This window comes from Providencia sp. PROV150 (genome assembly GCF_028481025.1).
Taxonomy (GTDB): Bacteria; Pseudomonadota; Gammaproteobacteria; order Enterobacterales; family Enterobacteriaceae; genus Providencia; species Providencia hangzhouensis.
Window position 1 is genome coordinate 115,343 of record NZ_JAMPPJ010000003.1, and the last position, 44,425, is coordinate 159,767.

The 44,425-nt window shown below is 40.7% G+C and carries 40 protein-coding genes; 32 read left to right on the top strand and 8 right to left on the bottom strand.

The annotated features are described in order from the left end of the window. The first annotated feature begins 67 nt into the window (after positions 1-67). Positions 68-400 (top strand): PTS system regulator TmaR, encoded by a 333-nt coding sequence (tmaR, locus tag PSE83_RS03790; protein ID WP_004253179.1) that lies wholly within the window; start codon positions 68-70, stop codon positions 398-400. A 66-nt stretch (positions 401-466) separates the two neighbouring features. Here tmaR and PSE83_RS03795 read toward each other — a convergent pair whose 3' ends face one another. Next, on the bottom strand, positions 467-1,156 hold the full coding sequence (locus tag PSE83_RS03795) for a helix-turn-helix domain-containing protein (protein WP_036958098.1): 690 nt from the start codon (positions 1,154-1,156) through the stop codon (positions 467-469). 210 nt (positions 1,157-1,366) lie between these two features. Between PSE83_RS03795 and PSE83_RS03800 the strand changes: the two genes are divergently transcribed. From PSE83_RS03800 to PSE83_RS03810, 3 genes are read left to right on the top strand one after another with little or no spacing between them, the layout of a single operon-like run. Next, positions 1,367-3,697, top strand: coding sequence for a molybdopterin-containing oxidoreductase family protein (locus PSE83_RS03800; protein WP_196724963.1), 2,331 nt, complete (start codon positions 1,367-1,369; stop codon positions 3,695-3,697). Between the two features lie 2 nt (positions 3,698-3,699). Then, complete coding sequence (locus PSE83_RS03805; protein WP_172412196.1) at positions 3,700-4,248, top strand: 4Fe-4S dicluster domain-containing protein; 549 nt, start codon at positions 3,700-3,702, stop codon at positions 4,246-4,248. A 2-nt stretch (positions 4,249-4,250) separates the two neighbouring features. Next, positions 4,251-5,066 carry a dimethyl sulfoxide reductase anchor subunit family protein gene (locus PSE83_RS03810; protein ID WP_004253189.1) on the top strand — a complete coding sequence of 272 codons (816 nt, stop codon included), beginning with the start codon at positions 4,251-4,253 and terminating at the stop codon, positions 5,064-5,066. A gap of 220 nt (positions 5,067-5,286) precedes the next feature. Here the strand turns inward: PSE83_RS03810 and PSE83_RS03815 are convergent, their stop codons facing one another. Both PSE83_RS03815 and rne read right to left on the bottom strand, forming a co-directional pair. Then, positions 5,287-5,577 carry a putative quinol monooxygenase gene (locus tag PSE83_RS03815; protein WP_004253191.1) on the bottom strand — a complete coding sequence of 97 codons (291 nt, stop codon included), beginning with the start codon at positions 5,575-5,577 and terminating at the stop codon, positions 5,287-5,289. 198 nt (positions 5,578-5,775) lie between these two features. Next, positions 5,776-9,054, bottom strand: a complete 3,279-nt coding sequence (gene rne, locus PSE83_RS03820) for a ribonuclease E (RefSeq protein ID WP_272660669.1) — start codon at positions 9,052-9,054, stop codon at positions 5,776-5,778. A 543-nt stretch (positions 9,055-9,597) separates the two neighbouring features. On the opposite strand from rne, the gene rluC reads away from it, so the two are divergent. Continuing rightward, on the top strand, positions 9,598-10,557 hold the full coding sequence (rluC, locus tag PSE83_RS03825) for a 23S rRNA pseudouridine(955/2504/2580) synthase RluC (protein WP_164565237.1): 960 nt from the start codon (positions 9,598-9,600) through the stop codon (positions 10,555-10,557). A gap of 42 nt (positions 10,558-10,599) precedes the next feature. On the opposite strand, the gene PSE83_RS03830 is transcribed toward rluC, so the two are convergent. After that, entirely contained in the window at positions 10,600-11,187 is a 588-nt protein-coding gene (locus tag PSE83_RS03830; RefSeq protein ID WP_164565238.1) for a Maf family protein, read from the bottom strand. A gap of 143 nt (positions 11,188-11,330) precedes the next feature. Between PSE83_RS03830 and yceD the strand changes: the two genes are divergently transcribed. The 22 genes from yceD (at position 11,331) to umoD (ending at position 32,588) form a co-directional block, all read left to right on the top strand. Beyond that, the gene (gene yceD / locus PSE83_RS03835) at positions 11,331-11,855 is read left to right on the top strand and encodes a 23S rRNA accumulation protein YceD (RefSeq protein ID WP_004253206.1); all 525 of its coding nucleotides are present in this window, start codon (positions 11,331-11,333) and stop codon (positions 11,853-11,855) included. A 12-nt stretch (positions 11,856-11,867) separates the two neighbouring features. Then, entirely contained in the window at positions 11,868-12,038 is a 171-nt protein-coding gene (gene rpmF / locus PSE83_RS03840; protein WP_004253223.1) for a 50S ribosomal protein L32, read from the top strand. A gap of 12 nt (positions 12,039-12,050) precedes the next feature. After that, on the top strand, positions 12,051-13,091 hold the full coding sequence (gene plsX / locus PSE83_RS03845; protein WP_164565239.1) for a phosphate acyltransferase PlsX: 1,041 nt from the start codon (positions 12,051-12,053) through the stop codon (positions 13,089-13,091). 9 nt (positions 13,092-13,100) lie between these two features. Continuing rightward, the gene (locus PSE83_RS03850) at positions 13,101-14,051 is read left to right on the top strand and encodes a beta-ketoacyl-ACP synthase III (RefSeq protein WP_094960620.1); all 951 of its coding nucleotides are present in this window, start codon (positions 13,101-13,103) and stop codon (positions 14,049-14,051) included. An 18-nt stretch (positions 14,052-14,069) separates the two neighbouring features. Further along, a complete protein-coding gene (gene fabD / locus PSE83_RS03855; RefSeq protein ID WP_096863860.1) occupies positions 14,070-15,002 on the top strand; it encodes an ACP S-malonyltransferase in 933 nt (310 codons plus the stop codon). A gap of 7 nt (positions 15,003-15,009) precedes the next feature. Beyond that, the gene (gene fabG, locus PSE83_RS03860; protein WP_004253233.1) at positions 15,010-15,744 is read left to right on the top strand and encodes a 3-oxoacyl-ACP reductase FabG; all 735 of its coding nucleotides are present in this window, start codon (positions 15,010-15,012) and stop codon (positions 15,742-15,744) included. A gap of 155 nt (positions 15,745-15,899) precedes the next feature. Next, complete coding sequence (gene acpP, locus PSE83_RS03865; protein ID WP_004253236.1) at positions 15,900-16,136, top strand: acyl carrier protein; 237 nt, start codon at positions 15,900-15,902, stop codon at positions 16,134-16,136. Positions 16,137-16,213: 77 nt separating this feature from the next. Then, positions 16,214-17,464 carry a beta-ketoacyl-ACP synthase II gene (gene fabF / locus PSE83_RS03870; protein WP_071585850.1) on the top strand — a complete coding sequence of 417 codons (1,251 nt, stop codon included), beginning with the start codon at positions 16,214-16,216 and terminating at the stop codon, positions 17,462-17,464. 150 nt (positions 17,465-17,614) lie between these two features. Beyond that, positions 17,615-18,445, top strand: coding sequence for an aminodeoxychorismate lyase (pabC, locus tag PSE83_RS03875; protein ID WP_164565240.1), 831 nt, complete (start codon positions 17,615-17,617; stop codon positions 18,443-18,445). Between the two features lie 52 nt (positions 18,446-18,497). Beyond that, the gene (gene mltG, locus PSE83_RS03880; protein WP_272660670.1) at positions 18,498-19,520 is read left to right on the top strand and encodes an endolytic transglycosylase MltG; all 1,023 of its coding nucleotides are present in this window, start codon (positions 18,498-18,500) and stop codon (positions 19,518-19,520) included. A gap of 5 nt (positions 19,521-19,525) precedes the next feature. Further along, entirely contained in the window at positions 19,526-20,155 is a 630-nt protein-coding gene (gene tmk, locus PSE83_RS03885) for a dTMP kinase (RefSeq protein WP_004253248.1), read from the top strand. A 24-nt stretch (positions 20,156-20,179) separates the two neighbouring features. Next, positions 20,180-21,172, top strand: a complete 993-nt coding sequence (gene holB, locus PSE83_RS03890; protein ID WP_272660671.1) for a DNA polymerase III subunit delta' — start codon at positions 20,180-20,182, stop codon at positions 21,170-21,172. Positions 21,173-21,184: 12 nt separating this feature from the next. Further along, entirely contained in the window at positions 21,185-21,976 is a 792-nt protein-coding gene (locus PSE83_RS03895; protein WP_004253269.1) for a metal-dependent hydrolase, read from the top strand. 40 nt (positions 21,977-22,016) lie between these two features. Next, positions 22,017-22,367 (top strand): purine nucleoside phosphoramidase, encoded by a 351-nt coding sequence (gene hinT, locus PSE83_RS03900; protein WP_036957623.1) that lies wholly within the window; start codon positions 22,017-22,019, stop codon positions 22,365-22,367. Between the two features lie 13 nt (positions 22,368-22,380). Beyond that, the gene (locus tag PSE83_RS03905) at positions 22,381-22,773 is read left to right on the top strand and encodes a YcfL family protein (protein ID WP_094960431.1); all 393 of its coding nucleotides are present in this window, start codon (positions 22,381-22,383) and stop codon (positions 22,771-22,773) included. 2 nt (positions 22,774-22,775) lie between these two features. Next, a complete protein-coding gene (gene lpoB / locus PSE83_RS03910) occupies positions 22,776-23,354 on the top strand; it encodes a penicillin-binding protein activator LpoB (RefSeq protein ID WP_004253278.1) in 579 nt (192 codons plus the stop codon). Then, positions 23,317-24,219, top strand: a complete 903-nt coding sequence (locus tag PSE83_RS03915) for a phosphotransferase (protein WP_254366113.1) — start codon at positions 23,317-23,319, stop codon at positions 24,217-24,219. Before lpoB ends, PSE83_RS03915 begins: the two co-directional genes overlap by 38 nt. Positions 24,220-24,283: 64 nt before the next feature. Then, positions 24,284-25,303, top strand: coding sequence for a beta-N-acetylhexosaminidase (nagZ, locus tag PSE83_RS03920; RefSeq protein WP_172767063.1), 1,020 nt, complete (start codon positions 24,284-24,286; stop codon positions 25,301-25,303). Positions 25,304-26,677: 1,374 nt separating this feature from the next. Then, positions 26,678-28,030 (top strand): OprD family outer membrane porin, encoded by a 1,353-nt coding sequence (locus tag PSE83_RS03925; protein WP_004253295.1) that lies wholly within the window; start codon positions 26,678-26,680, stop codon positions 28,028-28,030. 35 nt (positions 28,031-28,065) lie between these two features. Next, positions 28,066-29,685: a bifunctional metallophosphatase/5'-nucleotidase gene (locus tag PSE83_RS03930; protein WP_094960435.1), complete on the top strand. Its 1,620-nt coding sequence runs from the start codon at positions 28,066-28,068 to the stop codon at positions 29,683-29,685. Positions 29,686-30,097: 412 nt separating this feature from the next. Beyond that, complete coding sequence (locus tag PSE83_RS03935) at positions 30,098-31,402, top strand: NAD(P)/FAD-dependent oxidoreductase (RefSeq protein WP_004253300.1); 1,305 nt, start codon at positions 30,098-30,100, stop codon at positions 31,400-31,402. A gap of 589 nt (positions 31,403-31,991) precedes the next feature. Then, complete coding sequence (umoD, locus tag PSE83_RS03940; protein ID WP_004253302.1) at positions 31,992-32,588, top strand: UmoD family flagellar biogenesis regulator; 597 nt, start codon at positions 31,992-31,994, stop codon at positions 32,586-32,588. Positions 32,589-32,657: 69 nt separating this feature from the next. On the opposite strand, the gene mfd is transcribed toward umoD, so the two are convergent. After that, entirely contained in the window at positions 32,658-36,101 is a 3,444-nt protein-coding gene (gene mfd, locus PSE83_RS03945) for a transcription-repair coupling factor (RefSeq protein WP_096863867.1), read from the bottom strand. A 276-nt stretch (positions 36,102-36,377) separates the two neighbouring features. Here mfd and lolC point away from each other — a divergent pair, with 276 nt between their 5' ends. Genes lolC through lolE form a run of 3 tightly spaced genes read left to right on the top strand, consistent with a single transcriptional unit; the run spans position 36,378 to position 39,521 of the window. Beyond that, entirely contained in the window at positions 36,378-37,580 is a 1,203-nt protein-coding gene (lolC, locus tag PSE83_RS03950) for a lipoprotein-releasing ABC transporter permease subunit LolC (protein WP_004253308.1), read from the top strand. Beyond that, positions 37,573-38,274, top strand: a complete 702-nt coding sequence (gene lolD / locus PSE83_RS03955) for a lipoprotein-releasing ABC transporter ATP-binding protein LolD (RefSeq protein ID WP_096863868.1) — start codon at positions 37,573-37,575, stop codon at positions 38,272-38,274. Before lolC ends, lolD begins: the two co-directional genes overlap by 8 nt. Continuing rightward, the gene (gene lolE / locus PSE83_RS03960; RefSeq protein WP_004253316.1) at positions 38,274-39,521 is read left to right on the top strand and encodes a lipoprotein-releasing ABC transporter permease subunit LolE; all 1,248 of its coding nucleotides are present in this window, start codon (positions 38,274-38,276) and stop codon (positions 39,519-39,521) included. Before lolD ends, lolE begins: the two co-directional genes overlap by 1 nt. A 75-nt stretch (positions 39,522-39,596) precedes the next feature. Here lolE and PSE83_RS03965 read toward each other — a convergent pair whose 3' ends face one another. Then, positions 39,597-40,142, bottom strand: coding sequence for a class IV adenylate cyclase (locus PSE83_RS03965; protein ID WP_004253319.1), 546 nt, complete (start codon positions 40,140-40,142; stop codon positions 39,597-39,599). A 139-nt stretch (positions 40,143-40,281) separates the two neighbouring features. Continuing rightward, on the bottom strand, positions 40,282-40,770 hold the full coding sequence (locus PSE83_RS03970) for a TIGR00645 family protein (RefSeq protein WP_094960443.1): 489 nt from the start codon (positions 40,768-40,770) through the stop codon (positions 40,282-40,284). Between the two features lie 419 nt (positions 40,771-41,189). On the opposite strand from PSE83_RS03970, the gene cobB reads away from it, so the two are divergent. Then, positions 41,190-42,023: a Sir2 family NAD+-dependent deacetylase gene (gene cobB, locus PSE83_RS03975; protein WP_036958103.1), complete on the top strand. Its 834-nt coding sequence runs from the start codon at positions 41,190-41,192 to the stop codon at positions 42,021-42,023. 51 nt (positions 42,024-42,074) lie between these two features. On the opposite strand, the gene PSE83_RS03980 is transcribed toward cobB, so the two are convergent. Next, complete coding sequence (locus tag PSE83_RS03980) at positions 42,075-42,785, bottom strand: SDR family oxidoreductase (protein ID WP_004253328.1); 711 nt, start codon at positions 42,783-42,785, stop codon at positions 42,075-42,077. Positions 42,786-43,170: 385 nt separating this feature from the next. Here PSE83_RS03980 and pepT point away from each other — a divergent pair, with 385 nt between their 5' ends. Continuing rightward, the gene (gene pepT / locus PSE83_RS03985) at positions 43,171-44,406 is read left to right on the top strand and encodes a peptidase T (RefSeq protein WP_004253330.1); all 1,236 of its coding nucleotides are present in this window, start codon (positions 43,171-43,173) and stop codon (positions 44,404-44,406) included. Positions 44,407-44,425 lie beyond the last annotated feature (19 nt).

A 44,425-nucleotide genomic window follows, 5' to 3' on the forward strand; every position in this document is an offset into this window, starting at 1 on the left:
CGATAGGATTAGAATGTATTGTGTTAATAGATAATGCGTTTTGAATATTGACTAGAGGGTTTTAAACATGGACAACGCTAACAAGCCGTCTTTCCAAAATGTTCTGGAATTTGTGCGTATGTTTCGTCGCAAAAATAAAATTCGTCGTGAAATCACCGACAATGAGAAAAAAATTCGTGATAACCAGAAGCGTGTTTTGCTACTGGATAACTTGAGTGAATATATAAAACCAGGCATGTCGATTGAGGATATTCAGGCAATTATTGCGAACATGCGTAGCGATTATGATGATCGTGTTGATGATTATATTATCAAGAACGCTGAGCTTTCCAAAGAGCGCCGTGAAATATCTAAAAAACTCAAAGAAATGGGTGAATTGCCTCGCATCGATGTAAAATAATCAACTAATAAAGCCGAGATAATCTCGGCTTTATTGTTTTTGAGTTATTATCATGAAGGTTTGTTGTTATAAATTTAGTTTATTAACTTGTTTGATTAATGCAGTTGCTAATCTTTCCATTTCATTTTCTGCAATAAATCCCATCGTCACTGCGGCAGCAACAAGCTGACCTTCGCCATTAAATACAGGACAAGCAATAGATTGCGCTCCGGGAATACCTTCTGTTGGTTGGTAACGGATAGCATAACCTTGTTGGGTCACTTTATTAATTTCGTCTTGTGAATAGGAATTAGAGCCAAATTGGCCATCAAATGCTGAATAAACCAGCCCTGCCGCACTTTTTACGACAGGCAATGGCGTGTTAGGTAAAAAGTCAATTTCAATATTTTTAAAGCTACGATTATATTTAACCAAAGAAAGTGCTTTCCCTAAGCGGGTGGCAACACCTGTTGAGACATTTTGTTCATCACGAAATTGAATCAAAGCATTATTAATAGTGTCGATATAAGAGTCTTCAGGTTTAACAAAATTGGCTAAGAAGGTTAAATTTCGGCCTAAGCCATAACGGCTAGTTTGAATGTCTTGATACAGCATTTGTGTACGGCATAGTGAAACAAGATATTTATGTAGCCGACTTTTTGATATCTCACAGCCTTTTGAAATATCCGCTGCGCGCGCAATACCTCCATTCTGAGCAATATAATTTAAAATGCTTACGGCTATATCAACAGAATTAACACCTTGCAGAGTAGACATACATAAACCACCTAAATTTAACAAGTTTGGGTATTTTACCATGAGTTGCCTTGTGCTGCTAACGACCCGACGTGACAAACAAATAATCCGAAAGCGGTAGTACGTTATTACCTATAAATAGATAGAATTATTGATGCTACTCAAGTTCACTTTTGGTTAATGGAGTATATATATAGTGAACTTTAAAAAGCAATGTTGAGGTTTACTATAATGAAAACTATAAATTCACTACGTTTGAAACGCCGAACTCTGCTCAAAGGGCTTGGTGTTGTGGGGTTGGCGAGTATTGCTCCCTGTTCTTATACACAAGAAAACAGCAACCAACCCTTACCTAAAGTGCGACTAAAATTGTCGGACTACAAAACATTTCGGTCAACTTGTGCAATGGAGTGTTTACATTGCAACCTAACTGCATATACCTATCAAGGTAAGCTGATGAAAATACAGGCGACTGAAGGGTTTAATGTCAAATGTTGCTTGCGAGGTATGAGCCGGACTAAATGGGTCTATCATGAGCAACGCATCAAAACCCCATTACTGCGAGTCGGCGAAAAAGGTAAAGCGGAATTCAAACCGATAAGCTGGGATGAAGCGCTGGATCTTATCGAAAAAAATATCAGAGAAACCATTGATAAATATGGTAATGAAGGGTTATTTATTTCCACGCATGCAGGGAATATGGACTCTATCAAGAATGATATGGGAAAAGCCTTTTTTGATTATTTAGGCGGAGCAACGAAACAGGCGGGTTCATTGTGTTGTTCAGCGGTAACAGCAGCGATGATCCCAATGCTAGGTTTAAGGTATGCAGATACCCGAGATACGATAGCCGACAGCCGCTATATCTTGTGTTGGGGAAATAACCCTGCTGTTACCATGCAAGCCTATTTTAAAAATTATAACCAAGCGAGAAGAAATGGTGCTCGACTAGTGGTTATTGACCCGCGCTATAGTGAAACCGCGGCAAAAGCAGACGAGTGGGTCCCGATTATTCCAGGGACGGATACGGCTTTGGCATTGGGAATGATCAAAATCATTATTGAAGAAAACCGAATAGATGAAAACTTCCTTAGAACACATACAGGCGCTGTTTATTTAGTTGACACCAATCAGAAACAAGTTAGGCAAAATAATGATGATAAGGACAGTTATTTAGTTTTCGACATATTAAGCAAACAATTAGTTCGTCATGATTCATCGGGTATTAAACCGGCACTATTCCAACATGAACTTCCTGAAGATTTGGGGTATACCACGGTTTTTGAGCAAATTTATCAACAAGCTAAACCATGGGATGTTGCTCGAGTCAGTGAAGAAACGGATATTCCAGCGGAAACTATCGTACGTCTTGCTCGGGATTACTCATCAATAACACCTTCAATGATTGTGCAAAATATGTCAGGAGCACAGCGAACTGAGCACGGTGCTTATGTTGCAGGAAGTCAATTCTACCTTGCATTACTCACTGGCAATATCGGTAAACGAGGGGCGGGGGTTTGTGATGCCGGTGGAGCTCGGCAAATGGCTAACTTTAGTCCAATCGTTCCTCCTGCTCCGAATGTGAAAAATATTCCACCTATTCCGGTGGCGAAAGTTGGCGATTTTATCGTCAATGAAAAGCCGCATCCGATTAATTTTTGGTGGATTATGACAATGGGGGTTATGACCCAATTACCGAATACTAACAAGGTTCGGGAGGCTCTGAAGAAAGTTCCATTTGTGGTAGTGGCTGATAATCTCATGAGCTCAACAGCGTTATATGCAGATTTAGTCCTACCTGTTACAACGATTTTTGAAGATACAAGTTTGATGGCGGGGGTACGTAGCCAATATGTTCAATTAATGGAACAAGCCGTCGAACCTGTTGGTGAAGCAAAACCCGATTATTGGATTTTCGCCCGGCTAGCAGAGCGTTTCGGCTTTGGAGATGTATTCAATAAGCCAATAGAACACTACATTGATGCCTGTTTAGTCGGTTCAGGCATCACTCGTCAAATGTTAGAAAAAGGCCCAGTACGTCCTGTAGAAGGAGACTGGATTCCTTTCAAAGACGGTATTTTTAGAACATCGACTAAAAAAGCGCACTTATTTGTTGAAGATTGGCAAAAGAAAAATTTCTCACCTGTCGTCGCTTACTACCAAGTGACCGAGTCTGTTAAAGGTTCACCTGAATTAGCCAAAAAGTATCCATTAATGGCGGTTCAGCGCAAGTTAGCGCGTAGTGTGCATTCAAGTCATGGAATGAATGAATGGATTCTGGAAGTACAACGAAATCAGCCGAATGTTTTAATTCACCCAGAAGATGCTAAATCTAGAGGTATTCAGAATGGGGAATGGGCAATCACCTTTAATGACCGAGGAGAACACAGAGCCATTGCTGTTGTGACAACGCATATTAAAAAAGGCGTGATTTCACTAGATAACGGCTGGTGGGAGCAGCAGGGGGGAAGCAGCAGTCATGTCACGAATGACCAAGTTGAACATTTGGGAACAGGGCACTGCTGTAATAGTACGTTAGTTGATGTCAGAAGGGAGGCGTAATCATGGTTAAGCAATATGGTTTTTTGATAAATACAAAAGATTGCTATGGTTGCCGTACTTGTTCAATGGCCTGTAAATCCGAAAATGTCACCCCACCAGGGGTTTTGTGGCGTAGAGTTCGCGAATTTAATGATGACTCACCGAATGCCCAAGCATTTATTACGATGTCTTGTAATCATTGTGATGATCCTCAATGTTTGAAAGTCTGCCCTGCTGACACCTATACCAAACGGGCGGATGGCATAGTCGTTCAAGACCATGAAAAATGTATCGGTTGCCAGATGTGTATCATGGCTTGCCCATATCATGCTCCTGTTTTTGATCCTGCTGAAGGGAAAACGAGCAAGTGTAATATGTGCGCAGAACGGTTAGATGAAGGGCTACTACCAAGGTGTGTGGAGTCTTGCCCGACGGGCGCTATTGAGTTTGGTGATATTACCGAGCTACGTAAAAAGCACACGACAAATTGGGCGGTACTGGAGCAGCGCTATAATATGCCCGATCACACAATTAGTAATCCAAATATTGTGATTATTGGGATGGAGGACTAATCATGGATATTAAACATATGGAACTCCCTCTGGTATTTTTTACAGTGATGAGCCAGTGGGGGATCGGGGCAGTTCTCGCATTAACTATTTACCAAATGAAAGCCAGTCAAGAGTCCCTATTATCAGGGCCTGTATTGCGTCGAGCAGTGCTATTGATATGGTTGATTGAAGTTATTGGCTCATCGATGTCAATGGGGCATTTAGGTGTGCCTCTTGAAGCATACCGTTCCGTTTTGGGGTTAAGCCATTCATGGTTAAGCCGCGAGGCCGTGACATTTGTATTATTAAATGGCGTTGTCACGTTATGGGCTCTATCTTGCTGGTTGCAGCCCACAGTAAACATGCGCAACACGATATTAGGCTGGATAAGTGGGATTGGTGGATTAGCCGCTATACTTGTCACGGCACAAGTCTATTATCAAATGGTCGCTCACCCATTATGGCATACTCCGGCAACACAAATCGCATTTATAGGCAGTGCAATTGTCCTTGGTTTTAGTCTAGTGGCCTTATTTGTTATTGGGCAAGGAAAGCCATTACCATCGTCAATTAAAGTCGGTGTGCTTATAGGTGTTGCATTGGTATTATTAGCGCAAATCATTCGCCTGCAATTACCTGCAAGCCAAGGTGGAAGCTATTTGCTGTGGTGGCAAGTTGTGATGAGTATGCTATTGCCTTGCATTGTGGCGATGAAAGAATATAAGAAACCGCCATCGGCGATTTTAATTGCCTTAGTGATATTAGCCATATTTAGCGGTGAATTAGCGGGTCGAGCCTTGTTTTATGGAGCGGTTATGATCCAAGCTCCTTGGTTCTAAAAATCCTCGTCATATTTCGGCCTGTCGCGTTGTTGGCTTCACACACTCGCCCTAGTCACATACTTATGTATGCTCCTAGGGCCTCGTTTAGCTTGCCGCCTAGCGACAGACCGAACTATTTAGAGGATTATGTAGGTTTTTTTGTCGATATCAGAATTCGGCCTGTAGTGTTGTGTATGGGTTCTAGTTATATGCTTGGGGGTACGTTTAGCTAATGTGCTTATTCAAAAGCACCATTCATCAGTTTGATAATAGGGTCCGAACGCTTATAGCTGTTGATTAGAGGAACTAGGCGTTTGAAATGTTCGCTGGCACAGTGAATATCGAGCGCTTCTTGATTCGGCCACTCCTCGATAAAAATAAAGTGCCCAGGATCTTTTTGGTCAACGTAAAGGTCATAACTGATACACAATGGTTCTTGTTTAGTTGCAGCGACCAATTCACGGTATAGCGGCATAACAATCTCAATCGCTTCGCTTTGAATAAAATCTTCCGCAATGACTTTTAACATATATTTCCCTTTTCTTTATAAAATAACTGTGTATAAACACAGCAATACAAACACAAATTCGTTGAGAGCTCAATGTAAAAAACTGGCGAGATGATGAGTTTTTTTTAATTAAAAAATTTATTATTCATGAAATGTATTGTAATAAAAAAGCCCTGATAGTTTCCTATCAAGGCTTTTATATTTACAGCTAGCGAGTTGTTAGAAATCAGCAGGTTTTGCCATTTCAGAGGTTGCGACGTTTGAAGCAACGTGGCCACCTGCGCCGCCTTTACCTTCAAAGGTTGAGGCTTCACGCTGGAATTCTGTTATCTCAAATGGTGCAGCAGCACTTGCAGGTGCGGGCGCTTTTGTCATTGGAGAATAAGCATGACGTTTATGTAAGCTGACCGCTGGGCTGCTTGCTACCGTTGCTGGTTCAGCTACGGCAACAGGTTCGATAACTTCCTCGGCACTGACTACCTCGGCTGATGCCGTGACAGAAACTTGTGGACGTTGCGCTTCTTCAACGACTTCATTCACAATAACAGGCGTTGTTTGTTCGTCCGCAATAGAAACGCTTTCAACCACTTCTGTTTGAGCTATTTCAACCTGTGGCTCAATAACTTCAGCCACTATTTCTACAGTCTCTTTTACAGCTTCGATGGTTTCAACTTCTTGCGAAACATCAGTTTTCTCTTCAACAACAACTGGAGTTGGTTCGACAATGTGTTCAACAACCGTTGCTTCGTTAGCTAATGGGGTTTCTTCTACATTAACCGTTTCTGTAGTGGTGTCTTGTACCTCGTGTTTAACCTCTTCAGCCACGACTGGAGAGACAATTACGTGGCTTTGTGACGCGGTAACATTTGAGGTTTCAGCGACAGAAGCTTCATTAACACTTTGTTGTTCAAGCATTTCCTCATTGGTGATGATTGCCATGCTTTCTTGTTGAGGCTGAGCAATCGGGTAATGAATAAATACTTTGCCAGACGCAAGCTCTGGTGAGGCAACGGCAGCGATTAATGGCATTGGTGATTTAGTCAAATGGCGCTCATCACGGTAGCGACGACGACGTTGACCACTGACACGCAAGTGACGAGGTGAACGACGAGAACGACGTGGAATGATGGTGTCTTGTTTTTCTTCACCATCAACTTGAGCCACGGTTTCTTGACGCTCTTCAGTTTGTACTTCACCTTCAGTTTGGTTCACAGATACCGTTGGTGCAGGTAATGCTGCAACTGGCTCAGTGGTTACTTCAGGTGCCGTTTCAACAGGAGTAATGATTTGCTCGCTATCAGTAATACGGATTTTTTGTGCTAATTGGCGACGTTGACGACGTGGGGCAACCGGACGTTGTTCTTCTTCCTTTTCCACCGCATCTTCGACATGACTTTGCTGAGCATCTTGTTGAGTTTTGGCCACTTGCTGTTGACGTTTTTCGTCTTGGCGACGACGACGCTCAGCACGTTGTTCGCGACGTTGCTGCTGGTTGTCACGATTGTTAGACTCAGTTGCTTGCTCATCTTGCTGGCTCGTATTTTTATTATTACGGCCTTTATTACGAGTGTTCGCATCATCCGATGACGTATTACGGTTATTGCGATTATCACGGTTGTCACGATTATCGCGTGTTTCATTTTCATCGCGATCACGACGATTATTATTACGGCGATTATTATTGCGACGATCATTGTTACGGCGGCGGTCATTATTATTGCGGTTTTTCGGCGCTGGTTTCTCAACCACTTTTTCTTCTTCACCAAATAGGTTCTTGAAGAAAGCCGCAATTTTGCTGAACAAACCTGGGGATGCAGGTTCAGTTGCCACTGATTTTACTGGTGCTTTTGTTGCAGTTTCTTTTGGCTTCACTGTAGACATGTCTACAGGCTCTTGCAGTGCAAAAGCTGAAATTGCAGGTTGCTCAGGGATTTTGCGCTCAGCGGTAGTCTCGTCACTTTGTGTCAAAGTGACGGTTTCGTGATATTGAGCTAAGTTATAGCTTAAAGTATTTACCTCTTCACCTTTACGAATGCGGATCACATGGAAGTGAGGCGTTTGCATTTGGTCATTAGGGACAATCACAACGCGAACATGGCTTTGGCGTTGTTCGATATCACTAACGGCTTTACGCTTTTCATTCAATAGGTAAGATGCAATTTGTACAGGAACAATGGCATGCACTTCGTGAGTATTTTCTTTCAGTGCCTCTTCTTCGATAAGGCGAAGAACAGACAGGGAAAGTGATTCGTTATCACGAATGGTTCCTGTTCCTGAACAGCGAGGGCACACGTGATGGCTGGATTCACCTAACGATGGGCTCAAGCGCTGACGTGACATTTCTAATAAACCAAAACGAGAGATGCGTGCAATTTGAATGCGAGCACGGTCTTGGCGTACAGCTTCACGTAAGCGGTTTTCTACTTCACGTTGATGCCTAACTGGCGTCATATCGATAAAATCGATAACAATCAAACCACCTAGGTCACGTAGACGTAATTGACGTGCAATTTCATCAGCCGCTTCTAAGTTAGTATTGAACGCAGTTTCTTCGATATCGCCACCACGTGTTGAACGTGAGGAGTTGATATCGATAGCGGTCAGAGCTTCAGTGGTATCAATAACTAATGCACCACCTGATGGCAAACGAACTTCGCGTTGGAACGCAGATTCGATTTGTGATTCAATTTGGTAGTGGCTAAAAAGTGGAACATCGCCACTATAGTGTTTGATTTTGCTTGCAAAATCACCACGACCGATAGCTTCGATATGGTTGCGTGCCATTTCGACAACTTTCGGGTTATCTATTAGGATCTCACCGATATCTGGGCGTAGATAATCACGGAATGCACGAACAATAACGTTACTTTCTTGGTGGATTAAGAAAGGTGCAGGGCGGTTTTCAGCGGCTTTTTGAATCGCTTCCCAGTGACGTAAACGGTAAAGCAAATCTTGTTGCAGTGATTCTGCAGATTTACCCACACCCGCGGTGCGAACGATTAAGCCCATGCCATCTGGAATTTGTAAAGAAGACAGCGCTTCTTTTAGCTCAGTGCGGTCTTCGCCTTCGATACGACGTGAAATGCCTCCCGCACGTGGGTTATTTGGCATTAAAACGAGGTAACTTCCTGCCAAGCTAATGAAGGTGGTTAATGCGGCACCTTTATTTCCACGCTCTTCTTTATCCACTTGAACGATAACTTCTTGGCCTTCTTTTAACACATCTTTAATGTTAGGACGGCCTTGGGAGTGATAGTTGCTTGGGAAGTATTCACGAGCGATTTCTTTGATAGGAAGGAAACCGTGTCTTTCAGCGCCATAGTCAACAAAAGCAGCTTCAAGACTAGGTTCGATACGAGTGATTTTACCTTTGTAAATATTGGCCTTTTTTTGCTCATGACCGGGACTTTCAATATCCAAATCATAGAGGCGTTGCCCGTCAACAAGGGCAACACGCAACTCTTCCTGTTGAGTTGCGTTTATTAGCATTCTTTTCATGTTATTACTTACTCATTATTTTCTTTTAAATAAAGAGCAGCGAAAGAAAGAGCTACTGTAAACCGATGGCCTCGTGATTTTTACAAAACCGTCTGCCTCGCGGCAGTCGTTCGTATAGAGACGCGCAGTATTCGGTGAACCTGATTTTTAGATTAAAAATTCAGCGTTCTTAATCAGGATGCCGTAAGTTATTAAAGAAAACGGAAGTTCCTAACCCAATAAGCCAAAATTCGTTGCTCGCTAATTTATTTGATGTTGCTAAATGTCTTACGCCATTGCTGCACTGTTACGCCATCAAATAAGAAATCCTATAAAACGTTAACTTTCGTTTTTTAAACATCTTAGCAACTTCATATTATTCCATTGCCATAGGCATTATAGCAAGTCGATACGGAAGTTATATGGAAATTTTATTTAGAAATAGGATAAATCATGCAGAAAATAACCAAATTAAAAAAAAAGATAAAAAATTTTGTGGAGTCGGTATGATAGGGAAAGCGAATAAGAGCATATTTTAATCAATTAGAGTTAACGCATTCCCGAATGAATACACAAAATCAAGTTCAATTTATTGACATCAGCGATGACGAAGCTGGGCAACGTATCGATAACTTTTTGCTCACTAAACTTAAAGGTGTACCAAAGAGTATGATTTATCGCATTATCCGCAAAGGGGAAGTGCGTGTTAACAAGGGGCGGATAAAGCCTGAGTATAAATTAGTCGAAGGGGACCAAGTCCGCGTTCCTCCCGTTAGGGTTGCTGAACGGGAAACTGCACCGGTTTCGGCTAAACTGGATAAGGTCGCTGCATTAGCGAATTGCATTTTATTTGAAGATGACGTTCTCTTAGTGCTGAATAAACCATCTGGTACTGCTGTTCATGGTGGAAGTGGTTTAAGCTTTGGCGTTATCGAAGGCTTGAGGGCTTTGCGACCCGAAGCGCGTTTCCTTGAATTAGTCCATCGCTTGGATAGAGACACTTCTGGGATTTTGTTAGTGGCAAAAAAACGTTCTGCACTTCGCGCACTACATGAACAATTGCGTTTAAAACAAATGCAAAAGGATTATTTAGCATTAGTGAGAGGCAATTGGCAGTCCCACATGAAAGTTGTTCAAGCGCCTTTACTGAAAAATATTCTACAAAGTGGTGAACGTGTCGTGAAAGTGAGCAGTGAAGGAAAACCCTCGGAGACACGGTTTAAAGTTGAAGAACGTTTTGAAAATGCAACCTTAGTGAAAGCAAGCCCGGTTACGGGCCGTACGCATCAGATTCGTGTGCATACTCTCTATGCAGGGCATCCTATTGCATTTGATGACCGTTATGGTGACAAGCAATTTGATAGCCAACTGGCCGGAACAGGTTTAAACCGCTTATTTTTGCATGCGAGCGCACTGAAATTTACACACCCTAAAACGGGAGATGAGATGCGTTTGCAAGCGCCATTAGATAACCAGCTGAATCACTGCCTGAAAATATTACGTAGTCGTAAAGCAGAAAAGTAGGTCATTTAATTAACTGGCAGGTATTTCCTGCCAGTTAAATGATTAATTATCAAATAATGGACTAACTTGGTGTTGGCGTAACATTTCAAGTAATAGAATAAGTGGAAGCCCCACTAACGTATTGGGGTCACGCCCTTCCAAACGTTCAAATAAGCTAATCCCTAATCCCTCTGATTTAAAACTTCCAGCACATTGATAAGGCTCATCTTTAAGTAAGTAATTAGTTATTTCGGCGTCAGATAGTGATCTAAAATGAACGTGAAACAATTCACACTCGACATTAAACTTACCTGTTTCAGTATCGAGTAAACATAGGCCAGTATAAAAAGTGACCTTATTGCCTGACGCAGATTTAAGCTGCTGAAAGGCATTATCAAAATTATGCGGTTTGCCCATAATTTTATTTCCAATTACACAGACTTGGTCAGAACCGATAACCAGGTGCTGAGGGTATTTAGCAAAGAGTGCGTTGGCCTTTTCATGAGATAAACGCATGACTAAAGCCTGAGCGGACTCATTCAATATGGGCGATTCATCAATATTGGGAGCCACTGCTAAAAAAGGCAATCCCAGTTTTTTTAGTAGGGCTTGCCGGTATGGTGAAGTTGACGCCAAAATAATCGATTTCATGATTTTTCTCGAAACTCGTAGCCAAAAGGGTTAACTCATTTTAAACTATAAAACGTAAAACCTACGGTTTTTTGGTGAAAAGGCGAGTTTACCCCGCCTTTTTCTTTGACTATAGCTCATTACAAAGTTAATATGCGCGCCTTATGCAAAAGGTAAAATTACCCCTGACTATCGATGCGCAGCGTGCAGCTCAGAAAAACCTCGACTATGTTGGGAGTTATACATCTGAGCAAGTTACACGAATTGCCGAATCAGTAGTCAGTGTAGATAGTGATGTAGAAACCGAATTATCATTTAAAATTGATAATCAGCGTTTGACTGTCATCGAGGGGAAATCCCAAGTGGATGTCACCTTACAATGCCAACGTTGCAGAACTGATTTCAAACATCATGTCTACGTATCGTATTGTTTTAGTCCTGTCGTCAATGACGAAAAGGCCGAAGCATTACCGGAGCTCTATGAACCGATTCAAATTGATGAATTTGGTGAAATAGATTTGCTGGGAATGATAGAAGATGAAATAATTCTATCCTTACCAGTGGTTCCGGTTCATGATTCTGAACACTGTGAAGTGTCCGAAGCGGACATGGTGTATGGTGAACTGCCTCCCGAGGCAGAAAAACCAAACCCATTTGCCGTATTAGCCAGTTTAAAGAAAAGTACTTAAGGAGTAAGGTCAATGGCCGTACAACAGAATAAACCAACTCGTTCAAAACGCGGTATGCGTCGTTCACATGATGCACTGACTGCTACCCTAGTTTCTGTAGATAAAACTTCCGGTGAAACTCACCTGCGTCACCATGTGACTGCAGATGGTTACTACCGTGGCCGTAAGGTTATCAACAAGTAATTTGTTGTTACCTTGGCTAATCTAACCATCGCGTTAGATGCTATGGGCGGGGATGTTGGTCCCCGCGTCACGGTGCCTGCTGCATTGCAGGCACTGGCATCTAATCCAGCACTCAAATTACTGCTTGTCGGTCAACCCGAAGCCATTCAACCTTTGCTTGCACAACAAAGTGCTGAGCTAATTTCGCGCGTCGAAATTATTACTGCTGACGGCATTATCGCAAACGATGCAAAACCATCAAACGCGATAAGGCAAAGCAAAGGAACATCGATGCGAGTGGCCTTAGAGTTAGTGAAGACAGGGCAGGCACAAGCGTGCGTGAGTGCGGGAAATACGGGTGCGCTGATGGGCTTAGCGAAATTAATGCTAAAGTCTATAGAGGGGATTGAGCGCCCAGCGCTAATGACAATCCTACCTAATCAGCAAAAAAGTCAAACAGTAGTGCTAGATTTAGGCGCTAATGTTAATTGTAGTAGTGATATGCTAGTCCAATTTGCCGTAATGGGTTCCGTGATGGCTGAAGAAGTGGTTAACATTTCTAAACCGAGAGTTGCGTTACTGAATATTGGCGAAGAAGAGAGTAAAGGGTTGGATAATATCCGCGAAGCCGCCTCAATATTAAAAGAAACGACATCAATTAACTACATTGGTTATGTAGAAGGTAACGAGTTACTGACAGGTAAAACCGATGTGTTAGTGTGTGACGGCTTCGCAGGTAATGTCTCATTGAAGACGATGGAAGGTGTAATACGCGTCATCCTTTCATTGATAAAATCGACCGGCGATCAACATAAAAAAAGCAGTTGGTTTATGCAACTGGCGAAAAAATGGTTAAAAAAACGTTTAATGAAACGTTTTGGGGACATGAACCCCGACCAGTATAACGGTGCGACTCTGTTAGGATTAAAAGGTATTGTCATCAAGAGTCACGGTGCAGCGAATGAAGGCGCTTTTAAAGCGGCTATTGACCGCGCAGTACAAGCTGTTGAAAAACAAGTCCCAGAAAGAATAACAGCGCGACTAAATATTGTTTTACCCAGGAGTGATCAATAACCTATGGCTATGTACAGTAAAATCTTAGGAACAGGCAGCTACTTACCAGCACAAGTACGTACCAATGCTGATCTGGAAAAAATGGTTGATACTTCTGATGAGTGGATTGTGACACGCACTGGCATACATGAAAGAAGAATTGCTAACGAAGAAGAAAGTGTTTCAGTGATGGGTTTTCATGCGGCCAAAAATGCGTTGGACATGGCACAAGTCGATGCAACCGACATTGGTTTAATTATCGTCGCAACCACATCAGCAACTCACGCTTTCCCTAGTGCTGCTTGCCAAATCCAACAAATGCTTGGTATTCAAGATTGTGCGGCATTTGATGTCGCAGCTGCATGTGCAGGTTTTACTTATGCGATTAGTATTGCTGATCAATTCGTTAAAACGGGCATGACTAAAAAAGCATTAGTTATTGGTGCAGATGCATTATCTAAAACATTAGATCCCGAAGACCGTGGCACAATTATTTTATTTGGTGATGCGGCAGGGGCTGTGGTTATTGGCGAATCTGAAGAGCCGGGTATCATTTCGACGCATTTACATGCAGATGGCCGTTATGGTGATTTACTCACATTACCTAATCGTAGCCGTTGCTCTGAAGACCCTGCCTATTTGACCATGACAGGTAATGAAGTCTTTAAAGTTGCAGTGCGTGAATTAGCGCATATTGTTGATGAAACATTAGCACAGAGCGGCATTGCCAAAGAAGAACTTGATTGGCTAGTTCCACATCAAGCAAATTTAAGAATTATTTCTGCGACGGCGAAAAAATTAGATATGACGATGGATAAAGTTGTTGTCACATTAGACCGTCACGGTAATACTTCTGCAGCATCAGTTCCTACAGCGTTGGATGAAGCGGTGCGTGATGGCCGTATTCAGCGTGGTCAACTTGTGCTTTTAGAAGCCTTTGGTGGTGGTTTCACTTGGGGCTCTGCATTGGTTCGTTTTTAATTAACTGAGAAAATAGACATGACACAATTTGCTATGGTATTTCCCGGACAGGGTTCTCAGTCTTTAGGTATGTTAGCGGCACTAGCTGAAGAAAATCAGCTGGTTGAGCAAACATTCGCTGAAGCATCGGAAGCATTGGGTTACGATCTCTGGGCGTTAGTACAAAATGGGCCAGAAGAAGAATTAAACAAAACATGGCAAACACAGCCTGCGTTATTGGCAGCTTCTGTGGCTATTTTCCGTGTTTGGAAAGACAAAAATGGCGCAATGCCAACGATGATGGCGGGTCACAGCCTTGGTGAGTATTCTGCTTTAGTTTGTGCGGGTGTTATCGACTTCAAACAAGCGATTAAACTGGTTGAATTGCGCGGAAAACTCATGCAAGAAGCCGTTCCTGAAGGAACTGGTGCGATGTATGCCATTATTGGTTTAGATAATGAATCAATTGAAAAAGCTTGCCAAGAAGCCGCTCAAGGCCAAGTGGTTTCACCAGTTAATTTTAATTCACCAGGCCAAGTCGTCATTGCAGGTGAAAAAGCGGCAGTCGAACGTGCGGGTATCGCATGTAAAGAAGCGGGTGCAAAACGCGCATTACCATTATCTGTTAGCGTCCCTTCTCATTGTGCATTAATGAAGCCAGCTGCTGATAAATTAGCCGAAGCGTTAGAAAAAATTGATTTTTGTGAGCCAGACTATCCAGTTATTAACAATGTTGATGTTAAAATTGAGAAATCGGCACAAAATATTCGTGATGCTTTAGTCCGTCAACTGTATAATCCAGTACGCTGGACGGAAACAGTAGAATTAATGGCAGATCAAGGTGTTGAACATCTTATTGAAGTAGGTCCAGGGAAAGTATTGACTGGTCTTACCAAGCGAATTGTCTCTAATTTAACTGCCGTCGCAGTCAATGATCCTGTATCATTAAGCACTGCTTTAGAAAATAGCTGAGGACGACATGAGCTTTGAAGGAAAAATTGCACTGGTAACAGGCGCGAGTCGTGGAATTGGTAAAGCGATTGCTTTAACATTAATTGCTCGTGGTGCTACTGTTATCGGGACAGCAACCAGCGAAAAAGGCGCAGAAGCCATTACCGCTTATCTTGATGGCAAAGGTAAAGGTTTAGCATTAAACGTGACTGATGCAGCATCAATCGAAGAAACTTTGACCAAAATCCGCGAAGAATTTGGTGAAATTGATATTTTGATTAATAATGCAGGTATCACTCGTGATAACCTATTGATGCGTATGAAAGAAGATGAATGGCAAGATATTATTGACACCAATCTTTCATCCGTTTACCGTTTGTCTAAATCCGTTTTGCGTGCCATGATGAAAAAACGTTGTGGACGTATTATTTCAATTGCATCCGTTGTCGGTGTGATGGGAAATGCGGGGCAAACTAACTATGCAGCAGCGAAAGCAGGGTTAATTGGTTTTAGCAAATCATTGGCTCGTGAAGTCGCTTCTCGTGGTATTACTGTCAACGTCGTTGCACCTGGTTTTATCGAAACTGATATGACTAAAGCATTGACAGATGAACAGCGTGCAGGCATTTTATCTCAGGTTCCTGCGGATAGACTGGGTGATGCACAAGAAATTGCCAGTGCTGTAGCGTTTTTAGCTTCTGATGAAGCTGCTTACATCACAGGTGAAACATTGCATGTCAATGGTGGCATGTACATGATCTAAAGAAATGATGGAACTATTTGCATTTTTAATGTTATCTAACGCTAAATAATGCAAAATAATAGTTCCAACAGCCGGGATTGGGTTGTATCTTTTCCTGTATTTCATAAACTACGAAAACCATCGCGAAAGCGAGTTTTGATAGGAATTTTAATAGTATGAGCACTATCGAAGAACGCGTTAAGAAAATCATCGTTGAACAACTGGGTGTTAAAGAGGAAGAAGTTGTAAATACAGCTTCATTTGTTGATGACTTGGGCGCTGATTCTCTTGACACAGTTGAGCTAGTTATGGCTCTGGAAGAAGAGTTCGATTGCGAAATCCCTGACGAAGAAGCTGAAAAGATCACAACAGTACAGGCTGCGATTGACTACGTCGAGAACGCATCTAAATAATTGTACGAAAACTTATCTAGGCGATCACTCGATCGCCTATGTTCCTTTTGTAACTTTTCCCTCCTTGGAGGAAATACGTGTCTAAGCGTCGTGTAGTCGTAACCGGACTGGGCATGTTATCTCCTGTCGGCAACACAGTTGAGTCATCATGGAAAGCTGTTTGTGACGGACAGAGTGGTATCAGCCTAATCGATCATTTTGATACTACTAACCACGCAACTAAATTTGCTGGCTTAGTAAAAGATTTCAATTACGAAGAATTTGGCATCTCTCGTAAAGATGCAAAGAAAATGGATCCATTCATCCAATATGGTATCGCTGCTGGCTTTCAAGCCTTTAAAGATGCTGGATTGGAAGTAACAGAAGCCAATGCTACTCGAATTGGTGCAGCGATTGGTTCTGGTATTGGTGGGTTAGGCTTAATTCAGGACAACTGTGAGTCATTACTGCACGGTGGGCCTCGTAAGGTAAGTCCATTCTTCGTACCATCGACCATCATTAATATGGTGGCTGGTCATTTAAGCATTATGTACGGTTTCCGTGGTCCAAGTATTTCAATTGCAACTGCCTGTACATCAGGTGTGCATAATATTGGTCATGCAGCTCGTATGATTGCTTATGGTGACGCCGATGTAATGGTTGCAGGCGGCGCTGAAAAAGCGACTACACCACTTGGTGTGGCTGGTTTCGGTGCAGCACGTGCATTATCGACTCGCAACGATGATCCACAAGCGGCAAGTCGCCCATGGGATAAAGACCGTGATGGTTTTGTTCTGGGAGATGGCGCAGGTATCATTATTCTTGAAGAATATGAACATGCGAAAGCACGCGGTGCAAAAATTTATGCAGAAATTGCAGGTTTTGGGATGAGCAGTGATGCTTACCATATGACATCACCACCTGAAAATGGTGCGGGTGCAGCACTTGCAATGGAAAATGCACTAAATGACGCAGGAATCAAAGCGAGTGACGTGGGGTATATCAATGCTCACGGTACTTCAACTCCTGCAGGCGATTTAGCAGAAGCACAAGCAGTCGTTAATGTATTTGGTGAGGGCACAGATGTATTAGTCAGCTCAACTAAATCAATGACTGGGCACTTACTTGGTGCTGCAGGTGCTATTGAGTCAATCTTCACTATTTTGGCATTGTGCGATCAAATTGTTCCACCTACCATTAATTTGGATAACCCAGATGAAGCGTGCAAACTGGATTTTGTTCCAGGTGAAGCACGTAAAGTGGATAACATGGAGTATGCTCTGTGTAACTCGTTTGGTTTTGGTGGCACCAACGGTTCATTAATTTTCCGTCGTTATCACGGCGAATAATTAATCTATTACCGTTAGTTATTAGCCCTAGTCACGTATTGTGGCTGGGGCTTTATTTTGCCCAGTTCTTTGCACAGTTCTTCGCTTTAGTTTATGATAATCCCACTTGATTACTGTCTGATTTATCAGCTTTTATTATAAGTATTATCAATGTCATATTGGGTTGATGGGCAGCTTTGCCAGCAAATAAGTGTTACTGATCGCGCAGTCTCTTTTGGGGACGGCTGCTTTACGACCATACATGGCGTTAATCAGCAAGCTAAAATGTTAAATGAGCATATTGCTCGGTTAAAGCACGATAGCCAAAGATTGAAAATTGCTCAGCCAGATTGGGAAAGGTTGGCAGAGCATCTAAAGCAGGTTTGTGCAGAACAGACTCAAGACGAATTTGTGGTCAAAGTGATTATTAGTCGCGGTGCTGGTGGTAGAGGATATAGCTCTAAAGGTTTTACCTCGCCGACGGTGATAGTCAGCGTTTCTCCCTTCCCGAATAATTATGTCCAATTACAGTGCAAAGGGGCTAACCTCGTTCTTAGCCAAATTCCATTGGCTCGTAACCCATTGCTAGCAGGGATGAAACACCTCAACCGCTTAGAACAAGTCCTTATTAAGCAAGAGGTTGATGAACTTAATGCAGATGAAGCTATTGTGCTAGACACCGACGGTATTATTGTTGAATGCTGTAGTGCTAATGTTTTCTGGCGAATTGGTCATACAGTGTATACCCCAGTTTTATCTCATAGTGGTGTGAATGGATTAATGAGACAAAAGATAATATCACTGTTACAAGATAGCCAGTACCATCTTCAACAGGTGGAACGCTTTGCTAACGTCTTAACTCATTGTGATGAAGTGGTTATTTGTAATGCGCTGATGCCAGTTTTACCGGTACAAAGTATTCAAATGGATAAACAACTTCCACCATTACAATTTGCGTCTCGTGAGCTGTTTGAGTATCTATTTTTGCGTTGCAAAATTTAGTTTTTATAAATGAATTAATTGTTACCAATACACGCATTGAAATGGTCAATAAATGAAATTAGCCAAAAAAATCATTCTAATCGCCGTTACCTTGGCTGCTATTGTCGTAGCCGCGGTCTATTGGCAATATCGTCAAGTACTGGACTATGCCAAAACGCCAATTAACATCACACAAGAAAAAATTTTTACGGTACCAGCAGGAACTGGGCGTGTCGCATTTGAAGGGTTACTTATTGAAGATAACATTCTTGAAAAAGGGAATGAATTTCAATGGTTACTCAAACTACGCCCTGAACTGGCTCAGCTAAAAGCAGGAACTTACCGCCTGCAACCGGGTATGAATGTGGAACAACTACTACAATTAATTGTAAGTGGTAAAGAAGCACAATTTTCGATCCGTTTTATTGAAGGTAACCGTTTAAGTGATTGGGGTAATATTTTACGTGATGCTCCTTACTTAGAGCATAAAACTACCAACTTAACCCCGACAGAACTGCACGCCCTGATTGGGTTTAACGGAGAAGGGACTTTAGAAGGGTGGCTATATCCTGATACCTATTTATACACAGCGGGGACAACAGACGCTGAAATTTTAAAACGTGCTTATAAACGTATGCAAAACAGCCTTGATGAAGAGTGGAAAGGGCGTGATAGGGATTTACCCTATAAGAATGCCTATGAAATGCTTATTATGGCTTCGATTATTGAAAAAGAAACCGGTATTGATAGTGAAAGAGCCCAGGTTGCATCCGTATTTGTTAACCGCTTAAAGAAAAATATGCGTCTGCAAACCGACCCAACCGTCATCTATGGGTTAGGTGAAAAGTATCGTGGTAAAATTTATCGTAGTGATTTAGATAATTACACACCATACAATACTTATAAGATTGATGGTTTGCCACCAACACCGATTGCAATGCCGAGCCTTGCATCGTTAAAGGCTGCCGCACATCCGGCTAAAACGGATTACATATTCTTTGTCGCAGATGGTAAAGGTGGGCATACTTTTAGTCGTAATCTAAACGACCACAATCGTGCCGTTAAAGTTTACCGCCAATTTGAACAGCAAAACTGATAAAAATGAAAAACCAATTTATTGTTATTGAAGGACTCGAAGGCGCTGGTAAAACAACTGCAATCAATACGGTTGTGGAAACGTTGAACCAAGCAGGGATCACAGATATTGTTTTTACTCGAGAGCCTGGTGGAACGCCATTGGCAGAGAAACTCCGTGAGCTCATAAAGCAAGGTATTGCAGGTGATAAAGTCACGGATAAGGCTGAATTGCTGATGTTATATGCAGCCCGTGTACAACTGGTTGATACAGTGATCCAACCTGCATTAGCGGCTGGCAAATGGGTGGTCGGTGACCGTCATGATTTATCTTCCCAAGCGTATCAGGGGGGGGGACGTGAAATTGATCGTCATTTGATGCAATCATTACGTGACTTAGTGTTGGGCGATTTCAAACCTTCATTAACCTTATACCTTGATTTACCTCCTGAATTAGGTTTACAACGTGCAAGGTCACGGGGTGAGTTAGATAGAATTGAAAAAGAATCGTTAGCCTTTTTCGAAAGAACACGCAGCCGTTATCTTGAGCTGGCCGCGGGTGATGAAACGATACTCACTATTGATGCAAGCCAAAATATTGAGCAAGTACAGCAAGATATTCGCCAAACGCTGACACAGTGGTTAGCGCGTGCTTGATAAACCACATAAGGTATTAATCCCATGAATTGGTATCCTTGGTTAAATGAACCTTACCGACAAATCATTACTGCGTACCAAAGCGGTCGAGGCCACCACGCGTTACTGCTTCACTCAATACCGGGAAATGGGGCACAAGCACTATGCTATGGAATTAGTCGTTGGCTTATTTGCCAAGAAAGAGACGGGCTAAAAAGCTGTGGGCAATGCCATAGCTGTCGTTTGATGCTCGCGGGTAATCATCCTGACTATCATATTATTGAAGTAGAAAAAGGGAAGTCTACTGTTAGTGTTGATGCGGTTAGAAAATTAATTGAAACCTTGAGTCGCCATGCTCAACAAGGCGGCAACAAAGTGGTGTATATTCCACAGGTTGAAGCATTGACAGATGCAGCAGCTAATGCGTTATTGAAAACATTGGAAGAGCCAGCAAAGGATACTTACTTTTTACTTGGAAGTGATAAACAAGAGAATTTGCTTGCGACCATTCGCAGCCGTTGCCTGAGTCATTTCTTACCTGCTCCCGATCCACAAATAGCACTCTACTGGTTGCAAAAGCAAAAGCCGGGTATTGCTGTTGAAAATGCGATAACGGCATTAAAAATATGCCAAGGTGCGCCACTTTCTGCGCTAGCCTTATTGGATGAACAACGCTGGCAAAAACGTAATGCACTATGCCATAGTTTAGGTCATGCATTGCAAACGGGGGATATGTTGAGTTTGCTGCCTAGTTTGAATATTGATGAAGCGCCTGATGCCTTAAATTGGCTACTTAGCTTATTGGCGGATGCTATTAAAATTCAACAAGGGGCTGGGGTTTTTTGCATCAACCAAGATCAGCAATCTCAAGTTCTGCAATTAGCTGGTGCTATGAATCGAACACAGTTAATAAATATGTATGATAAGTGGTTATATTGCCGCCATCAATTACTGACAGTTCCTGCACTGAATCAGGAACTGATTCTGACAAATCAATTATTACAATGGGAAGCTTCGTTGTCTCTCCCTACATTTTAAAAAGAGTTAAATATGTTTGTTGTTGATTCACACTGTCATCTCGACTGTTTAGATTATGAAAAATTACATACGAATGTCGACGATGTTATCGCAAAGGCTTCGGCCCGTGATGTCCGTTTCATGTTAGCTGTTGCAACAACGTTGCACGGTTTTGAAAGCATGAAAAAAATGATTGGCATGCGTGACAATATTGCTTTTTCATGTGGTATTCATCCTCTCAATTTAGACGAAGGATATGATTTCGCACGACTAGCACAATTAGCCGCAGGAAATGAGGTTGTTGCGCTAGGAGAAACTGGGCTGGATTACTATTATCAGCAAGAGAATGCCGCGTTGCAGCAAGAGTCTTTTCGTCAGCACATTCGCATAGGTCGTGAAGTCAATAAACCCGTCATTGTGCATACTCGTGCGGCACGAGAAGACACCTTATCTATTCTACGCGAAGAAAATGTGATGGACTGTGGCGGGGTATTACACTGCTTTACTGAAGATAAAGATACGGCTGTTGAACTACTCGATTTAGGTATGTATATCTCATTTTCAGGGATCGTCACATTTCGTAACGCAGAGCAAATTAGAGAAGCCGCCCGTGTTGTTCCTTTAGACCGAATTTTAGTCGAAACTGACTCGCCATATTTGGCTCCTGTTCCTCATCGTGGGAGGGAAAACCAACCCGCGTACGTCCGGGATGTTATTGAGTATATGGCGGTGCTAAAGGGGGTTAGTGTTGAGCAACTCGCTGAAATCACGACACAAAACTTCAATCGTTTGTTTCATTTAAATGTTGGCACAAATAACGTATAAATTAGTTCACTAGAACGATTAAATGACTAAGGAAATTGAAATGGCAGAAGAAACGATTTTCAGTAAAATTATCCGTCGCGAGATCCCAGCAGACGTGGTTTACCAAGATGAACTTGTCACCGCATTTCGTGACATTTCGCCACAAGCACCTTCTCATATTCTTATTATTCCTAATAAATTAATTCCAACTGTCAATGATGTTACTGTGGATGACGAACTTGCATTAGGTCGTTTGTTTACTGTTGCAGCGAAAATAGCCAAAGAAGAAGGTATTGCAGAAAATGGCTACCGTTTAATCATGAACTGCAATGAACATTCAGGGCAAGAAGTGTTTCATATCCACATGCATCTAGTGGGTGGTCGCCCATTAGGGCCGCTATTGGCGAAATAATAAGGGATCGGCAATGAACCGTATTGCATTACTTGCTTTGGTAACTGTGTTGCTAAGTGGTTGCATATTTAAGAAAACACAAGGGCTGGTTTTTAATGAGCAACAGCGCATCATTATGGAGCCCGCAGTACTTGCACAAGGGGTCATTGTCGAAAACCCAGTGATAGGTAGTGAAAATCATCAAACTATCGCTACTATTAACATGAGTAATTCACAGCCTAAAGTGGTGAATATTGCTTATCGTTTATACTGGTATGATAAGCAAGGATTAAACGTAGAAACATCGAATACCTTGTATCAGCAAATCGCAGCAAATTCTGATGTGAAAGTTCGTGCTGTGACTTCTTCTCCACGTGCAACAAATGTACGTGTTCATGTATTTTTATCGCCAAAGGCCGGAGAATAATAATGAAACGCATCTTAATGGTTGCTGCCGCGACATTAATTTTGGCTGGGTGCCCTTCATATCCACCTCAACAACCAGGTACACAACCCCCAATTGTGCCAGTAGAGCCGGAGAAACAACCAGAAGTAACTCCACCACCCGTTGATGTTGTTCCAACTCCACCAAAGCAACAAACAACAGATTGGTCCGCTTCCATTACACCTTTAGTTAACCAAATGGCCAGTGCGGATGGGGTCGAAAACGGAAAAGTACTGTTAGTTGATTCAGTGAAAAATAACACGAATGGTTCAATACCGGTGCAAACTGTAACATCAGTTATGACAACCGCGGTTGAGAACACCAATCGTTTTAAAGTGGTTCCCGCCAGTGTGGTGAGTTCCGCACGTAAAACACTCGGTTTATCACAAGAAGACAGTTTAGTCACCCGTAGCAAAGCGATAGGGTTAGGCCGCTATGTTCAAGCGGAGTATGTGATTTACAGCGTGATGTCAGGTTCAAATAAAGAAAGAAGTCTTGAAATGCAGTTGATGGATGTGCAAACAGGTGAAATTGTTTGGACTGGAAAGCACAATATTGAGTAACCAGCAGTCACTTTTTCGACTGTTAGTGACACATTTTCCTACAATCTCTGTACGTGATTGGAAAATATCCTCACTAACAGGGCTGTCGGGGGGAAGTTATTTGGTTGAATGTTTTCTACCTGCTCGCGAAGTGAAGCTAATAGCGCGTGCTGATGGAAATGCGCAAACTGCTTTGTATGTTAACCGAAAGAAAGAAGCGCGGATATTGCAGCAATTACGCGCTTATTCATTTACACCTCAAGTGATTGGTCGGAATTCACAATGGTTATTATTAGGGTGGTGTGAAGGGCAACACCCTGATAATAATACTTTTTTGTTGCCCAGTTACCAGTGTGAGCTTGCAAATATAGTCACACAATTACATTGTGCTCCACTGCTGGGGTATCATTTACAACTCCGCAATGAAATATCTCATTACGGCTATTTAATTGATAAAAAACGGTTATCACCTCGCTGGAAAAAACTCCATCGCCATTTTACCTCTGCCTCTTTCCCAAAAATGCTGAAACTCGCGCCTGCCCATATGGATATTCATGCAAAGAATATTATATGCACATCAACAGGGCAGCTAATGCTATTGGATTGGGAGTATGCGGCAAATACAGATATCGCATTCTCTTTAGAAACCTATTTCCAATTTAATGGTCTGACAGACATTCAGCGAGATTTTTTCTTGACGCAATATTGTGATGTTCACGGTGCTTATCGAGACAAACAGCAATTGGCGAAAAGCTGTCAATCATGGGCACCTTGGGTAAAATATATGACATTAATGTGGTATGAAGTGCAGTGGAATGAAAGCCAGTCAATTGACTTTTTGGTACACTCACAATTATTACGGCAATATTTTGGTTTAATAGGTTGATAGCCAAAGGCTATCAGAAAACAGTATCGGATTAAGACAATTAGTTTAATAAGTGAGGCATGTTATGGGCCCTATAATGCTAGATGTTCAGGGTTATGAATTGGACAACGAAGAGCGCGAAATATTAGCTCACCCATCCGTGGGGGGGGTAATACTGTTTACCCGTAACTTTCATGACGCAGCCCAATTACGAGAGCTTGTCCGCCAAATTCGTGATGCATCAAGACACCGGTTGTTGATAGCTGTTGACCAAGAAGGTGGTCGAGTACAACGTTTCCGTGATGGTTTCACCGCATTGCCTTCTGCTCAGGCATTTGCAGCACTCAATAGTGAAATCGATGGTGCTAAACTTGCTGAAGAGGCGGGTTGGTTAATGGCATCAGAGATGATAGCTATGGATATTGATATTAGTTTTGCACCTGTTTTGGATCTTGGCCATCAAAGTATTGCGATAGGCGAACGCTCATTCCACGAAGACCCAGAAATTGCGATGGTCATGGCAGAACGTTTTATTAAAGGTATGCGCAGTGCGGGTATGAAAACGACAGGGAAACACTTTCCTGGTCATGGTGCAGTGAAAGCTGATTCACATAAAGAAACACCACGGGATGACCGCTCCTTGGAGAAAATTCGTGGTAAAGATATGTTGATTTTTAAAGACTTTATACAACGAGAGCTACTCGATGCAGTTATGCCTGCTCATGTTATTTATACCCAAGCTGATGATCGCCCTGCGAGCGGTTCACCATTTTGGTTAAAATCAGTATTGCGAGAGCAACTTGGTTTTCATGGTGTCATTTTCTCTGATGATTTATCGATGGAAGGCGCTGCGGTGATGGGAAGTTATCCTGAGAGAGCCCAAGCATCGTTGAATGCGGGATGCGACATGATTTTAGTCTGTAATAATCGTGAAGGTGCAGTCAGCGTCTTAGATAACTTACCGAAACAATATGATAGCCAAGCTTCTAAGCTATATCATAGCGGCCGACAATATAGTTTAACAGAGTTGCAAGCAGTTGAGCGTTGGAAAAATAGCCATCGTCAACTCGTTGATTTGCATGAGCGCTGGCAAGAACATCGCTAATAATTTCTAGTACATCTGAAAGGCCAGTAATTTATTACTGGCCTTTTTGCATAAGTACGCAAGAAAGACAAATTGCTTTGCATGAATAAAATAATAAAATTATGACTTGTGGTAAAAGTTACCCGTAACGTTCTTGTTTTTTTAGAGTTAATCCCAATGTTCTTTTCGGCTATATTTGCTAGAAATGAACTAATACTTATTTCACTATTAAAAATAATTAGAAGGTTTTTATTAATCTCATTAGTATTATGTTTCATTTTTGAAAAAATAAAATAGAAATTTTGATTGTTTTATTTGTTGGTAATTACATTTTGAGTTTAATTGAAATAAATAACCATATATTTGCATTATGTCTGGTTTTTTATATGGTTAGAGTGCTGGGTATAGCTATGTTAATTTTAATAATGAAAGCAATCATCTTAAAAAGTTAAGATGATTTTAAATAAATGAAAAATAGAATGATTCAATCAGTGCTTAATAACTATTTGTGCCTATCATTTGCTCAAGTGTTACTTAATTTAAATTTGCCTACAGAGAATAATACTTTCTCTTATGAGGGGGCTATAGAACGATCATGAGTAAATATACATCAACAAATACTACGCATTCATGTGAAGGTTTCTATTGGGTGAAGTTTTACACATATAGCCTATATGTATAAAGCTATTACAAATACCTATTTAAGTGGATGAGTTAACAAATAAATGAATTGCCGATGAAATTCTATTCAAAATAATGAGTTACATATTAAATTTACCTTAAAGTAAAATGTGACATGCATCACTATTAAAAAGTAGCTTATTGCAACTTATGTGGCGTGTTGTGACAGCGATCGTTTTAATTGACATAAAATTACGATAGCATTCGTATTATGAAAGATTTATGACAATTTAGAGTGATAAGTAATCAATTAAAAAAATAGCAATTTAATAGTTGCATTTTAAGTTAAATATTCAAATTTATTTGAGATGATTATTTCTCAGGGATATTTTTTGCTCTAAAAAATTATATAGGAAATAAAGTGAAATTTTTTTTCTTAATAAACAATACAGTGTTGATAAATACAGTGCCGTAGTGTGAGGTTTAAGCTAGATAAACACCAAATATGAGTAAGTGGCGCTATCGAATCAATAATGTATTTTTGAATTCTTATAAGGAATATTTCTATTCATAGTAATAAGTAAACACAAATACAGGAAAATACTGTATTGAATTTTATATTTAAAATGACTTATGTGTTTGAAATGGATGTATCTGTTTGTCTTTAAGTTAAATTGTTTTATTAAGCTAAAAATAAAAATGGTGTTTTGTTGTTCATGGAAACATGGCACAGCATAAAATTAATTCAAATAATCATTAACTAGGTTAATTCCAATGAAAGTTAAAAATATTGCGTTATTAATGCTTTCTCCTTGCTATTTAGCGGTAGCAATGGCAAATGCCAGCAACTGGGAAGATTCTATCAAGGAAAACTCATTCATTGCGGATTCGGAGCTAGAGCTGTCAACCCGCAACATGTGGAAATACTTAAAAACAGAAAACCGTTTTGATAAAAACGAAAACCGTTATCGAAAACAAGTTGCGAATGCTTGGGGACAAAACTTTCAAGCAGATTTCAAATCAGGTTATTTTGCTGATGTAATTGGCTTTGATGCCTCTTATTACGGCGGTATCAAACTGGGGGCAAGTAAAGACTTCGCCTCCCGTGCAATTTTATATAATGATGATGGCCATGCGAAAGGGTACAACAAAATTGGTCAACGTTATGCAAAAGTAAAACTGGACCTTGAGCCAGTAAAATTTAATGCGAAAGCAGGTTGGTTTACGCTGAAAAATACGGGTATTTTCACGAATTCACAGCGTTTATCATTGAACAGTTATAGCGGTTACTACACTAATACTGCGATCAGTGATTGGAGTTTGGATTTATTATATCTCGATAAGAAAGTCATGCGTCGCGATAGCCCAAATATTGATGCGATGTATTTCACTGATGCTAATGGTGTTCGACACAATGTTAATCATGTCATTACAGGTGGTATTAACTACAATACTAAACCATTGAAAGTATACTATTTCTATGGTCAAGCAGATGATTTATTCCGTCAGCAAGGTTTAGAAGCAAAATATAAACTGACTTCAGATGTGACACTAGGTACACAAATCTATAACCATGAATACGGTAGTGATGGTAAACGTACTGAAACCGATAAACAAAAAGGGAAGCGTAATTTTGACAAACGTGCATGGCACTACGCAGGAACGGCAGAATGGCGTATTCCTGAGTCACCTTGGACGTTAAGCACAGGTTTAACTCATACCCAAGCGAAAAAAGCGAATGGCGTAGGCCAGTTTGCGCGTAACCCAATTGGTAACACTCGTGGCCGTTTTAACTCACCAGCCTATGCAGATATCGACTACGTACGCGATGGTGAAACCATGGTTGCAATGGCCGCAGAGTATCGTATTAGTAAAGAACTCTCTGTTGGTGCGCGTACTAACTATTCAGAATTTAAATATGAAGGTGAAAGATTAAAACAAGGTCAATTCGGTCTATTCAGCTATTGGAAACCAACTGAAAACCTTTCTGTTTCGTTAAGTGGCGGTCTGGGTTGGCACCACCGTCAGGAGAACGACTACACGACGCCAAAATTATATGATGGTCACTCACGTCGTGCACACTCGTTATCTGGATCAATGACAACGACTTATCGTTTCAAAATGTAGTCGATAGTTGAAAAGGATTAAAAAAGGTAAAATAAATGAAACATAAAATTGGATTACTCACACTGCTCATTTCTGGTGCACTTTTAGCGGGTTGTGCTCCCAAAAATACAGATACCGTAAAAGTACAAGTCATTGGTATTAATGATTTCCATGGGGCTTTACAAGCCCCGGGTGATGGTAAATTAGGTGGTATTGAGTCAATTGCCACGCTGGTTAATCAATTAAGAGCGCAAAATGATAAAACTATCGTTGTTGGCGCGGGTGATTTAGTCGGGGCAAGCCCATTACTGTCATCGATGTTTTATGATGAACCTACCATTGAAGCCTTAAGTGCGATTGGTATGGAAACCAGTGCAGTTGGTAACCATGAGTTTGATAAAGGTAAAGAAGAGCTGCTGAGAAAACAAAACGGCGGCTGTCACCCAACAGCAGGTTGTGTGGGTAAAGATTCCTTTGATGGTGCTAATTTTAACTACTTAGCGGCCAACGTTATTGTGAAAGAAACAGGAGAAACTCTGTTCCCATCTTACTTTATTAAAGAGTTTGATGGCATTCCAATGGCATTTATTGGTTTAACGTTAGAAGGTACGCCGGCTATCGTAACACCAAGTGGAACCGCAGGGTTAGAATTCAAAAATGAAGTCGAAACTATTAATAACCAAGTGAAATTATTAAAAGCACAAGGTATTAACAGTATCGGTGTTCTGATCCATGAAGGCGCAACACAACAAGTTGATACCAAAGTTAAAGATATTAACCGTTGTGATAATATCAAAGGCCCAATCGTTGATATCGTTAAACAATTAGATGCGAATGTAGACTTTGTTGTCAGCGGTCATACACACCAAGCTTACAATTGTGAAATCAATGGGATGACAGTAATTTCAGCCCAGTCTAACGGGACTTTATTATCTCAATTGAATATTGAGATTGATAGAAATACGAAAGATATTGTTAGTATCAATGCAAAGAATATCCCTGTTGAAACGAGCCGTTATGAGAAAAACCCTGAGTTAACCACGTTCGTACAAAAATACGAAAAAATTGCCTTGCCTATTTCGCAACAAGTGATGGGCTCTTTAACAGCAAATGTGGATAAAAAATTATTGCCTGCAGGAGATTCAACTCTAGGTAAGATTATTGCTGATGGGCAATTATATGCAGCTTCCAGCAAAGAAGCGGGCGGTGCGCAAATTGCGTTTATGAACAGTGGCGGTATTCGTGCTGATATGAAAGCAGGGGAATTAACTTACGGTGATATTTTCACTGTCCAGCCATTCTCTAACGTGGTTGTTACGCAATCGCTAACAGGTGCACAAATTAAACAAGCGCTTGAGCAGCAGTGGGATCGTGCTCGTCCACAAGTTATGCCAGTTTCTAAAGGTTTTTACTACGAGTGGGATGACAGCCGCCCAGTGGGTGATAAAGTTATTCAAAAATCAATGAAATTAAACGGTAAGCCGTTAGACATGAATAAAAGCTATCGTGTTGCTGCGAATGAATTCTTAGCAACGGGTGGTAGCCGTTTCTCTGCCTTCAACCAAGGTAAAGACCGTGTTTATAGCCTGCCAGATAACGAAGCGTTAATGCAGTACTTTAAAGATAACTCACCAGTTTCCGTTCCAACGGATGTGCGTATCAAGAAAATTAAATAATAAAATTTAATATTCCATTAAAAACTCTGAGGGTGTTTATCATCCTCAGAGTTTTTTTGTGCTTAATTTCCGGCATGGGGTAATGATGAGAAGGGGGGATTGATTGTGTTTACTAAATAAAAAATGATAAAGTAATAATTCTCATTATCATTATGATTTTGTGAATTTAAACAATTGATTGATATAACGGCTAAAAAGCTGACTCGATTCGTTTGGGGAAAAAAATGATTTGACGAATGTGATCGTAGTCATAATAATCAACTAAATTGATGTGAATCAATATTTGGTATTACCAATAGACCAGTCATGATATTCTAATAGGGTTAGTGTGAGTTGTGGCTAATTATTGTTATATAAGGTTTTTTTATGAGAAACCTTAAATAACATTAATATATTTTGTTTCGAGGGATTTATGACCTTATCTCAACCCAAAATCATCGTTGTCGGCGGTGGGGCTGGTGGATTAGAACTGGCAACACGTTTAGGCCGTAAGTTAGGCCGTAAAAAACGCGCACAAATTACCTTGGTTGACCGCAACCCAAGCCATTTATGGAAACCACTATTACATGAAGTGGCGACAGGTTCGTTAGATGATGGCGTCGATGCGATAAGCTATTTGGCCCATGCTCGCCATAATGCATTTAATTTCCAATTAGGTTCGCTCACGAATATTGACCGTGAAAATAAAAAAGTGGTTCTCGGTGAACTTTATGACAAACATGGTGAATTATTGGTCCCTTTGCGTGAACTAGAATACGATATTTTAGTGATGGCGTTAGGAAGTACGTCGAATGATTTTGGTACACCAGGTGTTAAAGAACACTGCATTTTCTTAGATAACCCACACCAAGCGCACCGTTTTCACGACGAAATGCTAAATCTGTTTTTACGTTACTCAGTTCGTGATAACGCAGAGGAGAGCGTTAATATTGCCATTGTTGGTGGCGGTGCAACGGGCGTTGAGTTATCAGCGGAACTCTATAACGCAGTAGAGCAACTGACCAGTTATGGCTTTAAAGGGCTAGACACAGATGCATTGAATGTCACACTAGTTGAAGCGGGTGAACGTATCCTGCCGGCTTTACCGCCGAGAATTTCAAGTGCCGCACATCAAGAACTTAATAAACTCGGCGTGAATGTATTGACGAAAACTATGGTAACCAGTGCTGATGCAGATGGTTTGAATACGAAAGAAGATGGTAAAATTCATGCGGATCTCATGGTTTGGGCTGCAGGGATTAAAGCACCTGATTTCATGAAAGATATCGCTGGGTTAGAAACAAATCGTATCAACCAATTGGTGGTAAAACCAACGTTACAAACGTCTCGTGACGATATGATTTTTGCCATTGGCGATTGCGCTTCTTGCGCTAAGCCAGAAGGGGGATTTGTGCCACCAAGGGCTCAATCAGCTCACCAAATGGCCAGCCTTTGTTATGACAATATTGTCGCTTTAATGAAAGATAAACCTTTAAAAGAATATGTTTATAAAGATCATGGCTCATTAGTTTCACTGTCTCGCTTTAGTACAGTTGGCAGCTTGATGGGGAATTTAATGCGTGGGGATATGATGGTAGAAGGGCGTATCGCTCGTTTTGTGTATATTTCTTTATACCGTATGCACCAAATCGCATTACACGGTTACATTAAAACGGGGCTAATGATGCTTGTTGGCAGTATTAACAGAATTATTCGTCCAAAGTTAAAATTGCACTAGTCAACGACTAGCTACTTGTTTAATTTGGTTTTATTAGCACTATGCACCTGTATATTCGTATAACAGGTGCATTATTTTTTATTATTTATAATGATAAATAATAATGTTAAAAAATATATTAACTCAATCTGTCAAGGTTTATCTATGTTAAATATTGCGTAGAAAAACTATTTAGATCAAATTTAATAGGTTAATTGTCGAATATATTGTCACTATTGCTTATATAAATATATATTTTATTTTAATGAAACTTAACCCTAGAAATTAATATAAAATAAATGATCCGAATATTAACTTATCTTAAGTTTTAAATAATTAAGATGTAAATCTATTTATATAACGATAACCGCCAACTATAACGGACTCTTCTATTATCCCATTGATTTAAAACAGTAATATTTTTGATTGTAATCAATAGGTGAAGTTGCACTAATGGTAAAGTTTATTTTTCTAAAACAGTTATAATAAACATATGTTTTAATGATAATTTAAGATAATTCTAAAAAACAACACTATTAGTAGGTAATTATCGAATTATTTTGAGTAGTGGTTACAATAGGCACGGCATATTTTAATAAGGGTTAACACGATGAAGCTAAAATTTAAGTTGTTATTAGCAACTGTAGTGATGCTCCTTATTGTATTGCTCGTGAATTCATTCAGCCAAGAACCGGAAACTAAATTGGCTACGGTATTATCGGTTGAGCCGATCAAAGCGAATCGCCTTGTTGAGTACGAAAATTGTACAGTAACAGGGGTTTTAGGCACCTTTAATCAGCAATCCCTTTCTCGTTTTCACCCTGCGCAAAGCGAATGCAAAATGATTTTTATGATTGAAGCATTACAAGGGAAAAGCTTTCCATCTCTATTTGATATGCAAAATCAAACCTGTGTTAACACACAAAAAATGGAATTAGTGATTGTTGGATATGATGTTGTGTACCAAATTGGTAAAACAGTTGGAAAAGTCAGAACATCCTATGAACCATCAATGTTTATTCCTTTAGATGATAAAGGGCGTTTGGTGCTCACTTCATCCAATTCAGTATGTGAAACCATGCGCAGTGATATAAAAGAATTATTACCCTTTTATTGTTTACAGCAAAATGAATTACCAATCACAAAAAACTCATCAGCAGTCTTAGAACTGCAACCGAATAAAAATACATTTGGCTTTATGGAATAATTTTTTCTATAAATATTATAGAGATAAAAGGCTACAAGAGTAGCCTTTTATCATTTTAGAGCATCAAACTTAGCTAATTTGATGCTCTTCAAACCCAATGAGTAATTGTTTAATAAACTCTAGTCGAGAAACTCTTTCTGTTAAATCATGGAAAAATTTTAGTCTAACAGGGCCATCTAACCGATAAGTTTGTGGCTGGTTTTGTAATAAGCTTATTAAGAAACTTGGGTCGACTTTATTTTTATCACCAAACTCAATAAAGCCACCTTTTTCATGAGCTTCAATACGTTTAATACCAAGAGCTTGAGCTTGTAATCGAATAGCTGCGTTCGCTAATAGGAATTTACCTGCGTCAGGTAAACTACCAAAGCGGTCGATCAGTTCTGTACGCAATTCGTCAAGCTCCTGACTGTTTTTTGCACTGGCTATTCGTTTATAGAAAGACAAGCGAATATTCACGTCGTGAATATAGTCGTCTGGCAACAGAACAGGCATACGCAACTCAACTTCTGTTTGTTGGCTAGTTAAATCTTCTAATGAAGGCTCACGCCCCTCTTTAAGCGCATCAACAGCACTTTCTAATAGCTCCATGTACAGGGTAAAACCAATAGTGGTCATTTGCCCACTTTGGTCTTCACCAAGTAATTCACCCGCACCACGAATTTCTAAATCGTGAGTTGCTAAAGCAAAACCAGCTCCTAAGTCTTCCAATGATGAAATTGCTTCAAGGCGTTTATGTGCATCGGTGGTCATAGCTTTGGGATGCGGGGTGAGTAAGTAAGCGTATGCTTGATGGTGAGAGCGACCAACTCGTCCACGTAGTTGATGGAGTTGAGCTAATCCGAAATGATCCGCGCGTTCAATGATAATGGTATTCGCTGTTGGTATATCAATACCGGTTTCAATAATTGTTGTGCATATCAATACATTAAAACGTTGATGATGGAAATCCGTCATTACGCGCTCTAACTCGCGCTCACGCATTTGGCCATGCCCAACAACAAAACGTGCTTCAGGGACTAACTCTTCAAGGCGAGCCTTTGCCTTTTCAATATTTTCAACATCATTGTAAAGGTAATAAACTTGGCCGCCACGTAAGGTTTCCCGTAAAATTGCCTCACGGACAACTAAGTCATCATATTGGCGCACAAAGGTTTTTACAGCCAAACGGCGTGCTGGTGGTGTGGCGATAATAGATAAGTCACGCATACCACTCATGGCCATGTTAAGAGTACGAGGAATAGGTGTGGCGGTCAGCGTTAAGATATCAACGTCTGCACGCATAGCCTTTATTCGTTCTTTATGGCGGACACCAAAGCGGTGCTCTTCATCGACGACGAGCAAACCTAAATCTTTCCATACTAAGTCACTTTGTAGCAACTTATGGGTACCTATTAGAATATCAACTTTGCCTTCCGCGGTCTGGGTAATAATTTGTTGTTGCTCTTTCGCTGTTTTAAAGCGTGATAACATTTCTATGCGGACAGGCCAGTTAGCAAACCTATCTTTAAAATTATCATAATGCTGTTGTGCAAGTAGTGTCGTGGGGACTAAAACGGCAACTTGTTTGTTATTATTAATCGCAAGGAATGCGGCTCGCATTGCCACTTCGGTTTTACCAAAGCCCACATCACCACACACGAGTCGGTCCATTGCTAATGGTTGGCACATATCACTGAGAACAGCATTGATGGCGACTTCTTGGTCAGGCGTCGTTTCGAATGGAAAGCCTTGACAAAATTCTTGGTATTGTTGTTTATCATGCTTGAATGCAAAGCCAGCCTTAGCGGCTCGTTGTGCATAAATATCAAGCAGTTCAGCAGCAACATCGCGTACTTTTTCTGCGGCTTTCTGGCGTGCACGACCCCAGCTATCACTACCTAATTTATGCAATGGGGCGTTTTCATCAGCGCCACCTGCATAACGGCTAATTAAATGGAGTGAAGAAACAGGAACATACAGTTTATCATCACCGGCATAGGTTAAAATTAAATATTCCGCTTTAATACCGCCCGCTTCTAAGGTAATTAAACCTTGGTAACGGCCTACACCATGCTCAATATGTACCACAGGTTGCCCAGGGCGTAATTCAGCTAAGTTGCGAATGAGGGTGTCAGTATTAATGGTGCGGCGGTTATCTGCCCGGCGACGAACAACACGCTCCCCAAGTAGGTCACTTTCGCAAATTAATGCCCTATGGATATCGGATTGAATAAAGCCGTGTTCAGCGGCACCAATTGTGATGGCAAATCTGCTGTCAGTAGGGCTAGTATAGCTTTGAATAATTTCAGGGCGAATTTTTAAACGGGCTAATAGCTCGGTAACGGTTTCACGTCGGCCTTCACTTTCCACAGAAAAGACGATGGTTCCATCAAATTGTTCAGTAAACTGACGCAATTTTTCAAGCGGCGTTTTGCTTTGCCCTTGTGTGCTGATATCCGGTAATGGCAGGTAATCTAAATTAGTATTTGCCGCTTTTTTGGGTAAAGATTCGAGGGATAACTGAATACGCGGCCATTTTTTTAACGATTGATTAAGTTGTTCAACAGTTAACCATAGCTCAGAAGGGGGGAGTAATGGGCGCATTGGGTCAACACCACGGCTTTCATACCGCTGCTGAGTATCAACCTGAAAGCGTTCAGCCGCTTCTTGTAAGCTCTGAGAAACAATTAAACTTGATGGCGGTAAATATTCAAATAAAGATGGCAGTGGCTGAGCAAAGAATAAAGGCTGCCAATACTCGATACCCGTCGGTAAGGTATTTTTACTGACTTGCTGGTAAATATGCTCTGGATCACGGCGAACTTCAAAGCGCTCGCGCCATTGGCTGCGGAAACGTTCAATAGCGTCTTTATCGGTCGGGAATTCATGAGCTGGGAGTAAATTGATTTGCTCTACTTCTTCGAGTGTTCTTTGTGAGTCAACGTCAAACGTTCGTAAGCTATCAATTTCATCATCGAAGAAATCAATACGAAACGGCAACGAGCTACCCATGGGAAATAAATCGAGTAAAGCGCCCCGTGTGGCATATTCACCATGCTCTAAGACTTGCTCTACATGGCGGTAGCCAGCGTTATCGAGCTCATTACGTAAGTTATCACGGGAAAGTTTGTCACCTTTTGCCATCACTAAGGCATGACTGGTTAAAAAGTCAGCAGGACAGACTTTTTGCATCAATGTATTGACGGGAAGAATTAATGCGCCTTTTTGCAAACTGGGCAAACGGTACAGTGTCGATAAACGATGAGAAATAATTTCCTGATGGGGGGAGAAATTGTCATATGGCAATGTTTCCCAGTCAGAAAGAGTCTCTATAGGGTGTTGTGTAAACTGTTGAATTTCATCTCTTAAACGTAATGCATTTTGCATATCACGTGTCACGATGATCACAGGCCCTTGGTGACGTTGTATTATTTCTCCACATTCAAGTGCACCAGCCGCCCCGATAAGGCAACCTAAATGGCGAACATCGCCACTACGACTAGGGAGTTCATAACGAAATTTTGACAACATAGAAATCTTCGGTATCTCACAGCGATTAGTAAGCAGTTAAACAAGAGTTAGCCCAAACATAGCCAATTTTTGTACGAAAAATAGTTAAGTTAATCAACAAATAGTTAAACTACAAAATTTATAACAAAACAATCAGTTTTAACTCGTAATTCGTCTGAAAGTCAGACAAAAAGGCACTTAAAGCAGAAAAAAAACCATCGGGTGGTTCCATTCATCAATCGTACCCTTTATTATCGCTGAACACTTCGCTTTGGCAACAGGGGCATCATAGATTTCATGCACCAATCTGTCTCATTATTTATAGGCCTACGCTATTTACGTGGGCGTGCTGCGGATAAATTTGGGCGTTTCGTATCCAGTTTATCTGCTATTGGTATCACACTAGGGGTTGCGGCATTGATAACCGTCACCTCAGTGATGAATGGGTTCGAGCGATCGTTACAAGATAGCATACTTGCTTATATGCCGCAGGCAATTTTAACCTCTGCCTCTGGAAATATAGACCCAGCAAAATATCCAATATCCGATCTACAACATTTAAAGGGTGTCAGCCAGATCGCACCTATTGTGCAATCTGATGTGGTATTACAAAGCCGAACCAATGTTGGCGTGGGCGTTATGGGGGGAATCGACCCCGAAGAATCTTCGCTGTTATTGGATAAACTGGTTGTCGGGCAACGCAATGACCTCAAAGAAGGCAGTTATAATGTTTTTCTCGGGAATAAACTTGCAGAAACACTCGGGGTAAAACGTGGTGATGAGGTTCGCTTAATTATTCCAGGCGTGAGTCAGTTAACACCGATGGGGCGCATTCCAAGTCAGCGCCTATTTACTGTGGCTGGTATTTTCCAAACAAATGGGGAAGCGGATACGAGTGAGCTGGTCGTGGCACAACAAGATGCCGCACGTATGCTTCGTTATCCCGCAGGCCACATTACTGGGTGGCGCTTATATTTAGATGAGCCTTTACAAGTTGACGTTCTAAGTCAGCAAGCGTTACCAGATGGCTTAGTATGGAAAGACTGGCGGGAGCGTAAAGGGGAGTTTTTCCAAGCCGTTCGCATGGAAAAAAATATGATGGGCTTATTGCTTAGCTTAATTATCGCAGTGGCGGCATTTAATATTATTACCTCGCTATCACTGTTAGTGATGGAAAAGCAAGGTGAAGTGGCTATTTTAAAAACCCTAGGCCTCAAACGTTGGCGTATTTTAATGATATTTATGATCCAAGGCGCTGGAGCGGGGGTGATTGGCTCACTCATTGGCACGATATTAGGCACGATACTTTCTAGTCAACTGAATGTCATTATGCCGCTGATCGGTTTATTACCCAAAGGCGTCTCTTTACCTATTGTGCTTGATTACTCTGGTATTTTAATTATTGCACTAAGTGCAATGCTGATTTCTCTGCTGGCAACGCTTTATCCTTCTTGGCGTGCAGCAGCGGTTCAACCTGCTGAGGCTTTACGTTATGAATAAACAACCACTTCTGGTCTGTGAAAAATTAAGCAAAACATATCAAGAAGGGACATTGTCGACGCAAGTGTTGAAAAATGTCAGTTTTTCCATGGGGCGTGGGGAAATGATGGCCATCGTGGGAAGTTCTGGTTCAGGTAAAAGTACCTTATTGCATTTATTGGGTGGCCTAGATACCCCTTCAGAAGGGAATGTTATCTTTCGTGGACAGCATATAAATCAATTAACCTCAGATGAGCGTGCTGCTATTCGTAATAAAGATCTCGGTTTTATTTATCAATTCCATCACCTTTTACCGGATTTTACTGCCCTTGAAAATGTGGCAATGCCTTTATTAATTGGGGGGATTGCGAAAGAAACTGCGTTTTCTAAAGCAACTGAAATGTTAGAGGCAGTTGGGTTAGCACATCGGGCAGGGCATCGGCCTTCTGAATTATCAGGGGGAGAGCGCCAGCGTGTTGCTATTGCAAGGGCGTTAGTGAATGAGCCAGCACTGGTTTTGGCAGATGAGCCGACAGGTAACCTTGATTTACGTAATGCAGATGCCATTTTTGAGTTGTTGGGTGAATTAAACCGAACACAGCGAACCGCATTTTTAGTCGTCACCCATGATATGACTCTGGCTCGGCGGTTATCCCGCCAATTGGAAATGCGAGATGGGCATTTGCAACAGGAAATTACCTTGGGGGCTCGGTAATGTCTAAATTGCCTCTTTCACTAGTCACGGCGCTGCGTTTCAGCCGTGGTCGACGCCGAACAGGGATGGTTTCGTTAGTCTCGATAGTTTCAACGTTGGGGATTGTTCTTGGGGTCGCGGTGCTAATTATCGGTTTAAGCGCAATGAATGGCTTTGAACGCGAATTAAATAACCGTGTGTTATCTGTTGTTCCCCATGGGCAAATTTTTGCTGTTAAGCCACCGTATAAAAATTTGGAGTTTGCTGAGCAAGTTATCCGTAAAACGCCCGGTGTAGAAGGTGTTAGCCCTTACATCAATTTTACGGGGTTACTTGAACGTGGTGCAAATTTAAAAGCAATTCAAGTCATGGGGGTTTCACGAGAAACTCAGCCACAAGTCAGTGCGTTACCTCAGTTCATTCTCAATGATGCTTGGCAACATTTTGATGCAGGCAAACAATCAATTATTTTAGGCCAAGGTGTGGCGGATGCATTGAATGTGAAGGTTGGGGACTGGGTCACAATCATGATCCCAAATACCGATGCTAGCTTGAAAATTCAACAGCCTAAGCGTATTCGTGTACAGGTGACGGGTATTTTTAAACTTAGTGGTTTGCTCGATCACCAGTTAGCACTCGTTCCTCTCGCAGATGCACAGGAATATCTCGACTATGGGGATGGTGTGACAGGGTTTGAAATCAAAGCAACAGACCCATTTATTGCCGATCAAGTCGTTTATGATGCAGGCTTGAAAACAATGCATCATGTCGTTGTAAAAAGTTGGATAGGCGATTATGGCTATATGTATAATGATATTCAAATGGTTAGAAGTATCATGTACTTAGCTATGATATTGGTGATTGGCGTTGCGTGTTTTAATATTGTTTCTACCCTTGTTATGGCAGTTAAAGATAAAAGTAGTGATATCGCTGTATTGCGTACCTTAGGGGCAAAAGATAGGCAAATTCGTGCTATTTTCTTATGGTATGGCTTGTTGGGTGGCCTTGTTGGTTCATTGATTGGCGTTGTGCTTGGGGTCGTCATATCATTAAATCTAACACCCATGATTAAGGTGGTAGAGGCTATTGTTGGCCATCCAATTTTATCGGGTGATGTTTATTTTATTGACTTTTTACCTTCTGAATTGCATGTCATGGATGTGGTTTATGTTTTAATTACAACCATTGTATTGAGCTTACTAGCTAGTTGGTATCCTGCTCGTAGGGCAAGCAAATTAGACCCTGCACGTATTCTTAGCGGGCAATAGCTATTAGGGTTATAGGGTTAGAGAGCCAATGGTTTTTAGGAGACAATTCTAAAAATTTATTGGCTCTTCCTATGATTACTGCGCAGCTAAAAACATCTGCTTATAACTACGAGTTTCCACCATTTCTTCTGTAAATCCATATTGCTTGGCGGTCGCCATCAATTTTTGATATAGAGCTTCAAGTAAATCCTGTTCATCTGTCATAATGGCAAATTCAGCAAACCAGCCGATCCCACTAAGGTGGTCAATTGTAATGTGGATGTCATTCAGGAAATAAATGCTTCTTATTTTAGTTGTGGTTAAGTAGCAATGATATCCCAGTGTCGTTAACATGTTTTGTACATGGCGGCAGTCATCAATATTAATGGCTTTGCATTCAGAAGCTCCAGGCCCTTTAACTATCCATAATTTTATGCCTGATGGCACCATTTCACGTACACACATACTGACGCCATTGTCAGCTAGTGGTAGATGCGGGTTTTCATAGAAACAATCTGTTTCTGTATTATTTTCCGTAAAGGGTTCAGCTAAGTCGGCCTTTATTTTATGCAGAAAAGTGTCGGGGTCCGGTAAATGAAATTTAATTTCAGCTTCATATTTACCGACAAAATGTTGGCTCATGTAAAGTTCCTTGGTACTAACCTTCAGGATAATGATGGTAACACAAAGCGAAAATAGACGAGGGAGATAAAGATGAGGTTAGCGAATAAGTAAGTGCCTAGGTGTTTAAATTAGGCACTTTTAGCATACATTCTACTGGTTATTTTTTTGTCATTTTATCTAGATAACCCATAACGAATGCAGATAATACAAAGGTTAAATGGATAACGACATACCACATCAACTTGTCATTTGAGACACTTTTCAAGTCCATGAAGATTTTTAATAGGTGAATGGAGGAAATAGCAACAATGGAAGCCGCGACTTTATTTTTTAATGATGAAGCATCCATTTTACCTAGCCAGCCTAGTTTTTCACTGCTATCAGGGATATCCATTTGGGAGACAAAGTTCTCATAACCTGAAAACATCACCATCACCAATAACCCACCGACTAATGCCATATCAATCAATGATAATAGCGTCAAAATTAAGTCAGCTTCAGGAATTGAAAGGATATTTGGCAAAATATGGTATAGCTCTTGAAAGAACTTAATGGTTAAAGCCAATAGTGTCAGTGAAAGCCCAAAATAAATAGGCGCTAAAATCCAACGTGAAGCATACATCGCTCTTTCAAAAAACTTTTCCATGAAACCCCTTTTAGTGGTGAATTAGCAACACAGTAAAATCTGCGAGGCGTATTTTAACTGCACGGGGAGTGAACGAGAAAGGTTTTTTTATTGTTTTACAGTTACGAACGTTTTATGGCGAATTTATGAAATATTAGTGTCATTTTTATGAATAAAAAGTGACAAAATCGATGCCTTTGATATTTTTATTTGCATTCAGCAAGATGATGCGTTTTAGTATGTTAACATTTAGATAATGTCATCAGTGCTGGTAAGGAAATAGTTAGTATGCCAATAAAGTATATACTTGGAGCTTGATTATTTTAAAAATTTCAAACAATCAGCGTTTATAAGTTTGTGTCGTAATGACATGATAAAAACAATTAATATTTAACATGATATAAGTTTATTGGTTATATGGATGAAAGGAAGCTTTGATGTTGCGATTTCGTTATAGGTTGAAAAAAGCTCGTAAGAATAAATGTATACGCCGCCAGCGACTTCGTAACCGGTCTTTTTATATAGATAATAGATTGGGTAATATGAAAAATGTCAATATTGTCGTTTTAACAGGAGCAGGTATTTCAGCCGAATCTGGGATCCAAACATTCCGTTCTGCGGATGGTTTATGGGAAGAGCATCGCGTTGAAGATGTGGCAACGCCTGAAGGTTTCGAACGTAACCCTAAATTAGTACAACGTTTTTATAATGAGCGACGTCGGCAGTTACAGCAAGAAAATATTAAACCTAATGCTGCTCACTATGCACTTGCACAGCTTGAAGAAATTTTTGGTGACCGCTTTTTGTTAATTACACAAAATATAGACAATTTACATGAAAGAGCGGGAAGCCAGCGGGTTATCCATATGCATGGTGAACTATTAAAAGTTCGCTGTAATTGGTCAAATCAAGTATTGGAGTGGAAAGGGGATTTATCGGTCGATGACCGCTGTCATTGTTGCCAATTCCCTCAGCCACTGAGACCCCATATTGTTTGGTTTGGTGAAATGCCAATTGGAATGGATTATATTTATCAATCCCTTGAATCTGCGACCATTTTTATCTCTATTGGAACCTCTGGCCATGTGTACCCTGCTGCAGGCTTTGTTCATGAAGCTAAATTACATGGGGCACATACGGTCGAACTGAATTTAGAGCCTAGCCAAGTGGAAAGTGAGTTCGATGAAAAACACTATGGTTTAGCCAGCAAAGTCGTTGTTGAATATATCAATAAGCTTATTACTGAGTTACAGGTTAAAAATACCGCGCAATAAGCTTTCAATACATAACATTATAAGGGGAAACGTATTGTTTCCTCTTATAGGTTAGACGTTTGTATCCATCATGGCTGGCATCGTAATCTCTTTGACGCAGGTTGCATTGCTCGTATTGGCGATAAAACGCACGGCATTGACAACGTCTTGTAATGGGATCAATTGCCCATGACTTTTTTCAATGACTTCGTCAACGGGGGTAGTGAGTGGATACTCAGTCGCTAAATAACCTAAATTTATAACCGATATTGCTATTTTATCTTCCCGTAATGTTTCTCTTAACGATTGAGCTATTCCCCTGATGGCATATTTGGTAGCAGAAAAGGTGACTTCCTTGCCATTATGATTATCTAAACCCCATGTGGAACCAATCAATATAATCTTGCTATTTTTCGCTAAACGCAAATTGGGTAACAGTGCTTTTAAGTTCAATAAACAGGCGCTGATATTAGTCTGAACCATATTCAGCAGCTCTATGTCATCAGTCGATTCAAATTGGTACTCTTCACTAAAAGCGAGTTTCTCCCATATACCCACATTATAAATTAAGGTATGAATAGGTTGACTCTGAATAACAGACTTAATGGAATTCGCGCTATTAATGTCATTTAAATCAGCAGGGATCCACGTAAAATTAGTTTGCTCAAAAGGAGGTTTTGAGCGAGAAACACCGTAAATATGGTCTGTATTTTCAGGGAATCCTTCGACTAATGCCTTACCTAATCCTTTGCTAACACCATAAATTAAACATGTTTTTGACATGAATTTTCCTATAAACGAGTAAAATTTTGTTTTGTTTATTATTAGCTAGTAAATAAAATAATAAGGCTTCATATATAGCATACTATTTCAATTTAATGATTGATGATTAGTGTAGTGGATGAATGATATTTAACCAAATGGTGTGCTTTTAGGTAACAAATAAATAATAATCGAATAATTAATACAATTTGATTATTACCCTTATTTATTATAGGTATTGATTGCTGCAGTAATAGCCAACCTGTAAAAGATAGGCTAAAAAATAAATTTCTTTAAAGATTTATCATAAAAAATAGTGAGCATTAACAGGAAAGCTGATTTGAGACAATAATTGAATCTGTGATCTTTCCCATAATATAGGCATTGATATTTTAGGGGGAAGGGTATGGACAAACTCTTAGAGCGGTTTTTTGAATATACCGCTTTCGATACACAATCAAAGCTAAACGCAAAAACAGTACCCAGCAGTGCAGGACAGTTAAAGTTCGCTCGTGCATTAGTTAATGAACTGAATGAGTTAGGTTTTGAAAAAATAACGCTAAGCGATCAAGGTTGCGTGATGGCTTATTTACCGTCAAACGTTGATTGGGATGTTCCTACTATTGGTTTTATTTCACATTTAGACACAGCGCCTGATTTTTCAGGTAAAAATGTGAGTCCACAAGTCCTCGAAAATTATCGAGGAGGGGATATTGCGTTAGGTATTGGTGATGAAGTGCTATCCCCTGTGATGTTTCCGGTACTCCATGAAATGATTGGTAAAACGCTGATCATGACAGATGGTAAAACTTTATTGGGTGCCGATGATAAAGCGGGTATTGCAGAAATAATCACAGCCCTCGTACGTTTAAAGGAAAAAAATATTCCTCATGGTAAAATCTGTCTTGCATTTACCCCTGATGAAGAGATAGGACGCGGGGCTCGCCATATCGATTTTAAACAATTTGATGCATTGTGGGCCTATACCGTCGATGGTGGTGGAGTTGGTGAATTAGAGTATGAAAATTTTAATGCGGCTAATGTTTCCATTAAAATTGTTGGCAATAACACTCATCCCGGTACAGCTAAAGGCGTAATGGTGAATGCATTAGGGCTAGCGAACCGTATTCATTCGATGTTACCACCTGATGAAACACCTGAAAATACAGAAGGGTATGAAGGGTTTTATCATTTAACATCGTTAAAAGGTACAGTTGAAAAGGCCGAGTTGAATTATATTATTCGTGATTTTGACTTAGCAGGCTTTGAAGCTAGGAAGAAAAATATAATTCGAATTGCTGAAAAAGTTGGCGAAGGGCTGCACCCAAGCTGTTATATCGAACTGACACTTGATGATACCTATTATAACATGCATAAAGAGGTCATGAAGTACCCACATGTTATTGAATTAGCGAAACAAGCAATGCTTGATTGTGGCATTGAACCAGTTATTCAACCTGTCCGTGGTGGTACCGACGGTGCACAGCTTTCACATCGCGGTTTACCATGTCCAAATATTTTCACAGGTGGTTATAATTTCCATAGTAAACATGAGTTTATAACACAAGAAGGTATGGAGCAGGCTGTTAGTGTGATTATGCGTATTGCGGAGCTAACGGCCATTCACGCGCGGCAATCGTGATATTTTATGAGAAGTAAGA

Bases quoted from the DNA above. Each gene is read 5' to 3' on its own strand.
- tmaR (WP_004253179.1), top strand. From the start codon at position 68: ATGGACAACGCTAACAAGCCGTCTTTCCAAAATGTTCTGGAATTTGTG.
- PSE83_RS03795 (WP_036958098.1), bottom strand. From the start codon at position 1,156: ATGTCTACTCTGCAAGGTGTTAATTCTGTTGATATAGCCGTAAGCATT.
- PSE83_RS03800 (WP_196724963.1), top strand. From the start codon at position 1,367: ATGAAAACTATAAATTCACTACGTTTGAAACGCCGAACTCTGCTCAAA.
- PSE83_RS03805 (WP_172412196.1), top strand. From the start codon at position 3,700: ATGGTTAAGCAATATGGTTTTTTGATAAATACAAAAGATTGCTATGGT.
- PSE83_RS03810 (WP_004253189.1), top strand. From the start codon at position 4,251: ATGGATATTAAACATATGGAACTCCCTCTGGTATTTTTTACAGTGATG.
- PSE83_RS03815 (WP_004253191.1), bottom strand. From the start codon at position 5,577: ATGTTAAAAGTCATTGCGGAAGATTTTATTCAAAGCGAAGCGATTGAG.
- rne (WP_272660669.1), bottom strand. From the start codon at position 9,054: ATGAAAAGAATGCTAATAAACGCAACTCAACAGGAAGAGTTGCGTGTT.
- rluC (WP_164565237.1), top strand. From the start codon at position 9,598: ATGAATACACAAAATCAAGTTCAATTTATTGACATCAGCGATGACGAA.
- PSE83_RS03830 (WP_164565238.1), bottom strand. From the start codon at position 11,187: ATGAAATCGATTATTTTGGCGTCAACTTCACCATACCGGCAAGCCCTA.
- yceD (WP_004253206.1), top strand. From the start codon at position 11,331: ATGCAAAAGGTAAAATTACCCCTGACTATCGATGCGCAGCGTGCAGCT.
- rpmF (WP_004253223.1), top strand. From the start codon at position 11,868: ATGGCCGTACAACAGAATAAACCAACTCGTTCAAAACGCGGTATGCGT.
- PSE83_RS03850 (WP_094960620.1), top strand. From the start codon at position 13,101: ATGTACAGTAAAATCTTAGGAACAGGCAGCTACTTACCAGCACAAGTA.
- fabD (WP_096863860.1), top strand. From the start codon at position 14,070: ATGACACAATTTGCTATGGTATTTCCCGGACAGGGTTCTCAGTCTTTA.
- fabG (WP_004253233.1), top strand. From the start codon at position 15,010: ATGAGCTTTGAAGGAAAAATTGCACTGGTAACAGGCGCGAGTCGTGGA.
- acpP (WP_004253236.1), top strand. From the start codon at position 15,900: ATGAGCACTATCGAAGAACGCGTTAAGAAAATCATCGTTGAACAACTG.
- pabC (WP_164565240.1), top strand. From the start codon at position 17,615: ATGTCATATTGGGTTGATGGGCAGCTTTGCCAGCAAATAAGTGTTACT.
- mltG (WP_272660670.1), top strand. From the start codon at position 18,498: ATGAAATTAGCCAAAAAAATCATTCTAATCGCCGTTACCTTGGCTGCT.
- tmk (WP_004253248.1), top strand. From the start codon at position 19,526: ATGAAAAACCAATTTATTGTTATTGAAGGACTCGAAGGCGCTGGTAAA.
- holB (WP_272660671.1), top strand. From the start codon at position 20,180: ATGAATTGGTATCCTTGGTTAAATGAACCTTACCGACAAATCATTACT.
- PSE83_RS03895 (WP_004253269.1), top strand. From the start codon at position 21,185: ATGTTTGTTGTTGATTCACACTGTCATCTCGACTGTTTAGATTATGAA.
- hinT (WP_036957623.1), top strand. From the start codon at position 22,017: ATGGCAGAAGAAACGATTTTCAGTAAAATTATCCGTCGCGAGATCCCA.
- PSE83_RS03905 (WP_094960431.1), top strand. From the start codon at position 22,381: ATGAACCGTATTGCATTACTTGCTTTGGTAACTGTGTTGCTAAGTGGT.
- lpoB (WP_004253278.1), top strand. From the start codon at position 22,776: ATGAAACGCATCTTAATGGTTGCTGCCGCGACATTAATTTTGGCTGGG.
- nagZ (WP_172767063.1), top strand. From the start codon at position 24,284: ATGGGCCCTATAATGCTAGATGTTCAGGGTTATGAATTGGACAACGAA.
- PSE83_RS03925 (WP_004253295.1), top strand. From the start codon at position 26,678: ATGAAAGTTAAAAATATTGCGTTATTAATGCTTTCTCCTTGCTATTTA.
- PSE83_RS03930 (WP_094960435.1), top strand. From the start codon at position 28,066: ATGAAACATAAAATTGGATTACTCACACTGCTCATTTCTGGTGCACTT.
- PSE83_RS03935 (WP_004253300.1), top strand. From the start codon at position 30,098: ATGACCTTATCTCAACCCAAAATCATCGTTGTCGGCGGTGGGGCTGGT.
- umoD (WP_004253302.1), top strand. From the start codon at position 31,992: ATGAAGCTAAAATTTAAGTTGTTATTAGCAACTGTAGTGATGCTCCTT.
- mfd (WP_096863867.1), bottom strand. From the start codon at position 36,101: ATGTTGTCAAAATTTCGTTATGAACTCCCTAGTCGTAGTGGCGATGTT.
- lolC (WP_004253308.1), top strand. From the start codon at position 36,378: ATGCACCAATCTGTCTCATTATTTATAGGCCTACGCTATTTACGTGGG.
- lolD (WP_096863868.1), top strand. From the start codon at position 37,573: ATGAATAAACAACCACTTCTGGTCTGTGAAAAATTAAGCAAAACATAT.
- lolE (WP_004253316.1), top strand. From the start codon at position 38,274: ATGTCTAAATTGCCTCTTTCACTAGTCACGGCGCTGCGTTTCAGCCGT.
- PSE83_RS03965 (WP_004253319.1), bottom strand. From the start codon at position 40,142: ATGAGCCAACATTTTGTCGGTAAATATGAAGCTGAAATTAAATTTCAT.
- PSE83_RS03970 (WP_094960443.1), bottom strand. From the start codon at position 40,770: ATGGAAAAGTTTTTTGAAAGAGCGATGTATGCTTCACGTTGGATTTTA.
- PSE83_RS03980 (WP_004253328.1), bottom strand. From the start codon at position 42,785: ATGTCAAAAACATGTTTAATTTATGGTGTTAGCAAAGGATTAGGTAAG.
- pepT (WP_004253330.1), top strand. From the start codon at position 43,171: ATGGACAAACTCTTAGAGCGGTTTTTTGAATATACCGCTTTCGATACA.